The sequence below is a fragment of the Marinomonas arctica genome, from assembly GCF_003259225.1.
In the GTDB taxonomy this organism is placed as follows: Bacteria; Pseudomonadota; Gammaproteobacteria; order Pseudomonadales; family Marinomonadaceae; genus Marinomonas; species Marinomonas arctica.
Window position 1 is genome coordinate 1 of sequence record NZ_QHJF01000022.1, and the last position, 57671, is coordinate 57671.

Below are 57671 nucleotides of genomic sequence, written 5' to 3' on the forward strand. Positions count from 1 at the left end.
AATCCAGAGCAACACAAAGACGCTGCTTAATTATTTTAGGCGACAACTACCTTGAAAGACGCCGATTCAGCTGTTTTGTAAACAGGCTGTGAGTGAAATTATAAATAGAACACTTTTATGACAGATAAAGAAGAACAAAAGAAAGTAGATAGACAAAATATTTTTAAGTTGATTGTCTCTCAGTTTTTAATCAATTTAGGTGATGTCTTAATCAACCCAAAAGTTACCCTGCCATGGTTGTTACAAAGCTTGGGAGCTCCTTTGTACCTGTTGGGCTGGTTAGTGCCAATACGCGAATCTGGATCCTTATTACCACAGTTGATTATTGCGCATTTTATTTACAAGGTGAAAGTACGAAAGTGGGTCTGGGTGCTGGGTAGCTTGATTCAATCTCTATGTGTGGTGGTGATAGGGTGTGCTGCTTTGTTACTTGAAGGAGCAAGCGCGGGCTGGGTTATTATTGCTGCTTTAGTCTTGTTTAGCGTGGCAAGAGGTTTGAACTCTGTTGCTTCGAAAGATGTTCTAGGGAAGACGGTTATCAAGGACTGGCGTGGAAGAGTGACTGGATGGTCGGCGAGTGCTTCTGGGTTGATAACAATCGTGATGGCGGTTTATATACTGTTTTTTTTCGAAGGCGAACGAGAAAACTTTAGCTTCTATGTGTGGGGGGTTGTGCTCGCTACACTAATTTGGTTATTAGCTGCTTTGATGTATTCTTCTGTGCAAGAACCTTTCAGTGAGCTTGATGATAGGGGAAAGAATTTTTTCGCTGCTTTCCAAGAGCTTGGTTTGCTGAAAACCGATGCTGTATTTCGTGAATTTGTCATTGCTCGGTCGTTGTTTTTATGCGCTGCCCTAGGTGCTCCTTACTATGTGTTGATTGCTCAGCAGAAATCCGATAGTGCGTTGTTTGTATTGGGGTTGTTTATACTGGTTAGTGGTTTAGCCTCTTTATTGTCATCGCCTTTTTGGGGATTATTCTCGGACTACTCTAGTCGAAAAGTCATGTTGATGTCTTCTCTATTGGGGGCATTATCAGGTATTGCTTTATTTTTAAGCATCAAGTTATTGTCAGAAACCTCTCATGTGGTTTGGTCTGTTGCTATCCTGTATTTTATTTTAAGTGTGGCGCATCAAGGTGTGAGAATTGGGCGTAAGACATATTTAGTTAATTTAGGTGAGGGGAATAAGCGAACCAGTTATGTATCTGTAAGTAATACTATCATTGGCATTGTTTTATTAGGCATGAGTAGTATCAGTTTACTGACTTATATGATTTCGTTGGAAGGGTTGATTTTAATCTTTTCGATGATTACTTTGATTGGCTGCTTTATAGTGCTTCGTTTGCCTGAAGTTTAACTAAAAAGCGACTGTCGCGCTGGGACAGTCGCTTTTAAGTGTTACTAGGCGGTTAATTCGGTAATGGAATGGACGGGGCGTGTTTTATTCGGTTTAAGACAACGGTAGAGGTTAAGTCTCTTACGCAGGGGAGTTTAGCAAGGGATTCGTTTAAAAAGGTTGAAAGAGAGGGTAAGTTTTCACTGATCACCCTTAACCAGTAGTCCGCTTCTCCACTGACAGAATAGCATTCAAGTATTTTAGGAATGTCAATAATCGCCTGTTGGAACTGTATATCTGAGTTTTTGCTGCTCTTATCAAGGGTGATACTAACAAATGCTGTCACTTGATAACCTAATTCGCTTGCATTCAGTTGCGTAAAGTAAGCTTCAATAAGATTGCTTTGTTCTAGTCTTTGTAAGCGTCTTGAGCATTGAGAAGGCGATAGATTGATTTGCTCTGACAGTGCGACGTTAGTCAGCCTTGCGTTTGTTTGAAGTGCTTTAAGCAAACGCCAGTCGTAGCTGTCTAATTCAATATGGTTCATTCAAGGTTCCTTATCAGTATCTTATGCACTGTTATTTTTATGTAGGCTCAATGGTTTAAGCCTTAGTGCTTAGAATAAGGGGTTTTATAAAGTAAACAAGTAATAAAACGTTTTATTTACTGTATTTTAAACATTTTCTTGCACTTTTCTAGCGTTCTTAACGGAGGCAAGCGTCATAAAAATGCCGCACATCGTTGCTGATGTGCGGCATTTTTATATTTTTATCTAAATGAATAGGGAGGTGATTATTTTGGTAGGTTTTTGGCTAACCATGCGAGTGCTTCAGGGTAAGGTGGCGGTAGTTCTAAGCCCACTAGTGCTGTTTGTAATACCGAGTGATTGCCGGAACAAAAATTGAGATGCCCTACTTTTCTTCCTGGACGCACTTCTTTTTGGTACCAATAAAGTTCTAAGCCTTGAAGTTTGAGCCATTCATAGTTGAGATCAACACCAATTAGGTTGATCATCATGCTCTGGTTCTTAATCTCAGCTGGCGCTAATGGAAGGCCTGTGACAGCGCGTACATGGTTTTCGAATTGACATATGCTTGCGCCTGCTTGCGTCCAGTGTCCGCTGTTGTGAACCCTTGGGGCAAGCTCATTGATGAGTAACTGGTCCCCAACACGAAAACATTCCATTGCCATTACGCCGACATAGTTTAAAGCCTCCATAAGCTTGCTAAGCATGGCTTCTGCTTTACTTTGCAAAGGCTTTAGGCGCTCTAAGGGGGAAATAGACGCGTATAAAATGCCGTTAATATGAAGGTTAAGTGTCAGAGGGTAAAAGTGTGTTTCACCATTTTGGCCTCGAACACCAACCAATGAAACTTCTTCGTCAAAATTTATGGCTTGTTCTGCAATAGCCTGACCTTTCCATTCTTCAGGTATGGCGATGCTCTCAGCTTGTTTTAACCAATATTGACCTTTGCCATCGTAACCGCCACGACGACGTTTTAACAGAACGCGCTCACCCAGTGATTGATGCGCTTTTTCAGCAGTTGAATCAGATTCAACAGGAAACCATGGCGCTGTTGCTAACTCAAGACGATCTAACCATTGCTTCTGTGTTAAGCGATCGGCCAGTTGCGGAAAAGTAGCTAAATTAACGAAGTTGCTATGTGTCGCAAGTTGTTTGGTTGCGATTGTTTCTGGCCACTCTTCTCTCTCTGCAGTCACAATATCCGTAGGATGTAGTGTTAGAGTTTCAGTGGATTCTATATCAACAGGTCGGACATCAATACCCAGCGGGGTTCCGGCTTGTTTTAGCATGGCGCCTAACTGACCAGCACCTAATACCCATAGAACGGACATAGATTAAGCCTCTCTTGGGTCTGGATTCGCTAACACACTTTCTGTCTGGTGTTTTCTGAAAGCGTCGATTTTTTTGGCAAGTTCGGGATTCGAAATAGCAAGAATCTGACAGGCTAATAAACCTGCGTTAAAAGCGCCCGCACTACCGATGGCTAAGGTTCCTACCGCAACGCCTTTTGGCATTTGTGCAATAGACAGTAAACTGTCCATGCCATTTAACGCTTTGCTTTGTACCGGTACGCCAAGCACAGGTAGGTGAGTGTGTGCGGCTACCATGCCAGGCAAGTGCGCAGCGCCACCGGCACCACCAATAATGACTTTAAACCCTTTCTCTGCAGCGCTTTCTGAAAATTCTGCAAGTTTGACCGGAGTTCGGTGAGCGGAAACAACTTCTACATGGTAGCTTACGCCAAGGATGTCCATGATTTCAGCGGCATTTGCCATTGTTTCCCAATCGCTTTTTGATCCCATTATTAGGGCTACATCTGCTTGCAAAATTATTCTCCTACTGGTGTTTTCAACGTGGTGCTGGGGGATACGTCGAATTTAGCAATGAATTAGTGGTGTATATATGTGGCCTAACACATTTATGAACGACAGGATTTTAGCCGATTTTGGAGGAAACCGCGAGCTTTGGGGGAGCCGTATTAAGAGGAGAAAAAAGAGCGACTAGAGTCGCTCTTGGAGGTATTTTTCATAATCGGGAATTTGTCGTTCAAATTCGTTTTCGAATAAGGGCGACGTTACCAAAAAATTGGCAGAAGAAACACTACAAGCAATCGGGATATTCCATACAGCCGCAACTCGAAGCAGAGCCTTAATATCAGGATCATGAGGCATTGGCTCAAAAGGGTCCCAGAAAAAGATCAACACATCTATTTTGCCTTCCGCAATTAGGCCACCAAGTTGTTGGTCGCCACCAAGTGGACCGCTAATTAGAGACTGTACAGGAACATTTAATTGCTTTTGCATTAAGTTGCCTGTCGTGCCTGTCGCCATAAGATTGTGCTTAATCAGCTTTTCTTTGTGTATTTCAGCCCATTCGATCAGTGCTGGCTTCATATTATCATGAGCAACCAGAGCGACGTTTTTGCGCTCTGGTGTCGTGATGGTTTTTTGTTGCAACGTTTTACCTTTCACTGTGACTTATTCCTCAACAGCACCGACTTTTACGACTTTCATCATATTGGTTGTACCGTAGCTCACCAAGTGATCGCCTTTTGTCACAATCACAAGATCACCGTCTTTGATTAGACCAAGAGACTTAACATGGTCAACTAAGCCTGCAACGATAGTATCAACGTTAAATTCTTGTGAAGAGAAAGCGACTGGCGTTACACCACGATAAAGGTTTACTTTATTAAGTGTGGCTTGGTTTGGAGACAATGCATAGATTGGCAAACCAGAGCTGATGCGCGACATAAGAAGTGGTGTGGTGCCTGAATCGGTCAAGCTAATAATCGCTTTAACGCCTTCCAAATGGTTGGCTGCGTACATAGCAGACATTGCGATGGTTTCATCAATACTTGTAAAAGTCACATCGATACGGTGCTTAGAACGATTGATTGCTGGTTGCTTTTCAGCGCCTAAGCAAACACGGTTCATCGTCTTAATGACTTCTTCAGGGTAAGCACCAGCAGCGGTTTCCGCTGAAAGCATAACGGCATCTGTGCCATCAAGTACGGCGTTCGCGACGTCAAATACTTCCGCGCGAGTTGGCATAGCACTGGTAATCATGGTTTCCATCATTTGTGTTGCCGTAATAACTGGGCGGTTCAATTGACGGCAGCGTTTGATCATGTGTTTTTGTACACCAATCAACTCCGCATCGCCAATTTCAACACCTAGATCGCCACGAGCAACCATGACAGCATCAGAAGCAAGAATAATAGCATCCAATGTTTCGTTATCAGCAACGGCTTCAGCACGTTCTACTTTAGAAACGATGCCTGCTTTAAGGCCAGCAGCTTCAGCTAAAGCGCGAGCTTCGTGAAGGTCGTCTGCGCAGCGAGGGAAAGAAACAGCTAAGTAATCGGCTTTTAATGCGGCAGCTGTTTTGATGTCTTCTTTGTCTTTCTCTGTCAGTGCTGCAGCAGATAGTCCGCCACCTTGGCGGTTAATGCCTTTATTGTTAGACAAAGCACCACCAACGATGACTTTAGTAATAACTTCTTGGCCTTTTACTTCTAGTACTTCAAGCACCACACGGCCGTCATCAAGAAGCAAAACATTACCTGGCTGTGAGTCTTTTGCTAGTTGTGGGTAGTCAATACCAACGCGAGTTTCGTCACCGTTGTTCTTGTCAAAACCAACATCAAGAATAAAGGTTGCACCGTCTTTTAGTTCGACCTTGGTGTTTTTAAAGCGAGCGATACGGATTTTTGGGCCTTGTAGATCGCCAAGAATCGCCACATGACGACCATTTTTTTGAGCCATTTCACGAACCACTTTAGCTCGTTCGATGTGATCTTCAGGTTGACCATGAGAAAAATTTAGACGAAATACGTTGGCACCAGCCAAAATAAGTTTCTCAATCATTTCTGGAGAGCTGGAAGCAGGGCCTAATGTGGCAACAATTTTAGTTCTACGAGTCATTTTATTTACCAAAGATTAGAAAGCGTGAAGTGAAGTATAAGAGACGACGAAGGCTGCGTCAGCAGCCTTCGTGTATTTTGACTATTTCGCAGCCATTAATGCGATAGTATTATCGAGCATTCGGTTTGAGAAGCCCCATTCGTTATCGTACCAAGCCATCACTTTTACTAATTTACCCTGCACTCGCGTTTGCGTTGCATCAAAGTTAGATGTGTAGGCATTGTGGTTAAAATCTGAAGAAACCAATGGCTCGTAATTGACATGCAATACTTGCGCAAGAATTGGGTCTGCTTTTACTGCATCTTCAATGATTTTATTTACTTCGTCTACGGTCGTTTCGCGTGGTGCTAGGAAAGTTAGGTCGACTAAGGATACGTTAATAGTCGGTACGCGTACTGCCATGCCGTCAAATTTACCAGCAAGTTCAGGAACCACTAAGCCAACAGCCGCTGCCGCGCCCGTTTTACTTGGAATCATGTTTTGAGCAGCAGCACGAGCACGGTATAGGTCTTCATGGTATACATCAGAAAGACGCTGATCGTTTGTGTAGGCGTGTATTGTTGTCATCAAACCGCTTTCGATACCTAGCTTGTCGCTTAAAGGCTTAGCAACTGGGGCTAGGCAGTTAGTAGTACAAGAAGCGTTAGAAATCACCGTCATGTCAGAAGTAAGGACGTGTTGGTTCACACCATAAACAACAGTGGCATCAACATCTTTACCTGGAGCAGAGATGATGACTTTTTTGGCGCCCGCTTTGATGTGAGCATTTGCTTTATCTTTTGTCGTAAAGAAGCCTGTGCATTCGTACACTACATCAATACCTAATTCGGCCCATGGAAGATTCGCAGGGTCGCGTTCAGAGAAGGTGCGGATTTTGTCGTTATTAACGTACAGAGCTTCATCATCAAAGGTGACTTCAGCATTAAAGCGGCCATGAACTGTATCGTATTTTGTCAAATGAGCGTTGGTTTTTGAATCACCAAGATCGTTAATGGCTACTATTTGGATTTGATCTCGTTTACCTGATTCGTATAGCGCTCTTAGAGTGTTGCGTCCAATGCGTCCATAACCGTTAATAGCTACCTTAATCGTCATACTCACCTCTAAAAATAGTGCGGAATTTGTGATGCTTTCGAATTCGAACACATCACGTTCAATATTGTTCTTTGACGTAAAAATACTACATAAGTAATTTTTTAATCAAGGATTAGTAACAAAATCCTTTCATTTTGGCTGTTTTTTAATCAAATAATGATCGGAGACAAATATTGTACAGATTTATGTTACAAACGTAAGCGTATTTTAGCGGAAATTATGTCGCTAGTTGAATAGTTATGTAAAAAAATTACAAAATAGGCATTTATTTTTCGATTTTAGTGGGTTTTGAGCGTGAAATTAATTTAAAATGTAGTAATATTACATAAAATCTTAGCATCGGGCGGGATGCTAGGATAACAGAATGAAAATGGAGAGAAGCATGAATCCGATTGTTGCTAAGGTAACGAACGACATTATTGAGCGAAGCAAAACGCTGCGTGAACAATACCTTAAAGATATGAAGAAAGCCCAAGAGCAAGGGCCTCATAGGGGGAAATTGTCCTGTGGTAATTTAGCTCATGGCTTCGCTGCATGCCAACCTCAAGATAAACAAAAGCTGACTCTAATGGAGGAGGCGAACATAGGTATCATATCTTCTTATAACGATATGTTATCAGCCCATCAGCCTTACGAAAATTATCCAGATCAGATTCGTGCAGCGGTTAAAGAAATGGGCTCTGTTGCTCAGTTTGCGGGCGGTGTGCCTGCTATGTGTGATGGTGTCACTCAAGGTCAAGATGGCATGGAGTTGAGTCTTTTTAGTCGCGACAATATTGCACAAGGTGCGGCGATCGCTCTGTCTCACAATATGTTTGATGCCGCTATTTATTTGGGTATTTGTGACAAAATCGTCCCAGGTCTTTTAATCGCTGCTTTGCGTTTTGGCCATCTACCTGCTTTGTTTATTCCTGCAGGTCCAATGCGTTCTGGTATTACCAACGCAGCGAAAGCAGCGGTTCGTCAGCGTTATGCACAGGGCCAAGCGTCTCGTGAAGAATTGCTTGAAGCGGAAGCGGCTTCCTACCATAGCGCTGGTACTTGTACCTTTTATGGTACGGCTAACTCAAATCAGTTGTTGGTCGAAATCATGGGTCTTCAACTTCCAGGTTCTTCTTTTGTGAATCCTGATGATCCGTTACGAGGTGCTTTAACGAAATACGCTTCTCAGCTGTCTACAAAAATCACCGCGTTAGGTCGAGATTATCGTCCTTTATATGACATCGTTGATGAGCGCAGCATTGTTAACTCGATTGTGGGTTTGTTGGCGACGGGTGGTTCAACCAATCACACCATGCACATTGTCGCCTATGCGCGTGCGGCCGGTATCATTATCACGTGGGATGACTTCTCGGCGCTTTCTAAAGTGGTGCCATCATTAACTAAAATTTATCCGAATGGCCAAGCCGATATTAACCATTTTCATGCTGCTGGCGGTATGGCGTTTCTCGTTAAGCAACTGCTGAAGGGCGGTCTATTGCATGAAGATGTCAATACCATCGTAGGTAAGGGGCTAACACATTACACCAAAGAACCTTTCCTAGAGGGTGACAACCTTGTGTGGCGTGATGGTACTGAAGAAAGCTTGGATATGAATGTCGTGCGACCTATTGATAATCCGTTTAGTAAAGAAGGTGGTTTGGCATTGCTGAAAGGCAACCTAGGTCGCTCGGTGATCAAGGTATCCGCTGTTAAAGATGAAAATCGAATTATCGAAGCGCCAGCTGCTGTGTTTCATAGTCAAAATGCTTTAGCGGATGCCATTGCTAGTGGTGAGTTGAAGCGTGATTGTGTGGCAGTAGTACGTTTCCAGGGCCCTAAAGCCCTAGGTATGCCTGAATTGCATAAGTTGACGCCATACCTTGGTAATCTTCAGGACCAAGGTTATCGAGTGGCGTTGGTAACGGATGGCCGTATGTCTGGCGCATCGGGTAAAGTGCCTGCTGCCATTCATTTAACGCCAGAAGCGCTTGCTGGTGGTTTGATTGCCAAGATTCATGACGGCGACATGATTCGCTTAGATGCGATTGAGGGGACTCTGTCTGTCTTGATTTCAGAAGAAGAACTGAACAAGCGCGAAGCGGCTCAACACGATTTAACAGATTCCCATCAAGGTATGGGACGAGAACTATTTAGCGCACAACGTATTTTAGTAAGTGGCGCAGAACAAGGTGCTTGCAGCCTGTTCAATGATTAAACCTTTCCTCTGACTACTAACATTTGTTAGTAAATGGTGTTTAGGGGCTTGTTTCAAGCCCCATTTTTTTGCCTATTGTTTGTCCTTTCCCTGTTATTCTGCTTTTTATTGTCTGTAGTTAGCCTTCCTAAATTGGCTTTTGTTAACGCAAACTCAGTAGCGTATCTTTCGTTTAAGCAAAAAAAGCCCGAATTCTGTGTGTCGAATCCGGGCCTTTTTAATCACTATTTCAGAAGACTATTCGTTTAGTTCATCGTATCTAGTGCTTTCTCATATTCGTCAAAAGACTCTGTCACAGACTCTTCTGGTGCCCCAGTTGCTAAGCTCACAACAACAATAGCAATTGTGGATAGCAAGAAGCCTGGAAGAATCTCATACAGATCGAAAATGCCACCAGTTAGCTGTTTCCAAATTACAACCGTCACGCCACCTACAATGATGCCCGCGAGAGCGCCATTGCGGTTCATGCTACGCCAGAAAAGGCTTAGCAGAATGGCAGGGCCAAATGCGGCACCAAATCCAGCCCATGCATAAGACACAAGGCTAAGTACGGAGCTTTCTGGGTTTAAAGCAAGCACGAGCGCAATAAGAGAAATGGCCACTACCGCAAAACGTCCAACGCTAACGATTTGTTTTTGTGTCGCTTCTTTATTGAATAGTTGTTTGTAGAAATCCTCTGCTAAAGCAGAAGAGGATACAAGCAATTGTGAGTCTGCAGTACTCATGATAGCCGCTAAGATGGCAGCAAGAAGAATACCAGCAACGATTGGATGGAAGACCGCATTGACGAGAATCATGAAGATTTTCTCAGGGTCAGCCAAATTGCCAGCTAGATTGCTATCCACAAATGTGATGCCGACTAAACCAATCAAAAGAGCACCAACCATAGAAAGGAAGGTCCAAATGACGGCAATACGACGAGCGGTTTTAATGTCTTTATTAGAACGAGACGCTTTAAAGCGAGCTAGGATGTGAGGTTGACCGAAGTAACCTAATCCCCAAGCCACTAGAGAAATAATGGCGATCGCACTCAAAGGTTCACCGCTTACACTTGTCCAGATGTTTAATAGTTCAGGGTTTTTTGCGGTAAGCGTACTAGACAGATCTGACCAGCTGCCATCGAGTGCGACAAGAGGCACGATGACCAAGGCAGCGCTCATCATTAAGCCTTGTACTAAATCTGTCCAAGCAACGGCAAGAAAGCCGCCAAAGAGAGTGTAAGAAACGACGCAAACCGTACCTATGATCACTGCGTAGGTATAATCCAGACCAAATACGGTTTCAAACAGTTTTCCGCCAGCTACCAAACCAGAACTTGTGTAGAACAAGAAAAATAGCAAGATGAACAGTGCTGAAATGGTTTGAATAAGCTTGGATTTATCATTGAAACGTTTTGAGAGGAAATCCGGAAGTGTTAACGCATTACTGGTCTGAATACTGTAAGTACGAAGACGTTTTGCACAGATTAGCCAGTTTAACCATGTTCCGGCAAGAAGACCGCCGGCAATCCAGATGGCTTCCATACCAGCGGCAAAGGCGTAACCTGGCAAGCCAAGTAGTAACCAACCACTCATATCCGATGCACCCGCTGATAGCGCAGTAGGCCAAGGGCCTAAGGAGCGTCCGCCAAGAAAGTAATCCTCTGAGCTGGAAGTGCGTTTGTAAGCGTACAGCCCAATTCCTAGCATAACTACTAGATAGGCTAGGAATGTAAAGCTGATAGCATAGCTGCTTTCTATCATTATTGTCCCCTAATGAAATTATTACGGGTGAAATAACCTTGGATAGATAAGGCTATTTAATCAGCATGGATAAATCTTATCCAACTATTGCGATGACCAGCAATCTGACTGATTGAAAGATGGTGCTTAAAATAAGCGTCGTCTAGATCACACCCGAAAGAGTTATAATTGTTAAATCGTTACTGTGATAGCCATTGATTTAATATGTAAGAATAATCAGATTCTCGTAAAGAGAATGGATCGCATTATGACATATTCAAAGACCTTAAGCGATTCTAAGCGGCTGTGTCAGGATAATCTTTCAAATTTCTCGGACAAAGTTACAAAAAAATCTGACACTCCTGCCAAAATAGGCAGTTAGTTCAAATATTTATCTATTTAAGGGCTGAGTATTCGAAGGGAAAAGAAAAAACAGGTGAGCAATTTACACCTGTTTTTATGGTATTACTTCTTTTCTACTTTTGGTAGGCGGGTGTCTTGTACACTTTGTTTGAGTTTTTTAAGGTGCGCATTGAATTCTGGTCCACGTTTTAATAGAACGCCTGTCGCCAGAGCGTCAATGAGGGTCAGATAGACAATACGTGAACTCATTGGCGTATAAATATCCGTATCTTCCGTTTCTTCAATTGGCAGCACAATAGAACAATGCTCAGTCAATGGTGAATCTGGATTGGTAATACCAATAACAGAAGCTCCTGTTGCTCTGGCAACGCGTGCGGTCTCGATTAATGGCAAAGTGCGGCCTGTGTAAGAAATGATGACAATCGCATCGCCAGCGTGGGCTCCTGCTGCTGCCATCCGTTGTACAAGTATGTCTGTGTACGCGACAACAGGCATATTTAAACGAAAGAATTTATGATGAGCGTCTTTCGCAACCGGACCTGATGCGCCTAAACCATAAAACTCGATACGCCGAGCTTGTGCCAATACATCGACAGCTCGGCTGATCAGTGATTCAGGTAAAATTTCTTGGGCGCGAGTGAGATTGTTTTTCGCGGCTTCAAAAATTTTAGCGGTGACGGCACCGGGTGCGTCATCAGGCTCTACGTTTAAATTGACATAAGGCGTTCCAGTAGCGAGGCTTTGAGCCAGGGATACTTTAAAATCAGGAAAACCGCTGCCGATTAAGCTACGACAAAAACGGTTTACGGTTGGTTCACTGACTTCGGCTCTGGCGGCAAGTTTCGCAATACTAGAGTGGATGGTCGTTTTAGGGTCGGCAAGAATGGCTTCCGCAACTTTTCGCTCGGATTTGCTTAATGTGCTCAGTCTTTCTTGTATTTTACGAATAATGTCTTCGTGTTTATTCATTGATCTGCTTCAAAGTTGTCTATTGACTCGGATTGTTCAGTTGTTCATTCTGACAGCCACTTACAATTCTGGCAATAAAATGATGAAAAATGACTGTACTATCTGAGTATTTCGTAAAAATGGCAGGCATATTACCTGCCATCACTGAGGTTGAAGTCACTTTATTGGAGGAAGGCTTTTCAAACAAGGTGTATTTGATTTATTGGCATCAGATACCCCGTTTGGTTCTTCGTCTTCCAGGACTAGATGAATTGGCTTTCAACATTGATAGGCAAAATGAAATGATTGTTTTGCAAAGCGCAGTGCAAGCGGGCATTTCTCCACCTGTTCTTTGGCATGATGAGCAAGGTGCATTTGCTTGCCAGTTTGTGGCTCAACCATCGTTAGACTGGAATGTTAAGCACTCTAACAATAGCATCGCTAGGATTGCCAATGCGTTGGTACACGCGCACAACTTACCGGCTATAAAGCGTTCTTTTTGTATTTATCATTTGATTGAACATTACTTGCAATCGATAGCTTCACTTATGTCGACTCATATCGATCTTCAAGAAGAGCTTGTGTATTTACGAGAGTTGTTTCTAAATTTACCTAGAGTGTCACCACACTATCCATCGGTTGTTTGCCATAATGACCTTAATCCAAAGAATATTTTAATGGATGATAGTCGTATTTGGTTGATTGATTGGGAATACGCTGGCATGGGGGATCCATTGTTTGATCTGGCTGTTGTGGCGCGTTCCCATAATTTAACTCGTGAGCAGCAAGAACATTTGCTACACATGTATGATGGCACTCTTGAGATGGAGATAGCATTGGATAAAATGGCTCAATACAGCTTGGCGTATTCATTGCGAGAAATCGTCTGGTTATTCTTGAAATATTTAACCACACCAGAAGACCCCAAAGCATGGTCAGCTTATGTGGATTTTAAAAGCATTCCGTCGCTAAACCCCTTTTTAGAAAGGGGTTTTGTTAATGACTTTGCTGTAAGGTCTTGTTTAGATAAGAGTATAAAATGATATTGACTCCCTGTTGGCAAGCGCGACTCGCTGACGAATTTAGTAAAGATTACATGCGTACTTTGCAGACGTTCCTTGATTTACAGCAAGAGCAAGGCAAGGTGATTTATCCTTTTGAAAATGAGCGTTTTACAGCGTTAAACCAAACCCCATTTGATCAGATAAAGGTGGTTATCATAGGGCAAGACCCTTATCACGGTGAGCACCAAGCCCACGGTTTATCTTTTTCTGTCAGGCCAGGTATCAAGGTGCCACCCTCGTTAGTCAATATTTATAAAGAGCTGGAAATGGATCTCGGTATTTCGCCAGCCCAACATGGCTATCTGCAGCAATGGGCTGAACAAGGGGTGTTGTTACTGAACAGTGTGTTGACGGTTGAGGCGGGTAAAGCCGGCTCTCATCAAAATAAGGGTTGGGAAATATTCACTGATAAAATCATTGAGCTGATCCATAAAGAGCATCAAGGTGTTGTCTTTATGTTGTGGGGGTCTTATGCGCAGAAAAAAGGTCGTCACATTGACCGTAACAAACACTGCGTGTTGGAAAGTGTGCACCCATCACCGTTGTCGGCTTATCGAGGTTTTCTAGGTTGTCAGCACTTTTCCAAGGCGAATAATTACCTAGCCGCTTTGGGGGAAAAGCCTGTTAATTGGGAATTAAAACCGATAGTGAGTGCTCACGGCTCTGGTTAAAGCACACAGATAGGTTTGCCTTTTTAAGCTCGTGTTATAGCGCCTACTTCGAGCTATAACACCGCTCAACAATCCTGGTTATTTTTTGACATCAAGTGAGTAGGGAAGTGGCAATAGTGTTAATTCTTTGCCATCCAAAAGAAGGTGTTCTGCTTCACTTGGATCGATGTTCAAAATGATTTGTGCGTAATATGTGTCTTTAATCTGAGTGACAAAGAATAGTTGACCTATGTTCTTAGCTTGCTCATCGACAATAGCTTGTGTTTGGTCTAGGTTTCCTTGCCACGTCACTAATGCGAGCTGCTTCTTCGATTTGCCCTTATATTGCATACGAGCAACGATTTCTTGCCCTGTGTAGCAGCCTTTTGTGAAGCTAATGCCCCCTGTGCTTTGCATGTTAAGCCACTGAGGTAAAATCGTTTCGCTCTGCTCAAGGCTAATCAGTGGACGGGCAGTAAGTATTGCCAAGGCGGATAAGTCTTGGTGTTTTTCTTCGATGTCTATTTTGGCTGAGGTAATCAGAAGTTGAACTTCTAATGGCTCATGGCCAATCGTCAATGTGATCGTGTCATTGTCTTGAGTGGTTGCGAAAATATTAGATGTGACATTTGAGTCTGCTTCGCTGTTTTTTGCAGCTAACTTTTTGTAGACTTTAACGTTATCTTGCTCATCGACCAGCTCAGTTTTGAAAAATACCGCGTATTTCTTTAAATGTAATAAGGTTTTTTCGACCAGATCTTTTGCCATTATCATCAGCACATCGTCCTTGTTCTGAACGATATAAAAGTTGCTGATAATGCGTCCTTTGATGCTGCAGATTGCACCATAGAGGCCATTCGTTTGGGAGAGCTTGTTGAGATCGCAGGTTGTTTGACCTTGTAGAAATTTTTTGGCATCCAAGCCCGATACTCGCAAAACACCGATATCCTGCTGTTTCATGACGACGTCTTGGGTTTGCAGTGTTGAATGAATAATATCGTAGAGCGAAGTCATAAAGCTTTCCATAAAAAATAGACAGTTCATAAAGAGTGATTGCAGACAGTCTGCATGAGTAGCTTATCAGTAATGTCTAATTTTTGCTTTTCAATGGTCGAGCTAATAATGATTTTACCGTGCGACTATTCTGCAAATTGCTTTTGAATATTGAGTAATCTCGGTAATTCTTGCTGGAGCAATGGTACAAGAGCAGGATCAAAATGCTTACCACTTTGTTCTTTGATGTAATTCATCGCTTCTTCAACAGGCCATGCTTTTTTATAAGGGCGTGCACTGGTCAGCGCGTCAAACACATCCACCAACGCCACAATGCGGCCTTCGATGGGGATATTTTCACCGGATAAGCCGTGCGGATAACCCGTTCCATCCCACTTCTCGTGATGTGTCATTGCCACTGAATGTGCGAGCTCGATAAGATACGAGCTTGGGTTAGACAGGATTTCACCGCCTATTTCGGCATGTGTTTTCATAATCTCATACTCTTCTTCAGTAAGCTTACCTGGTTTAAGCAAAATATTGTCTGCAATGCCGATTTTTCCTATGTCATGCATAGGCGCTGCCATCATAAGGTCGTCTGCTGATTCTTCACAAAAACCGTACGCTAATGCGATTACTTTGGCGAACCGGCTCATTCGCTGAACATGCATGCCTGTTTCATTGTCTTTGTATTCGGCTGCTCGACCCAGTCTTTGAATCAAATCGATATGTGTATTGTGCAACTCGTCGGCTCTTATTAAAGATAAGTGTGTTTTAACACGTGCGAGGACAATCGCAGGTACTATGGGTTTGACAATATAATCTACAGCACCTAGTTCAAAGCCTTTCGCTTCATCGATGCTGTCTTTAAGAGCGGTGACAAAAATGACGGGAATATTAGCGGTGGCTGGGTTTTGTTTTAGCTGAGCACAGACATCTAATCCCGTCATGTCTGGCATCATAATGTCGAGTAGAATGAGATCAATGGACTCTTTTTCGACAAGTTTTAAAGCATCTTGGCCGGATAAAGCAAAAGATAAACGATATCGAGCCGCTTGCAATACTTGTCTTAATACCCTTAAATTTGATGACTCATCATCCACCAAGAGGATTTTGGGTGCTGGCTTATTTCCAATTCTCATTTCGCTGTCTCCTGTGCGATCAAGTTCTTTAAAGAGATAAGATGGTTGATGGCGTTATCGAATTCAAAGTTCGAAAATGCTTTGCTCACGGCGATAGCTTGGTTTTTTACATCTTGAGTGACGTTATGAATAAGTAAATTTGTATTCTCATCGTCTACTTCTCCTGATTCTGCTGACAGGATAAGGCCTTCAATCAGTGCTATTAATTCTGTCGTAGAAAGCTCATTGTCATGAGTTTTGTCATGCACTTTTGAATGACCCGAGTGCTTTTCTATCAGCCATTGTAATTCTTCAAAAAAATGCGCTAATGCAGAGGCTAAACACTGGATTTCGTTTAACGCTTGCGCATGGTCTTTCATTTGTACCGTGTGCTCTATATTGGCCATACAGCTAGCAATATTCAAAAGTGCGAGATTGCCTGCCGCTCCCTTCACGGCATGCGCTAAAGCGTAAGCTTCTGCATATTGTTGGTTGGTAATATATGCAGTGAGGCGATCCACTAGATTGGTGTGGGTGTGAGCAAATTTAGATAGTTCATCAAGGTAGAGTGGAATGTCGTTCCAAAGGGACAAGCCCTTATCCATGTTGATATGCTGGCGATAAGGGGAAGGAAGGACCATCGTATTTTGATCTAAATGCAATGGTGTTTCACCTAGAACTCTCGCCATCTCAATTATTAAGCTATCAATGTCTATTGGTTTATTTGCAAAGCCATCCATACCTGCCTGTTTCGCGTCTAACTTATCCTCGATTAACACATTTGCGGTTAGGGCAATAATAGGCGTGTGTTTTAGCTGATTCTCTTTTTCATAACTGCGAATGATTTGGGTGGCGTTTAGGCCATCCATGTTCGGCATCTGAATATCCATCAAAATGATGTCTGGTTGTATCGTTTTGTATTGTTCAATGGCATCCATACCGTCTTTAGCCGTGAAAATGGCGTGACCATATTTCTTTAGTAAAATGGTCAGTAGTGTGAGGTTTTGTTCAACATCATCGGCTAAGAGGACTCTTTTAGGTGAGATGGTCGCTCGTTGAACTTGTGATGGGGTTGTTGGTGGCGCGGCTTCAGCTAGGGGTAAGTCAAAATAAAAGCAACTACCTCCCCCCACCTCGCTAGATACGTCAATTTTGCCACCCATGAGGGTAACCAGCTGTTTTGATATGCTGGTGCCTAGCCCTGTTCCGCCAAAGCGCCTGCTCATGGATGCGTCGGCTTGTGTGAAGGGCTCAAAAATATGGCTGAGCCGTTCTGGGGGAATACCAATTCCGCTGTCTTTGACAGAGAAACGGATTTGATTATCTGGGCGTTTTGATACGGTTAATTTCACATATCCTTTTGCAGTGAATTTAATGGCATTTCCTACAATGTTCATCAGAACTTGGCGAATCCTTTCTTCAGCCCCTACATAAGAGTTTGCCAGATTAGGTTCTATGTAAAAAATCAGCTCTAATCCTTTATTTTTCGCTTGTAACCATAAGGTTGAGATAACATTGTCGATGGCATGCGCCAGTACAAAAGGATGTAGATCTAGTTCTAGTTTATTTTTTTCTAACTTCGCGCTGTCGAGTATGTCATTGAGAAGGTGTAACAAAGATCGAGCGGATTTACTAATAATAGCCAGATGCTTTTTATTCTCGGCGGATACCTCTGATTCTAACAAAATATCAGAAAAGCCAATGATAGCGTTCATTGGCGTTCGGATCTCATGGCTCATGTTTGCCAAGAATGATGCTTTGCTCTCAGCGGATGCTTCAGCTTTTGCCTTTGCATTACGTAACTCATTCTCCATTTCAACACGTTGTGAAATGTCTAAAATCACACCATCAATCCATTCTGGTATGCCCTCGTCATTATAGATAATAGAGCCATTTTCAAGCACCCAAACATAGTGGCCTTGTTTGTGTTTTAAACGATATTCTAGTTTGTGATTTTTTCGTTCTCTAAGGGCGTTTTCCATGATAAGAGAAATAACTTCTACATCTTCGGGGTGGATCAGTGCACTAAAGGAGATGGTTTTGTCATAAAACTCAGTAGGGCTCCAACCAGCAACATCGTATATCGCATCACTAACGAAGAGAGTGCTCCAGTGTTTATCCATCAAACAACGAAAAGAGGCGCCGGGAATGTTTTTGATTAAAGAGCTGTATTGTTTTTCACTTTTTTTGATTGTTTCTTCTAGTGATTTTCGCGTTGAAATATCGGTGATAAAACCAACAAATAATGTGCCACTGTCAGGAATATCAACTCTACCGACACCGAGCCTAATTGGAAAAACATGACCATTTTTATTTTTTGCCTGTATTTCTCTTTCCGTACCAGCGATGCTTGCTTCACCAGTGTCACGAAATTTGGCTAAAAAGCCCTTAAATTCATCGCTGTATTGATCTGGGAAGAGAACATCGAAATGCTGGTCAATGATTTCATTCTCTTGCCAACCAAAAATAACCGTTGCCGCCTTATTAAATTCTTTGACTACACCATGGCTATCAATAGTAATGATGCCATCGACTGCGGTGTCTAGGGTTGTTTTTAATCTAACTTCGCTGGCTGTTTTTTCCAGCAACAATTGACGATAGCGTAACTGAGAAGCAATATTCGCTGCCAAAATAGATAACAGCAGCGTTATGATGGCAACCACCAATGACAAGTAGCTATCTGTAGTATGGTGCAAGTGCGACATTGCTGTTTCGTCAGTAGACAGAAACCTTGCCCCAGCCATACCAGCGTAGTGCATACCAGAAATGGCCGCACCCATAATTGACGCGCTAATACAGCTAACCCAGGTTTGGTTTAAACCAGTCCAAATTTTTTTCACATAATAGTGAGTTGATAACGCAATAAAGGCCAGAGCGACAGCAATAAACAGAGAAAATAAGAACCATGTAGGGTCATATTTCAACGCTACATCCATTTTCATTGCGGCCATGCCAATATAATGCATAGCACCAATACCACCACCAACAAAAAGACCATTTACGAGTAATTGCCAAATACTCAAGTTGCTTCTTATTAAGCGTTTTAATGTCGTGTAGGACGCTAAAATAGCGGGCAGCAGAGAAATGGAAGTCAGTAAGGGATCATAGGAAATACTGTGTCCCATATTGAAAGCCAGCATGCCGACAAAATGCATACTCCATATGCCACCAGCCATGATAAATGAGCCTGAAATGAGCGCGATGTTCTTGTATTTTTTGATAACAATATGTTGTGCGACTGAAGCAAAATGCAGTGCAAAAAAAGACGCTACGGTAGCAAGAAACATCGAAAGTATGACAAGCAAGTAGTTATAGTCACCCATGACGAGGTGAGGGCTGTCTGCTTGGGTAATAAAAAAATCATTTAACAAGGGCAAGGGCATTGGGTTCACTTCTAAACTTTGTATGGTGAAGATACTGTTTAATCACGGGTTTTAGTCTGTGATTAATATCTGTATTTTCATGGTGTTGGTGACGCAAGAAACTAACGATTTTTATTCTCTATATGTACTAAAAATGCCAATTTGCATAATTTTATTGACTCTTTTCACGATTATTTCGAGTATGAAGTACATACCTTGGATGGTTTAGCATGCCATACAAAAACAAAAACAAAACACTACTTTCGATGAAGAAGAGTAACAAAATGTATTTAGGTCTTGATCTTGGAACCTCAGGGTTAAAAGGTGTCGTCATAGACGATAAAGGTAATGTGTTGGTGCAAGAATCTGTCGCGCTGGCGGTGGATAGTCCCCATGCAATGTGGTCAGAGCAAGATCCTGAATCTTGGTGGCTGGCTTTTATCGATGTCATTCAGCAATTACAGCAACGTTTGGACTTAAGTAAATTAAAGGCCATTGGTCTATCTGGGCAAATGCATGGCGCCACTTTACTTGATGGTCAAGGCAATGTCTTACGCCCTTGTATTTTGTGGAACGATGGTCGTAGTCAAGCGCAATGCCAAGCGTTGATGGCCGAGTTTCCTGACTTAATTGAACGATCTGGAAATCTTGCTATGCCTGGTTTTACTGCACCGAAAATACGCTGGGTACAGGAGAATGAGCCGGATATATTTGCCCAGCTGGCGTATGTATTATTGCCTAAAGATTATTTGGCGTATCGATTGACTGGTTTTATGTCATCGGATTGCTCTGATGCGGCGGGTACACTTTGGTTAAACCCTCAAACACGCCAGTGGGATGATGCGCTTCTGTCTGCAACGGGGTTAACGCAAGCCAATATGCCAAGGGTATACGAAGGCTGTGATGTTGTAGGTACTTTGTCTGAAGCGATTGCTCAAGAGTTAGGGCTTCCACTATTACCCATTGTGGCTGGCGCAGGTGATAATGCGGCCGGAGCCGTTGGTATGGGAGTGACAAATCCCGGCCAAGGGTTTATTTCATTAGGGACTTCTGGTGTCTATTTTACGGTCAGTGAGTCTCACAAAGCCAATCCACAAAATACGGTACATGCTTTTTGTCATGCTTTACCAAATCGCTGGCATCAAATGGGCGTGACGCTAAGCGCAGCCAATTCCCTTGCTTGGTTTGCGAAGCTGGTGGATAAAACGGTAGTCGAATTACTGGATGCACTTGAAGACAGTGATACTCAGCGTACCAAGGTGTTGTTTTTACCTTACCTTAGTGGTGAGCGTACTCCTCACAATGATCCGCAAGCGAATGGACAGTTTATTGGCTTGAGCAATACGACTCGTGTGGAAGACATGACACTGGCCGTGTTGGAAGGTGTCGCGTTTTCTCTCCTAGATTGTCAAAATGCCTTGAGCAGCGCAGGCAGTATGGTCGATGAGCTTTCATTAATCGGTGGCGGCGCGCGTTCTGCCATGTGGCGCCAGATTATTGCCAATGTACTCAATAAACGTCTTATTTATCGAGACGGTGGTGATGTTGGACCCGGTTTGGGGGCAGCGCGCTTGGCTCTTTTGGGAGAGCAGCAAAGCCTAGGGCAGAATATAGAGTCTTTGATATCGCAATATTGCACCATGCCTGAAGTATTAGAAGTACATGAACCTGACGCAAGTTTGGGGTCGTATTATCGCGATAAATACGCCTTGTACCAATCTCTTTATCATGTCACTAAGGACTTAAACGAGAAGCTGGCAAGCTTGCCTATGTAATCAAAAACAAGCGCCGCTACCACTCTGGTTTTCAGCGGCGCATTGATCCATTGAGCTCATTAGGATGCGGATACCATACCATCGATATGAATGTTGCTTTGGGTGCGGAAATCTCTGGGTGTGACGCCTTTTAACTCATGAAAACGGCGATTAAAGTTGGCGACATTGTTAAAGCCAACTTGGAAACAAATTGTCGCAATCTGCTGATCCGTTTCGGTAAGCAAGCTACACGCTCGGCTGACTCGCACACGATTGACAAATTCAATAAAACGATTGCCTGTGGCTTTTTTGAAAAAGCGTGAAAAATGGCTATCAGACATACCAATTAAACTTGCGACACTGGAAAGTGTGATATCTTGACTGTAATTTTGAGAGACATAATCCACCACGGTATTGATTTTTCGCTGTAGCAGCTCACTCGATTTTAAATCAATTTGTACGGTTGAAAGTAAGCGATAACTTCGGCTTTGAGCGAGCTTTTGTAGCAGAGGAAGCGAAAGGATGAGTCGTGATAAGCCACTGGAGTCGCGAACTTTTTGGAAAACATCTTTGAGGTATTCAGGGTCTAAATCAAAAAACTCAATGCCCGATTTGGCTCTTGCTAGCATAGGCAGAATTTCAGCAAGCTCTGGTATGATTTTCATGCCATTCGAAAAAGACTCATGATCAAAACGAATCACCATGTCTCTTAATTGAATGGCTTCTTGATCATTTTGACAAAGCCAATTATGAGGAAGCCTTGGGCCGGTTAAAATGAGTTGGCCAGGAGAATAATTGCCAATGTAGTCTCCTACAAATACTTTGCCAGAGGTGGCGACAATAAAATGTAATTCGTAGTCATCGTGGGCATGCCAGCGAATAAGGTCACTTGGGTAACCATGTTCCAAGTATCGAATGGTTTCGTTGTCTTCGACAATCTCGTATTCAGGGGTAATGCGTTTGGCGGTGTTCGGCATAATCTTCTCGCTTGAGCAGCGCTATGTGGGTCGATATAGGATGATAGCCCTTCACTTATCTACGCCATGGTGTGCTCTATATTCTTATTTTTCACAACTATGGTTCAGGTAAACAAGGGACAGAACAAAATGTCGCCCCTTATTTGCCTGAATGAGATTACAACGATTTAGGCATACTTTGCCATACTTGTTTGAATGGCGTTAGTGAGCTGTGCAACAAAATCAGGGAATTCTGTTGGCAGATTGCCCCATAAATAACGGTCCGTTGTAAAAGCGTGTATACCCGCAGCATCATGGCTAAAAGCCGCAAGAGAGGCTTTATTTGGTTCATGGTAAGGCGTATTGACTTTACCTTGATTGGAAAGTTGTATGAAGGTGAACCAGCTGGCAATGCCTTCAAGTGTTTTGTTTGGTGTGCCGCCTTTGCGATAAATTCCTTCTAATGTTGGAAAAACAAAAATCGGAAATTTCGCATAGCCATCCGTGCAGATACGTTCAACAGTATCACCAATATTGGCATTGCTGAAACGTCTGGCAATAATGGCAAAGTAGGCTTCTAGATTCACTACAGAATCCCCAATCGCCGGAATGGAATCCTGCAAAATGAAGTCGCTAAAATACTGATTTAACTCAGGATCACGCATGGCCTCATCAAAATAGGTGAGACCTTTTAACGCCGCTTGATAAGTCACACAAGTATGGCCAGCGTTCAAAATGCGAATCTTCGCTTCTTCAAAGGGCACAACGTCTTTTACAAATTGCACGCCCACCAGATCAAGGGCCGGTTTAGTACCAGCAAAATTGTCTTCTACCACCCATTGAATAAAATCTTCCCCCATCACCGTCATTTGGTCATCGACACCAAAGCGAGCACGAACATCATCGACATGTTGTTGACTTGGCTTAGGTGTGATTCGATCCACCATAGAGCATGGGAAAGACACGTTTTGCTCAACCCAATGAGCGAGTTTAGTGTCTTCTTTGGCTGCCAAAAATTGCATGAGACCCGTTTTTAGCAATTCACCATTATGGCGAAGGTTGTCGCAGCACAATAAAGTGATTTTGGCGTTGGATGTTTCGCTACGTCGTTTCAGTCCCGCATACAAAAAAGCATAAAGCGTATTGCGAGCGCCCTCAACGTCGGCCTTAATCGCTGGATGTTCAAGCATCAAGCGACGTTTTTCATCAAGATAATAGCCACCTTCTGTCACTGTTGACGTGACGAGCTGGATGTTCGCATCGGCAAGTGCTGCATCGACTTTTTCTGGTGCGCTTGCGCCATCAATCTGCTCGACAATTGAGCGAATATGCTCGTAGTTTGTCTCACCATCGGCGGCCATGGTTTTTAAAACATATTCCCCTTTTTGCTCAATAAAACGAGCAAAGGCTTGGCTGTCTTGAGGGCGAATATTGACCCCAATTATGCCCCATTTTTGCTGTGCATCATGCGCCAATAATCGATCAATGTAGACGGCTTGGTGAGCACGATGGAACGCGCCTACACCTAAATGTACGATACCTGCTTGAATAGCGTCTTTCGCATAATTCTGAACAGAAAGCTGCTCCATGTTGGATGAAGCCTGTAAGAAATTACTCATATTATACTTCCTCCGGAATGACAGAAATCACACGATCGTTTTCGTTAAACAAAATGACTTCTGACATATCAATTTTGATGTTGACAACTTGGCCATCTTTCAGCGCAGTGCGAGCGGGTGCTTTGATAATAATGGTTTGATCACTAGACAACTGTAGGTGTGCGTAAGCTTCAGAACCAAGATGTTCAACCAATTCAATGCGACCGGATAAGTCACCACCTTCTTGGACCAGTGTCATATGTTCAGGACGAATGCCGACGATGGCACTTTTAGGCAGTGGGCCCTTTAGACGATTCACTGGGAAAATAATTTGCTGTCCTAGTAAGTCAATCGCTAGGTTGTCTTCATGACGGACTATTTTGTTTGCCGGGATCAGGTTCATTTTAGGCGTGCCAATAAACTCAGCCACAAAGCGGCTGTTTGGCTGGCGGTAAAGTTCAAGCGGCGTACCGACTTGCTCTATTTGGCCTGCATTCAAAATAACCACTCGATCTGCCAATGTCATGGCTTCAACCTGATCGTGGGTGACATAAATCATGGTGGTGCCAAGCTTCTTATGCAGACGAGCCAACTCCAAGCGCATTTGTACGCGAAGAGCTGCGTCGAGGTTGGACAGCGGCTCATCAAATAAGAAGACTTTTGGTTGGCGCACAATAGCGCGACCAATCGCTACCCGTTGACGCTGTCCACCGGATAGTTCTTTTGGTTTGCGTTCTAATAAGGCATCCAGTTGCAATGAAGCCGACACTGAACGTACTTTTTCTTTGATTTCAGCGTCAGACACTTTGGCGAGTCGAAGCGCAAAGGAAAGGTTGTCAGCCACCGTCATGTGTGGATACAGCGCGTAGGATTGAAACACCATAGCAAGGTCACGTTTAGATGACGCCACTTCGGTAATGTCTCGACCGTCTAGTTCAATGTTGCCGCCCGTGCTGGATTCAAGACCGGCAATGGTTCGTAGCAAGGTTGACTTGCCGCAGCCCGATGGGCCAACGAAGACGACGAATTCCCCCTCCGTAATAGTGAGGTTGATGCCACGCAATGCGTGGTAGCTGTCATAGTGTTTTTGTAGATCAGTGATGGTTAAGTAAGACATAAAAAAGACTTCCTAATAATTATTTTACGGCGCCGAACGTTAAGCCTTGGACCAATTGTTTTTGACAGAACCAACCGAATATAACGATTGGCGCGCAAGCTAGGGTGGATGCGGCTGACAACTTCGCCCAAAACAGACCTTCAGGGCTTGAGTAAGAGGCGATCATCGCGGTCAATGGTGCGGCATCGGATGCGGTTAGGTTGAGCGACCAAAAAGCCTCGTTCCAGCACAGTACGATAGATAAAAGCGCTGTAGAGGAAATGGCGCCCACAGAAAGCGGCAGTACTACTTTGACCACTTCATCCCAAGGTGTAGCACCATCCATACGTGCGGCTTCAAGAATTTCTTTTGGTAAATCTTTGAAATAGGAGAACAGCATCCATACGATAATGGGCAAATTCATTAGCGTAAAAATGATCACGAGTGCTGTTTTCGTATCCAATAAGCCATAATCGCGACAAATAATATAAATGGGTACTAATACGCCGACGGCAGGTAGCATCTTGGTAGAGAGCATCCAAAGTAAGATGTCTTTAGTGCGTTTTCCTGGAAAAAAAGCCATGGAGTAGGCCGCAGGAATGGCAATAATCAGTGCAATAATAGTGGAACCAAAGGAAGTAACGACCGAGTTCCACGCGTGGTGAATGTAGTCACTGCGCTCTTGAACGACTCGGAAGTTGTCCAGTGTGGGTTCAAAAAACAGTGACGGTGGTACTGAAATAGCCTGTAATTCCGTTTTGAATGACGTGATAAACATCCAAAAAATCGGGAAAAATAATACCAAAGCGACTGTCCATGCGAACAAGCCAGTCAGAATGGTTTTGAGTTTGCGTTGTTGATTAAGAGTCATTGTTTTTACCTCACACCGTTAGGTTTTTGCCGACGGCACGAATTAGGAAAAAGGCCACGATATTGGCAAGTATTACGGCAAACAAACCACCCGCTGAGGCTACGCCAACGTCATATTGAAGAAGCGCTTGGTTATAAATCAGATAGGCTAAGTTGGTACTGTCATAACCAGGGCCACCACCGGTAGAAACGAAGATTTCAGCGAAAACGGCCAATAAGAAAATGGTTTCTATCATCACGACCACGGCAATAGGGCGTGCAAGGTGAGGAATGGTGAGGTAGCGGAAGATATGCCAGCCTGTTGCGCCATCCATTTGTGCCGCTTCTTTTTGTTCAGTATCTTGCGACTGTAGGGCGGTAACAAACACCAGTATGGCAAAAGGCAGCCATTGCCAACTGACCATCATGATAATGGACGCCAAAGGGTAGCTAGAGAGCCAATCGATAGGCTCAAAACCCAGTGATTCAGAAATCCACGCAAAAATCCCATACACTGGATTCATCATCATGTTTTTCCAAATGAGGGCGTTGACCGTTGGCATGATGAAAAAAGGTGAAATGAGCAATACGCGGACAATGCCTTGACCAAAAAAAGGTTTGTCAATCAAGGCAGATAACATCACACCCAATACAACCGTGATGATCAACACGGACAGTAGCAGTATCAACGTATTTGAAACGGCAGGAATAAAGCCAGGATCGGTGATGAAAAACTCAAAATTCATCCAACCGACAAAGTTATTTTGGCCAGGGTACAATAAATTGTACCGTATGGTGGAAAAATAAATGGTCATGGATAAGGGAATAATCATCCAAACCAATAGCATGATGACGGATGGCGCCATTAATAAGCGAGTGATTGAGCGCTTCATGATTGTGTTTCTCTTATTATAAGCAGGGTGTTTGCTCTTTTTAGAGCGAATCAACAGTAAGAAATAGGGCTTTTACGCCCTATTTCTTTATCAAGCTGAATGGTTAGTAATAACCGGCTTGACGCATTTGACGATCCGCTGATGTGTTGGCGGATTTCAATGCTTGATCGACGGTCATAGAGCCAGATAAAGCACCTGAGATCATTTGTCCCGTTGTCGTACCAATCGCTTGGAACTCAGGAATAGCAGCGAATTGAACGCCAACATAAGGAGATGGTTTCAAGGTGCTGTCATTTGGGTTAGCGGAATTGATGGCTTTTAGCTCTGCCTCAGCAAACACGGCCGCTTTTTGGAAGTCCGTATTAGCATAAGTACTGGCTCTTGTTCCTGTTGGTACCGCCGCCCAGCCATTGTTTTTACCAACAAGCTGGATGTATTCCTTAGAGGTTGCCCAACGAACGAATTTTTGCGCCGCTTCTACGTTTTTGGTTGCCGCTGGTATGCCAAGTGCCCATGCCCAAAGCCAGTTAGCGCCTTTCTCTGTTACAGAGTAAGGAGACTGTGCAAAACCAACTTGGTCTGCGACTTTACTTTGCTTAGGATCGGTTACGAAAGACGCAGCGATGGTGGCATCAATCCACATGCCGCACTTGCCTTCGTTAAATAAGGCGAGGTTTTCGTTAAAGCCGTTGCTGCTGGCGCCTGGAGGGCCATACTTGGTCAAAAGGTCAACATAGAAGTTAACCGCATTTTTCCATTCGGCTGTTTCTAGCTCAGGCTTCCAGCTTTCATCAAACCAGCGAGCGCCAAAAGAGTTTGCCATGGCTGTCATGAAAGCCATGTTGTCACCCCAGCCTGCCTTGCCACGTAAACAAATACCGTAGATGCCTTTTTCAGGATTGTTGACGGCAGCCGCAACATCACGAATGTGTTCCCAACTGTCTCTGTCATTGATTTCCATACCTGCAGCTTTAACTAGGTCTTTGCGGTACATGACCATAGAGCTTTCGCCGTAGAAAGGGGCTGCATACATAGTGCCTTCATAAGATAAGCCGCCACGGATCGATGGCAGAATATCGTTGACATCAAAGTTTCCGCTGGTATCGATTGCTTGTAGCCAGCCACGTTCACCCCAAATAGGGGTTTCGTACATACCAATGGTCATCACATCGTATAGACCGCTTTTATTCGCGATGTCTTGAGTGACGTTTTGACGAAGAGTATTCTCTTCAAGAGTTACCCACTTTACTTTGATATCTGGGTTGGCTTTTTCAAATTCAGGAGTGAGTTTTTGCATTTCAATCATGTGGCCATTGTTAACCGTGGCAACAGTGATCTGAGTGGCTGAGAACGCGCTAGCTGCTGTCATAGCCGCTGTGATAGATACCGCATAGGTTAGGGTATTCTTGGTCAGGTGTTTCATAGGTTTCCCCCAGTTTGGAGTTTCTTTGTTTTTATAGTCGTACCTAATTCTTGATAATCGTTTATCAAGTGATCAATAATATAGGCTATGTCAGAATTGACCTGTTAATACATAAATCGCCAATAAATGTACTATTTTGTTTCATTATTCACTTATCGCTAAAAATTAAGTCAATATAATATTCTTTTGGGGCTGCCAGATCGTGGCTATGCCTTTGTCTAATAAGGTTTTGTATGACAAATGTCATGTTATGAGTGTCAGTCGATTCCGTTTTTTTTGTATAAATGGCTATAATGACGGCATTCTATTTCAAGGGTGATATCATGAGTGAAACCACGGATTCTATTAGTTTTAAACGCCTTAAAATGCAGTGCCGTCGTGGCATGCTGGAACTGGATGTTCTGCTTGAGCCTTTCTTAGCGGATGTGTATTTGACGTTAGAAGAGGAAGATAAGCAGCGCTTCGTTAATCTGCTTACCTGTGAAGATCAAGATCTTTTCCCATGGTTTATGCAGAGTTCAGTGCCGGAAAATGCGGATCATGCACGCATTGTTAATATTATTTTGTCTCGTGTTCAGCCTGAAAACTACCGAGCTTAAATGCTCCTTGATCAGCATAGGGCTGTGGCTGTTTATAGTCGTGGCGTATGCGGCTCTGTTGCAGATTTATTGGATGCCTGCCTTTTGGCGGGCATTGCTTTATCTAGGGGTTGGCTTAGGCGGAGTGGTGTTATTTGTTCGCACGGTTTGTCAATCTTCGCCGCAGATAGGCATCGATGAGCAAGGCGCATTTTTACTGAACCAAGGGCGCTATGAAAGGCTGCTTTTTATTCGTGCAAATAGCGTTCAATTGATCGCTAAGGTAGATAAAGGTCAAGCTTTTTTAAGACGAGTTTGGCCCAAATACCAAGTGATATATCGTGATAATGTAACTGAGGACGTGTATCGTATATTGCGTTCATATGCGGCACAACAGATCCTGTTGCACCGCAGTGAGATGCATAAAAGTCGCTTTTAATCAAAGGGTTAACTTTTATGGGGCGTAAGAATTGTGGGTGAGCTTGTCGCTAATTTATTTGGATAATCTAGCGTGAAGTGTAAACCTCGGCTTTCTTTTCGGGACATGGCTGAACGTATGATTAAGTCAGCGACGACAGCGAGATTTCGCAACTCTAATAGATCGTTTGAGACCTTATAGTTCGCATAAAACTCTTGTATCTCTGACAATAATAAGTCGACACGATGCTTGGCTCTTAGTAGGCGTTTGTCCGTGCGCACTATGCCAACATAATCCCACATAAAGCGTCTTAACTCTTGCCAGTTGTGAGTAATGACCACATCTTCATCGGAGTTTGTCACTTTGCTTTCATCCCAATCTGGGATGGTTATTTCATCCGTTAAGGCAATCTGTGCCGATATATGGCTGGCTGCCGAGCGGGCAAAAACAATACACTCTAGTAACGAGTTACTCGCCAGGCGATTGGCGCCATGTAGACCTGTGTAAGCGGTTTCTCCGATCGCATACAAATGATCTATATCGGTTGCACTGTGTTTGTTTACCACGACACCACCACAGGTGTAGTGTGCGGCCGGAACAACGGGGATAGGGCCTTTGGTCATATCATGCCCGAACGCTAGGCAGCGCTTATAAATGGTCGGAAAGTGTTCTTTAATAAAGTCAGGGTCTTTGTGGGATATATCCAGCAAAACATGATGAATACCAAGCCGTTTCATTTCATGGTCAATGGCTCTGGCCACGATATCGCGGGGCGCTAATTCTTCGCGTTTATCAAATTTGGACATGAAGCGTGTACCATCAGGCAATAAGAGCTTGCCGCCTTCGCCGCGAACCGCCTCAGAGATCAAAAAGGTTTTGGCTTTGGCATCGTAAAGGCAAGTTGGATGAAATTGATTGAATTCCATGTTGGCCACTCGACAGCCTGCTCGCCAAGCCATGGCAATTCCATCTCCAGAAGCCGTATCCGGATTGCTGGTATAAAGATATACCTTGCTGCTGCCACCACAAGCGAGCGAAATAAAGCGCCCGTGAAATACTTCCACAACGTCATCGTCTAGGTTAAGAGCATAAACGCCAACCGCACGATTTGGCCCTGAAAGCCCTAATTTTTTCGTGGTGACGATATCAATGGCAACACGGTCAGGGAAAAAATCAATGTTGGGATGATTCGTGGCGTTTTTTATCAAGGTTTTAGAGATAGCTAATCCCGTTGCATCGGCGCTATGAATAATACGTCTATGGCTGTGACCGCCTTCTTGCGTTAAGTGATACTCTTCACTTTCACCATAACGAGTGAACGGCACGCCTTGTGCAATGAGCCAGTCGATGCTTTCTTTAGAGTGTTCGACGGTAAAGCGTATGGCATCAAGATCACCAAGGTCCACGCCAGCGTCAATGGTATCGTTGATGTGAGAGTCAATCGTATCTTTATCTGACAATACCGCTGCGACACCGCCTTGAGCGTATAAGGTAGATCCTTCGCGTATATCGGCTTTGGTTAAAACAGCCACGCGATGTTGGTCTGCAAGTTCAAGCGCAAGAGTAAGTCCTGCTGCCCCTGCACCAATGATGACAATGTCGTGTTTATAATGTCGGCTCATGTTATTGATCTAATTATGACTGAAAAATTAATGTTACTATTGTTGCTACTAAATAGTGAATACTTTCTGGGGTCACATTTTGAATATTCATCATGCTTTGTTATTTGACGAGGTTTGTTATCTACTTAAATACGCAATTTGATAGTATCACATGGGAACTCGCTCAATGGGTTGTTGTCTTCTCTTGTAATATGCAAGGGCGCAGATGAATACGGTTTTATATGAGGTGCCTATGCCGCACGAAACGTCTTCTGATCAGGCGTTAGTTGAAAAAGTACAACAGGGTGACAAGCGGGCCTTTGATCTGCTCGTTATCAAATATCAATATAAAGTCATTGGTTTGATTGGGCGTTATGTACAAGATAGGAGCGAAGCGCTTGATGTCGCTCAAGAGAGTTTTATTAAAGCCTATCGCGCAATAGAGAGTTTTCGAGGTGAGAGTGCGTTTTATACATGGCTGTATCGTATTGCCGTGAATACCGCAAAAAATTATTTGGTGAGTCGCTCTCGTCGTCCTCCAGAATCCGATGTTGAACTGGATAACGAAGAAGTATTTAGTGTGTATGAATCCTTAGCGGATATCGATACACCAGAAGCAAAGCTGAACAGCGATCGTCTTGAAAAAGAGATTCATTATGCCATTCAGCAGTTGCCGGAAGAGCTACGTAGTGCACTCACATTGCGCGAATTTGATGGTCTGAGTTATGAAGATATTTCGTTGATAATGGAGTGTCCTGTTGGGACCGTTCGGTCACGTATTTTTCGTGCTCGAGAGGCGGTAGAAAAACACATACATCCGTTGATGGATACAGGAGAATAGACATGGCAGCATTAAATGAAAACGCCTCGGAAATGCTTACCAGTTTGTCCGCTATGTTTGATGGTGAAGCGTCAGAACGTGACATCGAGCGTTTACTGCAAGCGGACAGTGCGGAATTAAGTCGTCAGGTAGAAAGCTTCCATTTGATACAGCAAACACTTCATAAAGATTCAGCAGTCACACTGGGGCTGGCAGACAGTCTGTTATTGCGAGTGCGAGCCGAGATTGATAAAGAAGACTTACAAGTTAAACAGCCCAATACTTCTTTAGAAGAGAAGGTGCTGCCTTTTGTGTTACCTGAAAAGGCGACTTCATCTCGACCTAACTGGCGCGTTATGCTGTCTGGTGTTGCCGTTGCCGCCAGTGTGAGCTTTGTGGTGATTTTAGGTGGAAATGGATTATTAACGTCAGATACAGCACAGACTAACGTCGTTGCTGAGGTTCGAACGCCGTCCCCGAACATGATAGTGACGCCGCTAGCGCAGTTAGATAAAGATACTTTGCAGGCCGATAATATCAGGTTGCAGCATTACCTTCGACAGCATGCAGAGCAAGCCGCGATGACAGTGGGTCAAGGCATGATACCGATGGCTAGGGTCGTCAGTTATCCCGTAAAAGAGTAATTTATGAGATTATTTTCGTTCTTACATATTTTTTCCACACTGGTGTGCCTTACTATTTCCAGCTTGAGTATGGCGAGCAGCACAACGCCGGATGCGTTGCATTTGCTGAGAAGTATGACTCAGTCTTTTTCAACGCTGAGTTACGATGGGGTATTCGTGCATTCTGAAGCCAACAATATGAATAGTATGCGTGTTCGTCATGATTTAATGGGGGGCGTAGAATATGAAAGTTTGGTGGATTTAGACGGCGATAAGATTGAAGTTTTGCGTATTGATGACAAAATCATTTCCGTCTATCCCAATGCTCTGGTTGCGAACATGCGTGCCCCGATGATACCGCCCTTCAAGCGTTTTAAAGACGTTGAAAGTGATCGGCTTATTAAAGGCTATGACATGATAGTGGGTGATCACACAAGTCGTATTGCAGGGCGTAAAGTGGTGACGATTAAGTTGGTGCCAAAAGATCCATATCGTTACGGTCATCAGTTTTGGTTAGACGAGGAAAATCATTTTCTTTTAAAACATGACATGATGAAAACAGACGGTGAGCTTCTGGAAAGAATTCAATTTACCTCTGTTAATTTTGCACCAGACTTGAAAGATAAAGACTTTGCCCCAAAAGAGGGTAGCCACGCAGAGCCGCTTGTTGAAAGTCAGCCAAGACGAGTAAAAAATCTATGGCAATTTGATTGGTTGCCTGATGGCTTCTCTCTCGTTTGGTCAGAAGCTAGATCGTTAAATCATGGCACAAGTATGCTGCTTCTATCGGATGGAATGGCAACGGTGTCGATTTTTGTTGAGCCGACGATGAAAGCCAAAGACATGTCCATTTTAAGTATGGGGGCGACAATTGCGGGCGAACGTAGTATTAAGGTAAAAGATCAGTTGTATTTGTTAACCATGGTAGGAGAGGTGCCTGAACTTACCATTGAGAAGTTGATGACTGTATTTATGCCAAGGCAAGAGCAATGATTGAAGAAACGGGAAGAGTATTATCCATAGAAGAAGGTTTCGCAGAGGTGGAAACAGTTCGCACCAGTAGCTGCACTTCTTGTCGTGCTCGTCATGGCTGTGGTCACCATGCTATTGCCCAAGTATCTTCGTCAAACCGTATGCGAATGAGGGCGATTGATCCTTTAACCGTGAAAGTTGGTCAAAGTGTGGTCGTCGGTATTCCAGAAGATACATTACTGCAAGCCTCCGTTTGGATGTATCTAATACCCTTATTGGGGTTGGTCTGTGGTGCTGTTATTCCCTCTTTATGGGGTGGGCAGTCAGATATAGCGGTGGTGTTTGCTATTGTTGGTTTTGCTGGTGGTTTATTCCTGGCACGGAATAAGTCAAAACAAGAAATGAATAATCTCGATTATTATCCCAAAATTTTGAGAGTTGAATCGTTACACGATGATCATATCCCTTTGGTCGTGACATCGTAAGCGTCTAAAAGTCTTCACCTGGCACTGTAATGAATTTGGTACGTCTTAAGGAGACCAATCAATGAACAGATTGCTTAAAAACGTTAGCATGGTTGTCGTCAGTAGTTTTATGATGGTTTCAATGCTTTCTACCGCGGCTTCACTTCCTGACTTTACTGAGTTGGTAGAAGAAGCTTCACCCGCTGTTGTGAATATCAGTACGGAACAAACTGTGACCACACGAACGGCCAATGAAGGAGGTCAGCAATTAGGGCCTAATAGTGAGGAGCTTAATGAGTTCTTCAAACACTTCTTTGGTCAGCAGCCTTTTGGTCAACAAGCACCGCCGCAGCAGGGACAGCGCAATTCATTGGGGTCTGGTTTTATCGTATCCCATGATGGTTATGTCTTAACTAATAATCATGTTATCGACGGTGCGGATGTGATTCATGTGCGCCTTAATGACAGACGTGAATACGTGGCCAAGTTAGTGGGTACCGACCCGAGAACCGATTTAGCACTGCTCAAAATAGAAGCGGATGATTTGCCTATTGTTAAGATGGGTGATTCAGACAAACTTAAACCAGGTCAATGGGTATTGGCGATTGGTTCACCATTTGGTTTCGATTACACCGTTACCGCTGGTATTGTGAGTGCGACAGGGCGCAATTTGCCTTCCGACAATTACGTTCCCTTCATTCAAACGGATGTGGCGATTAACCCAGGTAACTCGGGTGGTCCTCTGTTTAATTTGGATGGTGAAGTCGTTGGTATCAACTCACAAATCTATACCCGTTCTGGCGGCTTTATGGGCGTATCCTTTGCGATACCGTCTAAAGTAGCCATGTCGGTTGTCGATCAATTAAAGAGTGATGGTAAGGTGTCACGTGCTTGGTTGGGTGTGTTGATTCAAGATGTCAATAATGAATTGGCCGAATCATTTGGTTTGGACCGATCAAATGGCGCTTTGATTAGTCGAGTATTACCTGACTCACCGGCGGAAAAAGCCGGCTTAAGATCCGGTGATATTATTCTTGAGTTTAATGGTAAAAGCATCGCCCATTCAGGAGAACTCCCTTACATTGTTGGGCAGATGAAAGCGGGCGAGAAGGTCAATGCGAAAGTCTATCGAGATGGCAAAGAGCAGACTATTTCTGTCATGTTAGAGGCTCGTCCAAATGATCCACAAACGGTGGATCAATCTCAACAAGACCAGAATCGCCTCGGTATGATCGTAGGAGAAGTCCCTGCAGACATGGCCAAAAACTTTGATATCGACGGTGGTGTTGTGATTGAGCAAGTGCTTGGTGGTACAGCCGCTCGAAATGGTTTGCAACCTGGTGACGTAATTACCATGCTAAATGGTAAGCGTATCGGAAACGTCGCAGAGTTTGGCGAGATTGCTAAAGACATTCCAAGCGGTCGTTCTGTGCCGATGCGCGTTATTCGACAAGGCTATCCAATGTTTATTCCGTTTAAAATAACGGACTGACATGTAAAAGCATGCATCTTTAAAAAGCGACTCTTTAGTCGCTTTTTTTTGTCTAAAACTTGAATAAAAAGATTAGACGTGTAAGTATTTTTAATCATTAAAGACTTCTTAGAAGGTTTTTATCAGATAAATACATAACGTTGGAGGTTCATTCGTGGAGCAAACCACAGAAAAAGGTATCTGCTTTCGACTGGGGGAGGAGCGTTACGTTCATCCTTTGTCGAATATTAAGGAAGTACTTAGCTATCAATCTCCAGCCCCTGTGCCTGGTGCTCGTGAAGGGGTTGAAGGCATGATAGATGTTCGTGGCCATATGGTGACTGTACTTTACGGCACGTATTTACTGAATCTAGACCCTGCGGAATGTGAAGAAGAAGGGCATATTATTGTATTGGATTTGCCTTCGGGTTACTTTGGCATTCGAGTTGAAAGTGTTGAGCGGGTCATGGATTTACCAGAAAAAAATGATATTCAAGGGCTTGAATACAGAGAGCATAGCTGCATAAAAGGCACACTCCAGCACGCTAATGAATTGTATATTTTAGTCGAGTTTGATCAGTATTGTTCCACATTAGATTAGATATTTGCTCACGGGCCATGGCAATCTGTACCATTGGCCCTCCCTTGTTTACTTAATATTTTAGAGTGGTTTAGAGAATATTTTAGAGTTTCTTTGATAGTTATAAAGCGCCTGTTTTTGCGTCGGCAGGCTGGCTAATGTGGTTTCACTAAAGCCACGCTCAATAAACCAGTGTGCAGTACGAGTGGTTAGCAGGAAGAGCGTCGAGAGATTTTGTTGCTTGGCTGCTTGTTCTATTCCTTTCAGGAGTCGCTCACCGCGATTTGAGCCACGATAGTCCGGTGAGACAGCAAGGCAGGCTAATTCTCCAGCATATTCTTGTTCAAACGGATACAGTGCGGCACAGGCGACGATTGCACCATCTCGTTCGATAACAATAAATCTATCTATTTCGTTTTCTAATAATTCTCTCGAGCGTCTCACTAAGATGCCTTTCTCTTCTAACGGCGACAAAAGTGCCATCATGCCACCCACATCGTCAATGTGAGCAGGACGTAACTGCTCATAGCTGTCTTCGTCTATCATGGTGCCAGAGCCCTCACGAGTGAAGAGTTCTCTTAATAGGCCACCGTTCTCGTTATAAGAAATTAAATGTGCTCTAGGGACACCTTGACGAACGGCTTGGACGCAAGCATCTAATGCGGCATGTGTCATATTGGACAGTGATTGAGCTTTGAGAATGGCTTCAGCGTCCTTGGTCAATAGCTCTGAATAAAGCTCACCATCTTCTTTAAAAATCCCTTCTTCTTCCGAAAAAATAACCAGTTTATCCGCTTTCAGTTGAACGGCGGCCTGAATGGCCACATCTTCGCTTTTTAAATTAAAAACTTCGCCAGTGGGCGAAAAACCGAGATGCGGTAAAAGCACCATGTTGTCGTCTTCAAGCAGACGAAAAATCGCCTCTGTATCGATTCGACGAACTTCACCCGAATGTCCGTAGTCTATGCCATCAACCACGCCTAAAGGACGGGCAATGACGTAGTTGCCGCTACATACTTTTAAGCGGGCACCATCCATGGGGGTATTGGAAAGGCCCATAGAGAGTTGCGCCTCGAGCTGTACTCGCACCGCCGCCGATGCTTGGATAACATCCAGCAATTGGTCTTGTGGTGTAATGCGATAGTTGTCTTCAACTCGGCTAATAATGCGCTTATTTTCTAGAATTCTATTGATTTGTGGACGTGCGCCTTGTACCAAGACTAAGCGAATGCCTAGAGAATCTAACAACGCAAGGTCGTGAATAATACTTGAGAAATGTGTACATTCGACGGCTTCCCCAGGAATTAGGATGACAAAGGTTTTCCCTCTGTGGGCATTGATATAAGGGGATGAATGGCGGAACCAGTCCACATATTTGAGATCTTCAGGCACGCTGTTCCTCATTTTTCTGCTCGTTTGTTTGAAGGCAAAACCGCTCAATTAGACCGCGAATTACCTCTTGCATAGGTTGTATTTGATCTAGGGCCATGAATTCGTTTGGTTGATGCGCCTGATCAATAGAGCCTGGGCCGAGTATCAAGGTTTCCATTCCAAGCTGGTTCAGGAAAGAGCCTTCCGTCGCGAAAGCGACTGTACTTGCTTGACGATTCGTTAAAGCCTCACAGGCTTTTATGATATCCGATTCAATAGGCGTATAAAAAGACGGCACATCAGCAAATAAACTACTCAACTGTATTATTGTGCCAGTTTTTTCTTCGATACGGGGCAATATTTGAGCGATTTCTGCCATTAAGGCTTGGTTGCTCATGCCTGGCAGGGCCCGTAAGTCAAATTCCAGTTCACAACGGCCACATATTCGATTGGGATTATCACCGCCGTGGATACAACCAAAGTTCATGGTTGGATAATCGATGACAAAGCTGGCATCACGATAGTTTGCTTTCAGCTGCTGGCGAAAGATCATTAACTCTGACATGACGGCATGCATGGCATCTAGGGCATTATTTCCCAAAGAAGGATTGGAAGAATGTCCTGCTTGGCCGGTGACTTGAATGCGCTCCATCATAATGCCTTTGTGGGCATAAATGGGGGTTAATGACGTCGGCTCACCAATCAAAGCGTATCTGGCTTTAATTTTATTCTGATCAACCAACGCTCGAGCGCCAGACATAGAGCTTTCTTCGTCAGCAGTCGCTAAAATGATAAGTGGCTGTTTTACATCAGAGAGCTGCATTTGACGAACGGTATCAAGCACGATGGCGAAAAAGCCTTTCATATCGCAGCTCCCAAGACCGTAGAGTTTGTGGTCTCTTTCTTCGAGCTTGAAAGGGTCGGATTTCCAACGACCCTTATCGTAAGGGACCGTATCCGTATGCCCAGCCAGAACCAAACCGCCATCGCCAGTGCCTAACGTGGCTATGAGATTGAACTTGTTTGGTTGATCTGGGAGTGGCATCACCTCACATTGAAAGCCTTGAGAGCTTAGCCAGTTTTCGAGTAATTGAATAACGCCTTTATTTGACTGATCCCAGTGAGCTTGACTACAACTGATAGAAGGCGATGCAACAAGTTGTGACATCATACTAATGAGCGATGGAAGTGCGGGCATAAAGGGTATTCCTTGAATCCAAGTTATTGTCGAATATTACTACTGTAAGCTAGGCATCTGGTACACTTGCTCGCACATTATTTTTCTTTGTTGTTTGCTCAACAGCAAAGGTTTTAGAGGTTTGTATATTATGGCTACCGAGCTAGAGCTAAAGTTAATGCTTCACTCTGACTATCTCAAGTCCGCCAGCGATTTTCTTGATGAAATTTGCGCATTGTCAGACACGGATGATCAATCTCGTCAGCCTACTTTGGCTTTGATGAACGCCTATTTTGATACAGAAAATGCTGATTTAATGCAAGGTGGTATGGCTCTGCGCATTCGAGCGGTGAACAATACGTTTATTCAAACAGTCAAAACCCGTGGCAGTGATCGTATCGGCATGCATGCGCGTGGCGAATGGGAATGGTTTATACCGAATGATCATTTGGATTTATCCCTTTTAGCAGAGGTTCCATTACCTGATGTATTGCAAGATATGTCTTGGAGTAGGGAGCTGATAGAAGTTTATCGTACCGATTTTGAGAGACAAGTTTGGAACGTTAGATTTCAAGCAACCACAATGGAAGTCGTGTGTGATCATGGTTTCGTCATCTCGCCTTACGGTAAAGATGCGATCTGTGAGTTGGAGTTGGAGCTTAAAGAAGGCAATGAAGCGGGCTTGTATCAGTTTGCTTTGCAATTGGCAGAGCGTGTCCCTGTGCAGGTGAGTATTGTCTCGAAGGCCCAGCGAGGGGTGCGTTTAAAATATGGACAAATAGAGTTTCCTAATAAACCTCTGCAGACCGCCAATACAATTGTTTTAGCAGCGTATTGGTATGAAGTGTGGTTAGTCTATTGGGAAGCGATGCACTTCATGGAGGACGAGGCGCTGATGCAACCTTTTCGTCATTCTATATCGCAATTAAAGGCGTATTTACCTAATGACTTGGTTGAGGTAGTAAACGATCTTGATCGTCAATTAGAGTCATGTCTGATGGTTGAAGAGGTGATGATGTTGACAAAATTGGCCAGTATAAAGCAAATTGGTATAGCGATGCTTAAGATTGGCCAATGGCTAAATCAACAAACCGCTTAACCTAACGTTTGTCGTGATAACGTAAAAAATAAAAAAGTAAGGAAACCCTTTTGACCCCTCCAAATTTGAATCCCAATTATACACTTTTTTGCGAACAATCTGCTTCTCGTTTCTTGTTATTGGAACAGGTCCAAGAGTCAAGACAACGGCATGGTCTTGATCTGTTGAGCTCTGAACAAATCGCGATGTTAGAGCCATTGTGGGTGTTAAGTGATTACTTACACAAGCAATGCACGCGGTTTCCTCGGTGGTTAGATGATTTGTTGGTGCTGGAGACATTACCAGAGCGACCTTCTAAAGAGGCTCTAATGGCGGGTGAGGCCTATTTCGCTCATGAGGCCAATGCTTGTCTTCACGTTGCTCAAGACGCGTTAGATGAGGCTAGCTTTGTTAAGCGTTTGCGTCTGTATCGTCAGTGGTGGATGGTGCGGCTGATCGCCTTAGACATTCAGCAACGTCTCTCCTTAACCGAGCTGACGGCGCGTTTGAGTGGATTGGCCGATGCCTGCGTGAACGCCAGCTTACAATGGACTGAGCAGCATTACCTAGCCTTGTACGGTCAGGCGTTGGACAGCAACAGCCAGCCTCAGTCGATGATTGTTATTGGTATGGGGAAATTGGGGGGAAACGAGTTAAACCTATCTTCCGACATCGATTTGATTTTTGCCTTTCGTGAGCATGGTGACACCCAAGGTGGTAAAAAAAGTCTGTCTCACCAAGAATATTTTACTAAGTTGGGACAAAAACTGATTCAGCATTTGGATCAAGTGACCGCAGATGGTTTTGTTTTTCGGGTGGACATGCGTTTGCGCCCCTTTGGTCAATCTGGTGCTTTGGTGTTAAACATGGACTCACTGGAAAACTATTACCAAGATCAAGGGCGAGATTGGGAACGTTACGCGATGATTAAAGCCCGTGTCATGTCTGGAAACGCCTTAGATATACGTGAATTTGAAACGTTACGTCGGCCCTTTGTCTATCGTAAATATTTAGATTTTGGTGCGATTGGTGCGCTGCGTGATCTTAAGCAAATGATCGCTAAAGAAGTGCGCCGTAAAGGCATTGAGCACAACATCAAACTGGGGGAGGGTGGTATTCGAGAGGTTGAGTTTATCGCTCAAGCTTTACAAATATTACATGGAGGGCGAGACCAAGGGTTGCAAACCCCCGCCTTATTGAAAGTCTTGCCCTATCTTGCTAAGCATGATTATTTGCCCGTCGAGGAAATGGACCAATTACGTGAAGCTTATTTGCTTCTTCGTCGAACAGAACATGCATTGCAAGCGGTCAACGATGAGCAAACGCAACTGTTGCCAGAAGAGGAGCGTGCGCGTACACGTATTGCCTTAATGGTGGGGTTTTCATCGTGGGACGCGTTGGATAAGCGCTTGTGGGAAGTGCGCAAAAATGTGCATCGCTCTTTTGTGGCGTTAATCGACGATGGTCATGAAACGAGTGAGGAGGTAAAGCATCAGGAAACGTGGCGCTTACTCATTAAACGCCCAGAGGACAGAGAAGCCATAGACGATGCAATTGGGCTGATCGCTTGGCAAGATCAAGAAGCCAGTATCACACGAATTTCTCAATTGCTTAGCTCACGTACAGTCGTATTTATGCAACCTATTGGGCAAGAACGTCTTGCGGTATTTTTAGCCGCCTTGATGAGCAAATTAACCGATGAAGCCAATCCTGATTTAGTGCTTGAACGGGTGTTTCCAATACTGGAAGCCGTATTACGCCGCACGGCCTACCTAGTATTGTTGTGTGAAAACCAAACGGCATTGACTCATCTTATTCGTTTGTGTCGAGAAAGTATGTGGTTCACCGAAGCTATTTCAGCGACACCCGCATTGCTGGATGAGCTTCTGGACGCCAATACTTTATTTTCACCGCCCGATAAAATCATGCTGGCGGAAGAACTTCAGCAAATATTATTACGTTTGCCTGAAGAGGATGAAGAAGCTCAAATGGACGCCATGCGACGCTTTAGGCGTTCTATTATTCTGCGTATTGCGGCTTGCGATATCACAGAAATATTGCCTGTGATGAAAGTGAGTGATCACTTAACTTGGTTGGCAGAAGTGCTTTTAGATCAAGTATTGCAACAGTCTTGGCAATATTTGACTAAGAAGCATGGTTTCCCCGTGAGCCAAGGCGAAGTCGCTTTCACACCGCAATTGGCGATTATTGGTTATGGCAAATCAGGGGGCTGGGAGCTTGGCTACGATTCCGATCTTGATCTGGTGTTTATTCATGATGCGCAAGCAACGGGACAGACAAACGGTGAGCGGAGTATCGATAATCTGACTTTTTATACCCGGCTGGGTCAGCGTCTTATTCACATGATAACCAGCTTTACCGCGGCTGGGCGTCTGTATGAAGTAGACATGCGTTTGCGTCCTTCTGGTAATTCTGGTCTATTGGTTTCGAGTTTAGAAGCCTTCAAAGATTATCAGCAAAAAGAGGCTTGGGTGTGGGAGCACCAAGCGCTGACCCGCTCTCGTGGATTAGCGGGAGAACCCAATTTATTGGCGAAATTTGAAGATTGCCGTAAAGACATTATCGCATCGATTCGAGAGCGTAGTGAGCTCAAAGCGGAAGTGATTAAAATGCGTGAAAAAATGCGTGCGCATCTTGATACCGGCGGCAAAGAAAAAGGTTTTGACCTCAAGCAAGGCGCGGGCGGTATTATAGACATTGAGTTTATGGTGCAGTATTTGGTGTTGGCTTGGTCGTGTAAATACCCAGAGTTGATGCGCTTCTCTGATAATGTGCGTCAATTAGAAGCCGCTGCTTTGGTTGGTTTGATTGGGGCCGAACAGGCTGAAAAAATGACCGATACCTATACACTTTATCGATCTCTAACGCATCGCCTAAGCCTGCAGCAACAGGGTCGAGTCGTGCAAAAAGATACCCTAGTGGATAACCAGAACCTAGTAAGTCAGTACTGGGAAAATTTTATAAGTAATGAGCAGATTTAATGGCGATAATTCTTGTGAAAAGATGTTCGTAAATTGACCAAGTATCAGCTACACTTTAAACCATTGGTGTATTTTTGAACAGTTAGTCATTTTTTGAAATAACTTATTGCCAACGATACAAATTGATAGCTAATAGGAGGAACGATGCCAAGCATTAATGGTATGAGTAGTCCTGCGATGGATTATGCGAGTGAAGTTTACAGCGCGAATTTAGCCAAAGCAGCTCAAGAGCAGCGTGGTAAGCAGAGTCTTGAATTGTTAGAGGCGGCCGCAAAAAGTGTGACGCCAGCCGCCAGCAGTGGTTCGCATACTACAACCGATAATCTCGGTCAGAACATTAACGTGAACGTTTGATACGATGTAAAAAGCGTTTATTTGAAATGCACTGTACGAAATAACAAAAAGCCCTCTAGTGCATCTAGCGGGCTTTTTGTTTAAACGGACTCAGGCCATAAAATTACGGTTGTGTTTCGATAAAATGCTGGTCTTCGGCTGGTAACGGTTGGTTATCGATAGCGGCCTCAAACGCTTTAAGACGTTTGTAAATTGACAGCAGTTCAACAATCGTCGTCCACGAATTGACTAAAAATTGAAACGACCCCTCGACTTGATTAAAAGCATTACTTATACGTTGGAAGATGCCTAAAGTAAGGGTGCCAGCTACAATAGAAGGCCCGAGAGCAATGAGGGGGACTAAAACCCCAGCCTGTAAGTAGCCATATCGAACTATGTTAAAATACAAATAATTAGCATAGAGATTAAAGTAGTTTTTACGTACGTTCGTGAATAATTCCGCTAGTGTAATTGGTTCTGCTCTATCTGAATTGTCTTCACCATAAACCAGTTCTTTACGATAAGCGGCTTCGACTCGTTGGTTTTTGAATTCCAGCCCAGGCAAGCGAATACCCGCTACAGCTAGGAGTGTCGTGCCTATTATGGACCATATAATAGCGATAAAAACTAACGCTTGAGGGACTTCTCCTAAGAAAGGAAGCTCTTTAACGTAGGATGATAACCCCCACAATACAGGAAGAAACGCCAGTAATGTCATCATTGAGTCTAAGAAGCGCACACCTAACGTTTCAACAATACTGGCGAAGCGCATAGTATCTTCTTGAATACGTTGAGAGGCTCCTTCAATATGACGAACCTGTTGCCATTTGGAAGCGTAATAGTTATTCATGGCGGTGCGCCATCTGAATACATAGTGGCTAACAAAAAAGCTATTTAATACAGCGACTGCAATAAATACAAATGCGATACCAGCAAAAGTGAAAAGTTGAGCAAAATATTCATCAAGGGTGATGCTATTTGGTGCGCTTAGTGCTTTTTGAATTAAGTCGTAAAAACTGCCGTACCATTCATTTATCATGACGCTCACTTGGACTTGGAACCAAGTAATGAACACAATTAACCCTGAACCAACCACCGACCATTTAGCCCATTTCTGACCACCGTAGATGACCCAACCGCCAATAAATATGGCATAACAAACGGCCATGTATTGGTAAAGCCACACATCCAATGCGGTACTTTGTGCACTCTGAAAGGCGCTTTGGGCTGCGGCGTCAGCGCCTTCCGCTAAAGCATCAGGAAAGTGGACACCAAACAGAGAACCTAGACTTAAAATGTGTCCTAAGTCCTGCACGATAGCATACCAGCCAATGACACAGACAAGTGCCCACAGGGCAAAGCTAAGAAAGAAGAGTTTGGGTTTAGGAAAGAAAGAATGAAACACGTTGTCGTTTCTCTATATCAGTTGAATAGTTCATAAGCCATTGATTTACGCAAAGTTGTTTAATGACTCCCTACTGGAGCTTAAACCAGTCAAGTGATAATCACAATCAAGCGGCTCATCAGGAATCAGTAAAAAAGACGATAATCGCCCATGGCGAAGGCATTTTTTGCGAAATAGTTTGTTACGCTATCGAATCATGGCAATAGGAAGGTTTTATGACGCGAGTTGATGTGTATCTGATTCAAGCATTTTCGATATCAGGGCAGGGTGGGAATTTAGCGGGTGTGGTCTTGCAGGCCGATATGCTAACGGATAGCCAGAAGCAATCTATCGCGAAGCAAGTGGGTGTATCAGAAACCGCTTTTGTGAGTCAAAGCGATAGCGCGGATTTTCAGTTGTCATTTTTTACGCCAACAGTGGAAGTGGATTTTTGTGGACATGCGACCCTAAGTGCCTTTTGGTTATTGCGTCATTTACAGTGCATTCCTGCTGGGCATTATAAGCAGGAAACCAAAGCCGGTATATTAGCCGTCGAGATCACCCCAAATGGGGATGTTTTGATGAACCAGAGTTTGCCCGTGTGGTTGGCTGAATTTAGCGCAGAAGAAATAGCCCCTATGTTAGGCGTTCAGCCCGCGTTGATTGCTCAAGCTGGTTTGCCTATTCAGGCGGTTTCAACGGGATTAGTGGATATCATCGTTCCTATACCGTTTGGTTTTTTGGATTCTCTTGTTGTGGATATGGAGGCGATGTCGCACTTTTGTCAGCAACAGCATTGTGTCGGATTTCATGTCTTTGAATTGAACCCGCCAGAATCATTCTATACCGCCAGTTGTCGAAACTTTGCCCCCGCAGTAGGGATTCCTGAAGAATCGGCCACAGGCAGCTCAAGTGGCGCATTAGCTTGTTATTTGAATCGACACTTTGGTTATCTACAAGCCGTGTTTGAGCAAGGGCGAGCGATGAACATGCCATCCTGTTTATTGACGCAACTCAGCTTAGAGGGTGGCGTATTAAAGCAGGTTCAGGTTGGCGGGGAAGGGGTATTTAATAAGCGGATTTCTATCTATGTAGATTAAATAAAAAATCGGACCGAAGTCCGATTTTTAAGGTTTTTATCTAGTGCAAGTCGCGTTATGCCGTTTGATTATTCGCAATAACGGTGGCAATGGCTTTATCAAGACGAGCAAGGCCATCGGCAATGTCTTGTTCAGTAATGATTAAAGACGGAGCTAAACGTAATACGTTAGGACCTGCAACAAGCACAAACAAGCCTTCTTCAGCAGCCGCTTTCACAATCTCACCGGCTTTTCCAGCAAGACTGTCAATGACTTCTGCCCCCATTAAAAGACCCATACCACGAATGTCTTTAAAAACGTGATACTTTTCGTTGATGGCTTTTAGGCCGTCAAAAAATTGGTCATGGCGTTTTGCTACACCACCTAACACTTCTGGTGTATCGATAATATCAATGACGGCTTCAGCAATGGCGCAAGCCATTGGGTTGCCACCATAAGTACTGCCGTGTGTGCCAAACGCTAGGCTCTTGGCGGCTTTTTCAGTGGCTAGCATGGCGCCAACAGGGAAACCGTTGCCAAGTGCTTTCGCTGTGGTCAGCACGTCAGGTGTCACACCGAGTTGCTCGTAGGCATACAGAGTACCTGTACGACCCACACCGGATTGCACTTCATCGTAGACCAACAGTGCATTGTACTGATCACATAACTCGCGAACTTGTTTCGCAAACTCAATATCAGCAGGAATAATGCCGCCTTCACCTTGAATTGGCTCCATTACAACCGCACAGGTTTTGTCGCTAATAATGGCCTTCAGTTGCTCGATATTGTTGTAATCGCAGTGCTTAATACCACCAGGTGTTGGCTCAAACCCTTCTTTATACTTGGCTTGACCACCGACAGAAACGGTAAACAAGGTACGGCCATGGAAGGATTTATAAAAAGCAATAATTTCATGTTTTTCTGGACCAAAATGATCAAACGCATAACGACGAGCCAATTTAAACGCAGCTTCGTTGGCTTCAGCGCCACTGTTCGCAAAGAAAACTCGGTCAGCAAAGGTTTTTTCAGTCAATTTTTTCGCTAGTCGCAGTGCTGGCTCGTTGGTCATGACATTGGATAAATGCCAAATTTGCCCAGCTTGCTCACGCATAACGTTGACTAGAGTTGGATGGGAGTGACCCAATGCAGTCACGGCAATGCCGCCTGCAAAATCGACGTATTCTTTGCCTTCTTTGTCCCATACGCGAGAGCCCTCACCACGCACTGGAATAATCGCAGAAGGTGCATAGTTGGGAACCATTACTTCGTCAAAAGTTGCTCTCGTTACTTGTTGTGTCACTTTTTTATCCATCTTACAAAAAGGCCTCTTAAAAATAGGTGGCCGCAATGACGGCCACCTTTTGGTTTATATCAGATTTCTCAACTCACGAATAGCGACAGTTATCATTGCAAGCGTGAATTCACTTTCAGTTTTAATTTCACTGAAAGTAGCACGGTAATGCTTGATGCTATCACTGTTTGATTCGCGCCAATGGGTCAGACGTTGTTCCAGCTTCTTAATATCGGCGCTGGATTGTATGACCTCTTGGGTGAGAGTGCGTAGGCTGTTATCGATCTCATCGCCAAGCCCACCTTTTGCACGCCGTTGCCATACATCATCAGCGGATAGTTCGCTGACTTTGTGACGTAACCAATGCAGCTCTAGGTCCATTTCAAGAGCAAAGTAAGTTTGAGCAACATCCAACACTTCGGTTTCTGTATTGGCGGCGACACGAATAATGTCTAATCCGTAGAAGAGGTAGTGAAGAGACGATAATCTCTCGGCTATTTCAACTGGGATATTGTGCTCGACGAGACGAGTCGTAATATCAGCCAAGTGAGCTTGACTGGATTCTGTCAAAATGGCCTGCATATTGGCTCTAATGACTTCAACGCCCGGCTTGTAAGCGTCTTTTAGGCGCTGAATGGATAGGCTTTCACGCGTATTGCGTAATAGCCAAAGCGTCGCCCGTTCTAATAGTCCTTGAATCCGAATCAGTAAGCCGTTTAAAACGGTGTTTTCGACGGTGAAGTCCAAACTGTTGACGGCGTCCCAAAGTGCTGGAATGCCAAAAATGTCTTCTGCGGCCATATAAGCTCGAACAACATTTAAAGACGAGGCACTGGTTTCCTCTTGCATATAAGTGCTAAAGGTGGGTCCCATGCGATTGCCAAGATTGTTGGTTACATGTCCAGCAATGATTTCTTGAATCAATGGGTGTGACGCCATTTGACCACCAAAATGCTTGGTCAATTGGGTTGGGAAATATTCGTTGATTTGTGTTGTCAAATCGACATCTTCGCCAATGCCATCTTCTACCAACTGTTCAGACAGTTTGATTTTCGAATAGGCCAATAACACTGAAATTTCCGGACGCGTTAAACCTTGTCCTTTATTTAGGCGTTTTTTGATCTGCGCATCACTTGGTAAGTATTCAATCTCGCGGTTTAAGCGACCTTCACGTACCAAGGATTGAATCAAACGCCAGTGATCGGCCAAGCGTTCTGGCGCCTGCGCATTGGCTAACGACAATAGATGACTTTGACCACGGTTATGGCGTAGCACTAGGTTACCGACTTCATCGGTCATTTCTGCTAACAAGCTGTTGCGTTGCTTCTCGGTTAAGTCGCCGTTTTCCACCACGCGGTTAAGTAGGATCTTGATGTTGACTTCATGATCCGAGCTGTCCACACCCGCTGAGTTATCAATGGCATCGGTACTGATTAAGCCGCCTTTCTGAGCAAACTCAATACGGCCTAGTTGTGTTAACCCTAGGTTACCGCCTTCACCAACGATTTTGCAGCGCAGCTCTTTACCATTAACACGTAGACCATTATTGGCACTGTCTCCTGCATCGGCATGAGATTCTGTTTCGGATTTTACATACGTGCCGATACCACCATTCCAAAGCAGATCCACAGGGGCTTTTAGGATAGCGTTGATCAGTTCCGTTGGTGCCATGGATTTGACATTGCCTTCAATACCTAATGCCTTGCGAATATCTGCATTAATAGGAATGGATTTCGCGGAGCGATTGAAGACACCGCCACCTTTTGAAATAAGTTCCTTGTTGTAGTCTTCCCAAGAAGAACGAGGCAACTTGAACATGCGTTCACGTTCCATAAAAGAAGAGGCGGCATCAGGCGTTGGGTCGATGAAAATATGCATATGGTTAAACGCCGCAACCAACTGAATATGTTTCGACAACAACATGCCGTTGCCAAATACGTCACCCGCCATGTCACCAATACCAACCGCCGTGAAGTCTGTGGTTTGGCAATTGATGCCGATTTCTTTGAACTGACGTTTAACCGATTCCCAAGCGCCACGTGCTGTAATGCCCATTTTCTTGTGGTCGTAACCGTTTGAACCACCTGAAGCAAAAGCATCGCCTAGCCAGAAGCCATATTTCGCCGAAATACTGTTCGCTAAGTCAGAGAAAGTGGCCGTACCTTTATCGGCTGCAACCACCAAATATGGGTCGTCTTCGTCGTAACGAAGCACAGACAATGGTGGTACCACTTCGTTTTTGATTAGGTTATCGGTAATGTCTAATAAGCCGCTAATGAACGTAGTGTAGCAGTGGATAACTTCTGCCTGAACTTCTTCACGAGAGGCGTTCTTTTTCAGTTGCTTGGCAACGAAGCCACCTTTGGCACCAGAAGGGACGATAACCGCGTTTTTCACCATTTGTGCCTTGACGAGGCCAAGTACTTCGGTACGGAAGTCTTCCATACGATCAGACCAGCGCAGACCACCACGGGCCACTTTACCACCGCGCATGTGGATACCTTCGACCCAAGGCGCATAAACGAAAATTTCGAATTTCGGGCGTGGTAAAGGAACCGCTGGAATCAATGAAGGGTCCAATTTGAAAGACACATAGTCTTTGATTTCACCTTCTGCACCAGCTTGATAGAAGTTGGTACGCAGCATGGCTTGAATCACGGAAAGATAGTGCTTCAGAATGCGATCTTCATCCAAGTTGGCCACTTGGTCCAATTCTAGATCGATTTTTTCCAGTAGCTTTTGTACTTTTTCGTCACGTTTGGCTTCTTGGCTTGGATCAAAGCGTTGTTCAAACAATTGCACCAACAAGCGAGCAATACCGGCATTTTTCTCTAAAGTTTGTTGCATGTACTGCAACGAGAAAGGCACTTGTAACTGCATCAAGTATTTTGTCAACGCGCGCAGCATAGTTACTTGGCGCCATGTTAATGACGCGCTTAGGACAAGGGCGTTAAATCGGTCGTTTTCAACACGACGACGGAAGATTTGATTGAAAGCGTCTTGGAAGGCTTCGCGTTGAGTGTTTTTCTCTAAATTCACATCTGCGTCAACACTGATGGCAAATTCAACCACCCATGTGTTGGTTGTGCCATCACCATTTTGGTCCAGTTCATATGGACGAGCTTCTAGAACTCGTAGTCCCATGTATTCCAATATCGGTAACACATCAGACAAGACCAGTGTGGTGCCAGCGCCATATACCTTGAAGAAGTAATTATTTTTCGCTTGCCCAACTTGACGATAAATGTGTGTCGATGTATCGCCTTCGCCCGCTAATTGGCTCAAACGCTCAATGTCTAGTACAGCGGCATTTGGAGAAAAGTCTTCACGGTAGGCAGCAGGCAAGTAGGCGACATAATTGTTGAAAAGGCGGTTGCCGTTTTCTTCGCCATGACTCTTATGCAGGGCATTGAGCAATTTGTCTTCCCATGAGCTCATTGCATCTTGCATCTTACGTTGAATGTCTTCTACGTCGATGCTTGGACTTTGACTAGGGTCGGCAATTTGAATCGTAAAGTTGACTCGTGCCAAGACTAGCTGAGAAAACTGTACGTTAAATTCTGAACTGGTGCCGTTGCAAGCGCTCATCAGAATGTCTTGCATTTTGATGCGCAATTCTGTGTTGTAACGATCTCTCGGCACATAGACGAGTGCGTTTAAGAAGCGGCCATAAATGTCTTTGCGCAGGAATACACGCAATTGGCGACGCTCTTGAATCGCAAGAATGCTTTCAATCGTGACGAAAAGTTCATCCACTGGTGCTTGTAGCATCTCATCACGAGGGTAGCTATTTAGAATGTGTTTTAGATTTTTGCCCTTGTGGCTGTTTGGATCCACATTGGCTTTTTCAACAATGACGTTGAGTTTTTTGCGCAGTAATGGAATGTCTTGTAAGCGAGCAATGTAAGCCGCAGAAGAGTATAAGCCAAAGAAGCGCCATTCCCCAATCACGTTGCCTTTCTTATCGAAACGTTTGACACCAAGGTAATCAAGGTGAACAGGACGGTGAACTGTTGATACCGCCGTCGACTTGGTCAAAATTAGGATATTGTTACTGTCAACGGCGAGTTTGGCCAAGCTGTTTTCTAATACAATGTCGCGTTTCACTTTTTTATCGTTGATGTCACGGAACGTGCCTAAGCCTGAACCTTCAACCAATTTTAGATGGGTTTCATTGTCTTCAACGGCGAGGTCATAAGCGCGAAAGCCAATAAAGGTGAAGTGGTCGTTTTCAACCCAACGTAAAAAATCAAGGATTTCTTGATGCTCTTCATTGCCTTTTAAATGGGCTAATTGTTCAGATTCTTTGATGATTTCGTTCAATCGCGCTTTCATCGTAGGCCAATCGGCTACGGTTTTTTTCACATCGACTAAACTGCTAAGCAGTTCTTCTTTAATCTTATCCAGCAAATTGATGTCAGACAAACGGTCGATTTCAAATCGCATTAGGGCTTCATGTGTTTTAGATTCAAGGTTGATACCTTGCAATTCCCCTTTCTTGTTACGTTCCACTGGTACGACAGGGTGGGACGTCATGTGAATGGTGTGGCCAAGACGCACGAGTGCCATATTGAAAGACGACACAAGGAAAGGCATGTCATCGGTTAGAATTTCGATAACCGTGTGTGTTGATTGCCAGCTGTGTTCTTCGTAGTTTGGATTGTAAACACGAACTTTTGGTTGATTAACTGGACGTTGTTGTAAGAAATCCCATAAGCAGACGATGGTGCCGTATAGGTTTTCAATGGATTCATTGACCAAATCTTCCGTTAAAGAGTCCTGAAAGTAGAGGTGGGCAAGTTGAATCAGGTTGTTGGCTTCGGTCGCATTGAAGTGTTCGTTTATTTCTACTTCGACACGTTCGATTAATTCGCTTTTTTTGTGATCAGTCATTAGAACTCATCCCTCGTTGTGGTGTTCTTAATAAAACTAGTAGTTGGTGCAATGTTAAGGAAGTACAAGGTTCGGACTCTTGATAAGATTATTATGAAAAATTCACTCCTTTGATAGTTAGTAACTTATCTAATTGCGACATATTGTTGTGATGTCTGGTTAATTGGGCTAAAAAAGTCTTGCTCAAGACGAAAAAAACCTTTGTTATCCATTTTAAACGAAATAAACTCCTTTTTTGTCTATAGTTCGCAGGATAATATTTTGTACAAGACCGAATTCGCATCAAGAGAAATCATGCAGGCGAGCAAGAAGCCATTAAAATACGGTTTTTTGCTCTTACCGCATTATTCTATGCTGGGTTTTTCTTCCGCCATTGAAACACTGCACATGGCGAACTGGGTGACAGGAAAAGAGCTATATTCTTTTTGCACGATCAGTCATGAAGAAAAACAAATCCCTTCAAATACGGGGGTTACAACCGTATCTGACTACCTAACAAGTGACGCGCCAAGCGATTTGGATGCGATTTTTGTGTGTGGTGCGTCACCTGTGATAAAAAACGAAAGTGAGACTTTAGAAAATTGGATAAAAAAACAAGCTAAAAGAAAGATTTCTCTGGGTGGAGTATGCACGGGAAGTTACTTATTAGCAAAAGCTGGCCTGCTAGATGGTTATCGCGCAACGATTCATTGGCGAAGTTTGGCGAATCTGCGTGATGAATTTCTACAAACGATTGTGTCCAACCACCTGTTTGAAGTTGATAGAGATCGTTATACTTGCAGTGGTGGCACCGCGGCTATGGATATGATGCTGTTTTTGATTGGTAAACAGCATGGTATGTCATTAGCGAGTAGCATTTCTGAACAGTTTGTTTGTGAGCGTATTCGCACTCATGAAGATCCGCAAAGAATTCCATTACAGGCTAGAATTGGTACAGGGCAGCCGAAATTGGTTGAAGCCGTGCAGCTCATGGAAGCTAATATCCAAGAGCCCTTGTCTTCGGATGATATTGCCTATCATGTTGGTGTATCTCGACGGCACTTAGAGCGCCTTTTTAAAAGTAATTTGGATACAGTGCCTTCGCGTTATTATTTAGAATTACGTTTACAGCATGCTAAGCAACTGATTACTCAAACGGACAAGAGTATCACTGAGGTGGGAGTGGCGTGTGGATTTGGGTCTGCGCCCCATTTTAGTACCACCTATAAAGGGTTCTTTGGTATTACACCTAGGGAAGAACGCAATACAATTTATAAAAAGATGCAAAATAAACCCTCAGAGACTGTCCAAATGGACAAGAAAAAGAGGCAGCTATGGAAAAAGTAACTTAAAATATGGGGTGAATTATTCTTGGCGTGATTCTTGTATTCTACTCAATCGCGCAAGCTGTTTGCTTTTATTAGTCCAGTGTTGTGCTATTTTACGTCAAAAATAATAAGTTCATACAATGAAAAAGGTAGAAAACATGTCGAAAGTCCCGGCGTTAGAGCTCATTGATATTCACAAAACGTTTGGTGATATTGAGGTGTTAAAGGGCATTTCCCTAAAAGCCTATGACGGTGATGTCATTTCCATTCTTGGATCCAGTGGTTCAGGTAAAAGTACCTTCTTGCGTTGCATTAACATGCTTGAAAATCCAACACGGGGCGAGATTGTCTTCAATGGCAATAAGCTCGATCTGGTTCAAGGCGAATCTGATTTGGTCGCAAATAACATGAAACAACTCACTCAGATGCGTCAGCAGATAGGGTTTGTGTTTCAAAGTTTTAATTTGTGGCCTCATATGACGATTTTACAAAATGTCATGGAAGGGCCATTGCATGTTCTAAAGCGTCCGAAACACGAAGTGGCTGAATACGCTGAGCATTTATTGCGAAAAGTCGGCATTGCTGAGAAAAAGAACATGTATCCCAATCAGCTATCTGGTGGCCAGCAACAACGTGTCGCTATCGCTAGGACATTGGCCATGGATCCTCAAGTTATCCTGTTTGATGAACCCACCTCTGCTTTAGATCCTGAATTAGTGGGTGAAGTATTGGGCGTTATGCGCAATTTAGCAGAAGAGGGGCGTACTATGCTGATTGTTACTCACGAAATGAATTTTGCGCGTGAAGTATCCAGTGATGTCGTATTTCTTCATCAAGGCGTAGTGGAGGAAAAAGGCACACCAAGTCAGGTCTTTAGTGCACCAAAATCAGAGCGCTGCAAGGCGTTTTTATCCAGTGTTTTTTAGGCACACTTAGTGACTTAAGTAAGACATTATAAAAAGCAAAAATGATCAAATAAACAAATATTCCAAGGGGATTATAATGAAATTGAAAAAAGTAGTGTTAGGCTCAGCGTTGTTGCTAACAGCGGCGTTGTCAACGGTGTCTGTGCAGGCGGCTGATAAAGTACGTTTTGTAACAGAAGGTGCTTGGGCTCCATTTAACTTTATTGATGAAGCCGGACAACCACAGGGTTTTGACGTTGATATTGCTCGTGCATTGTGTGCCAAAATGGCAGCAGATTGTGAGATTCTCACCCAAGATTGGGATGGTTTGATCCCAGGTCTGAAAGTGCGTAAATTCGATGCCATTATTGCCTCCATGTCGATTACTGAAGATCGTTTAAAAGTCGTTGATTTTACAAACAAATATTACTCTGGTGGTCTACGCTTCATGGGGCGTGTAGAAGACAATTTTGATTTGAGTAATCTTTCTGGTAAGACCATTGGGGCGCAACGTGCAACCCTTGGTGCGCAATACCTAGAAGATAATTTCACGGGTAAAGCGGATCTTAAATTTTACGATAACCAAGATAACGTCTATTTGGATTTAGTCGCAGGTCGTTTAGACATCGTTTTATCTGACGAGTTACCAACGTATAACTGGTTAAAAACGTCCGAAAGTGGTGCTAAGTTTGAATTCAAAGGTGACGCCTTTATGAAGACAGACAACATTGGTATCGCGGTGCGTAAAGGCGATGACAAGCTAAAAGAGAAATTGAACAAAGCGCTTGATCAAATTCTGGCCGATGGTACTTATCAAAAAATTAATGCTAAGTACTTCCCGTTCTCTATCTACTAAGTTGACTGAGGCTCGAATATTCTAGCGTATGGTTTATAGGTTAAGTCATGCGTGAATGTTTCGATCTAGTCAAGTGTCGATATTTCTTACAGCCTACCGATATTTTATATCGGTAGGCTGATGTTAAGCTTAGTCTGAGAAAAAACTATGATTGATCTTCATGGCTTTGGTGATCAGCTGCTACAAGGTGCTATTGTGACCTTAGAGCTGGCAATGTGTTCGCTGTTTGTTGGCTTAGTTCTGGGGTTGTTAGGCGCTTCTGCTAAATTATCTTCTTTTAAGGTGTTGAGGTGGATTGCTCATGGCTATACCACCATTATTCGTGGTATCCCCGAGCTCCTTACCGTGCTTATCATTTACTTTGGTGCAACCAGTGTTTTGATGGCCGTTGCTGGGCTTTTTGGCTACGACGAGTACATTGAGGTAGGGGCATTTGCAGCGGGTGTCACGGCTCTGGGTTTGACTTTTGGTGCCTATGCAACAGAAGTGTTTCGCGGCGCATTACAATCTATACCAAAAGGTCAGCACGAAGCGGCGACTGCCTTAGGGATGGGGCCGATTCGAAAATTTTATCGAATTATTTTGCCGCAGGTATGGCGAATTGCTTTACCTGGGCTTGGGAATTTGTTTCTTGTCCTGTTAAAAGATACGGCATTAGTATCGGTTGTGGGCTTGGACGATATTATGCGTAAGGCAAATATTGCTGTGAGTAGTACCAAAGAAGCGTTTTTGTTTTATTTGGTGGCGGCTTTCATGTACTTGGCGTTGACCATTATTTCTATGGTGTTCGTGTCTTATTTGGAAAAACGCGCAAGCCGTGGTTTAACGAGAGGATAGTGTATGGACTTTTCGGTAGTTGTTGAATACTTCCCTCGTTTGCTTGAGGGGGCTTGGGTCAGTATTCAATTAGTGATGATATCCATTGTGCTTGGTGGGGTTTTTGCTTTGCCTATCGCTTTAGCGCGGATCTCTCCTGTGGCTTGGATTAGGGCGATTCCTTTTGCTTACATCTTTTTCTTTCGTGGTACGCCGTTATTGGTGCAGATCTTTTTGGTCTACTACGGTGCCTCACAATTTGAGGTCGTTAGAGAAAGTGTGTTGTGGCCGATTCTGAGAGAGCCATTTTGGTGTGCAATTATCGCTTTTACTCTGAATACGTCAGCTTATACTGCAGAGATCTTCCGTGGAGCGATTCAGGCTATCCCTCCAGGAGAAGTGGAAGCTTGTAAGGTGATCGGTATGACAAAAACGCAAATGTATCGTCGTGTTCTATTGCCGCGTGCATTTGGTATCGTATTACCAGCTTATGGCAATGAAATCATTCTGATGCTCAAGGGCAGCGCATTGGCGAGTACTATTACCATTTTGGATCTAACGGGAATGGCGAGAACTATTATTGCCAGAACCTATACACCAATGGAAATATTCTTGGCGGCAGGTGCCATTTATTTGGTCATTAGTATTGTCATCATTGCCATTTTTCGTCAAATAGAGCAACGTCAGAATCGTTATTTAGGGACTTTATCTATTAAAGTTCCTGATAAAGGCTAGCGTCAACGAGGTTGCAAACATAAAAAAGAGGCCAAGGCCTCTTTTTTATTTGTCGTGCTTTAAGTATGCGGTGCAACACGCATCAATAGATCTAGATTGCATCCGCGCCTGTTTCACCCGTACGAATACGAATGATTTGCTCTAAAGCGGTAACAAAGATTTTGCCATCGCCGATTTTGCCAGTATTTGCGCTGTGTTGGATTGCTTCAATAGCGCGCTCTACTTGGTCTGTTTCAACCGCGAGTTCTAGTTTTACCTTAGGTAAGAAGTCGACTACGTATTCGGCTCCGCGGTACAGTTCAGTGTGACCTCGTTGGCGCCCAAATCCCTTCACTTCCGTGACGGTGATACCGTTAATCCCAATTTCAGACAGTGCTTCACGCACCTCATCCAGTTTAAAAGGCTTAACAATCGCCGTAATTAGTTTCATGTTTTTTCTCCATACGAATAAAGCATTATTTCATCTAAAAATACCACTCTATTGTAAAAGTCGCCACAGGCTAGAGGGTTATGATCTACATTTAATAATGGTTTGGGTGTGATTTTATCAGAATAGGAGGGCTTGAAATGAAAAAAATAACATCGAGCGAGCAATTTATGGACAAAGCTGCGTCATTGTTTGCGGATATTGCCAGTGTATTATCCACAAAAGAGGGCATTCGCCTATCCAGTGTGTCAACGCCTCAAAATGTGGCTTGTTATCAGGTAAGTGGCGTAAAACGTTGTTTGCTTTTAAGATTGGTGTTGATTCCTATGTCAACGGGTCACGTTTTAGCACGACTGTCTTGGCTTGATGGTCGAGGGATAGATCATGTTTGTTGCTACCTTAATGAGTCGTTCGAGCGTTTGTTGGTAGCGTCTGATGGTGGTTGGAAAAAACAAAAGAAAAGTGCCGAGTTACTCTGTTTGCAAGGTCTTGAGTCGTTGATAGCGTGATGTAGCTCGGCACCAACGTGGTAATTGGCTCCGAGCTAATACGTGGATCTACCGATTAAAGACCGTTTAATGCGTCCAAGTCATCGTACTTAGGCTCGTGGTATTTTCTTCCAAGTTTGTGCACCGCATCAATCAAATATTTAGGATGGTCTGGGTTGACGAATTGGTGAATGCCATGGCCAAGATTAAAGACGTGACCACTGCCCGTGCCGAAGCCTGATAAGACGTTTTCAACTTCACGCTCAATAACCTCTTTGCCTGCATACAGTACGCAAGGGTCAATGTTACCTTGTAAAGCCACGCTGTGGCCTACGCGCGCGCGTGCTTCCGCGATATCGGTTGTCCAGTCTAAGCCAAGTGCGTCGGGTCCTGTGGCTGCCATGTTTTCCAACCATTGACCACCGTTTTTCGTAAATAAGATAACGGGGATTCGTTTGCCTTCATGGACGCGGATAAGGCCATCTAAAATCTGCTTCATATAGAGTAATGAAAACTGTTGGTACATTGGGCCGCTTAATACGCCTCCCCAAGTATCAAAGATTTGTAACGCTTGCGCGCCAGCTAATATTTGGCCGTTTAAATACGCTGTAACGGATTTTGCCAGTTTGTCTAAAAGTGCGTGTAAGGTTTCAGGTGAACGGTACATCATGGCTTTAATATGGCGAAAATCTTTGCTAGAACCGCCTTCCACCATATAGGTTGCCAGTGTCCATGGGCTACCAGAAAAGCCAATAAGGGGGACATGCCCATTGAGTGCGTGGCGAATGGTCGTTACGGCCTTCATCACATAATCTAAGTCGTTTGCTTGGGTAACTGGGATAGCATCGACATCGGCTTTGCTGCGAATGGTGTGTCTAAATTTGGGACCTTCGCCTGTTTCAAAATACAGCCCTAAACCCATTGCATCTGGAATGGTTAATATGTCCGAGAATAGAATGGCGGCATCTAGATCATAGCGTTCAAGTGGTTGCAGCGTGACTTCACAAGCAAATGCATCGTTTTTACAAAGACTCAAAAAATCGCCTGCGGTAGCGCGGCTAGCACGATACTCTGGTAGGTAACGTCCGGCCTGTCTCATCATCCATACAGGGGTAGTATCGACAGGTTG

General features: G+C 43.9%; 48 protein-coding genes (1 of these 48 running past the window's edge). 23 read left to right on the top strand and 25 right to left on the bottom strand.

Annotation, left to right across the window (positions count from 1 at the left end; translation table 11 throughout):
* Positions 1-117: 117 nt before the first annotated feature.
* Positions 118-1359, top strand: coding sequence for an MFS transporter (locus DK187_RS13410; protein WP_111607863.1), 1242 nt, complete (start codon positions 118-120; stop codon positions 1357-1359).
* Between the two features lie 52 nt (positions 1360-1411).
* On the opposite strand, the gene DK187_RS13415 is transcribed toward DK187_RS13410, so the two are convergent.
* From DK187_RS13415 to gap, 6 genes are all read right to left on the bottom strand, one after another.
* Positions 1412-1885, bottom strand: coding sequence for an Lrp/AsnC family transcriptional regulator (locus DK187_RS13415; protein WP_111607864.1), 474 nt, complete (start codon positions 1883-1885; stop codon positions 1412-1414).
* A gap of 245 nt (positions 1886-2130) precedes the next feature.
* Positions 2131-3195 carry a 5-(carboxyamino)imidazole ribonucleotide synthase gene (gene purK / locus DK187_RS13420; RefSeq protein WP_111607865.1) on the bottom strand — a complete coding sequence of 355 codons (1065 nt, stop codon included), beginning with the start codon at positions 3193-3195 and terminating at the stop codon, positions 2131-2133.
* A gap of 3 nt (positions 3196-3198) precedes the next feature.
* Entirely contained in the window at positions 3199-3690 is a 492-nt protein-coding gene (gene purE, locus DK187_RS13425; protein ID WP_111607866.1) for a 5-(carboxyamino)imidazole ribonucleotide mutase, read from the bottom strand.
* A 174-nt stretch (positions 3691-3864) separates the two neighbouring features.
* Positions 3865-4335: a methylglyoxal synthase gene (locus tag DK187_RS13430; RefSeq protein WP_111607867.1), complete on the bottom strand. Its 471-nt coding sequence runs from the start codon at positions 4333-4335 to the stop codon at positions 3865-3867.
* Between the two features lie 6 nt (positions 4336-4341).
* The gene (gene pyk, locus DK187_RS13435) at positions 4342-5790 is read right to left on the bottom strand and encodes a pyruvate kinase (protein ID WP_111607868.1); all 1449 of its coding nucleotides are present in this window, start codon (positions 5788-5790) and stop codon (positions 4342-4344) included.
* A gap of 81 nt (positions 5791-5871) precedes the next feature.
* Positions 5872-6885: a type I glyceraldehyde-3-phosphate dehydrogenase gene (gene gap / locus DK187_RS13440; RefSeq protein WP_111607869.1), complete on the bottom strand. Its 1014-nt coding sequence runs from the start codon at positions 6883-6885 to the stop codon at positions 5872-5874.
* Between the two features lie 382 nt (positions 6886-7267).
* On the opposite strand from gap, the gene edd reads away from it, so the two are divergent.
* Entirely contained in the window at positions 7268-9082 is a 1815-nt protein-coding gene (gene edd, locus DK187_RS13445) for a phosphogluconate dehydratase (RefSeq protein ID WP_111607870.1), read from the top strand.
* 245 nt (positions 9083-9327) lie between these two features.
* Here the strand turns inward: edd and putP are convergent, their stop codons facing one another.
* Complete coding sequence (gene putP, locus DK187_RS13450; RefSeq protein ID WP_111607871.1) at positions 9328-10824, bottom strand: sodium/proline symporter PutP; 1497 nt, start codon at positions 10822-10824, stop codon at positions 9328-9330.
* Positions 10825-11268: 444 nt separating this feature from the next.
* Positions 11269-12135, bottom strand: a complete 867-nt coding sequence (gene hexR, locus DK187_RS13455; protein WP_111607872.1) for a transcriptional regulator HexR — start codon at positions 12133-12135, stop codon at positions 11269-11271.
* Positions 12136-12224: 89 nt separating this feature from the next.
* Between hexR and DK187_RS13460 the strand changes: the two genes are divergently transcribed.
* The gene (locus tag DK187_RS13460) at positions 12225-13157 is read left to right on the top strand and encodes a choline/ethanolamine kinase family protein (RefSeq protein ID WP_111607873.1); all 933 of its coding nucleotides are present in this window, start codon (positions 12225-12227) and stop codon (positions 13155-13157) included.
* Positions 13154-13849, top strand: coding sequence for a uracil-DNA glycosylase (gene ung, locus DK187_RS13465; protein ID WP_111607874.1), 696 nt, complete (start codon positions 13154-13156; stop codon positions 13847-13849). Before DK187_RS13460 ends, ung begins: the two co-directional genes overlap by 4 nt.
* Positions 13850-13927: 78 nt before the next feature.
* On the opposite strand, the gene ygfZ is transcribed toward ung, so the two are convergent.
* From ygfZ to DK187_RS13480, 3 genes are all read right to left on the bottom strand, one after another.
* Positions 13928-14842, bottom strand: coding sequence for a CAF17-like 4Fe-4S cluster assembly/insertion protein YgfZ (gene ygfZ / locus DK187_RS13470; RefSeq protein ID WP_162623518.1), 915 nt, complete (start codon positions 14840-14842; stop codon positions 13928-13930).
* A gap of 125 nt (positions 14843-14967) precedes the next feature.
* Entirely contained in the window at positions 14968-15963 is a 996-nt protein-coding gene (locus tag DK187_RS13475) for a response regulator (RefSeq protein WP_111607876.1), read from the bottom strand.
* The gene (locus DK187_RS13480; protein WP_223232303.1) at positions 15960-19325 is read right to left on the bottom strand and encodes an MHYT domain-containing protein; all 3366 of its coding nucleotides are present in this window, start codon (positions 19323-19325) and stop codon (positions 15960-15962) included. Before DK187_RS13480 ends, DK187_RS13475 begins: the two co-directional genes overlap by 4 nt.
* 263 nt (positions 19326-19588) lie before the next feature.
* Between DK187_RS13480 and xylB the strand changes: the two genes are divergently transcribed.
* A complete protein-coding gene (gene xylB, locus DK187_RS13485; protein WP_111607877.1) occupies positions 19589-21079 on the top strand; it encodes a xylulokinase in 1491 nt (496 codons plus the stop codon).
* A gap of 59 nt (positions 21080-21138) precedes the next feature.
* On the opposite strand, the gene DK187_RS13490 is transcribed toward xylB, so the two are convergent.
* From DK187_RS13490 to DK187_RS13515, 6 genes are all read right to left on the bottom strand, one after another.
* Positions 21139-22035 (bottom strand): helix-turn-helix domain-containing protein, encoded by an 897-nt coding sequence (locus DK187_RS13490; protein WP_111607878.1) that lies wholly within the window; start codon positions 22033-22035, stop codon positions 21139-21141.
* Between the two features lie 167 nt (positions 22036-22202).
* A complete protein-coding gene (locus DK187_RS13495; protein ID WP_111607879.1) occupies positions 22203-23633 on the bottom strand; it encodes a mannitol dehydrogenase family protein in 1431 nt (476 codons plus the stop codon).
* Position 23634: 1 nt separating this feature from the next.
* A complete protein-coding gene (locus DK187_RS13500; RefSeq protein ID WP_111607880.1) occupies positions 23635-24729 on the bottom strand; it encodes an ABC transporter ATP-binding protein in 1095 nt (364 codons plus the stop codon).
* A 19-nt stretch (positions 24730-24748) separates the two neighbouring features.
* Positions 24749-25579, bottom strand: a complete 831-nt coding sequence (locus DK187_RS13505) for a carbohydrate ABC transporter permease (RefSeq protein ID WP_111607881.1) — start codon at positions 25577-25579, stop codon at positions 24749-24751.
* Between the two features lie 10 nt (positions 25580-25589).
* Positions 25590-26450: a carbohydrate ABC transporter permease gene (locus DK187_RS13510; protein WP_111607882.1), complete on the bottom strand. Its 861-nt coding sequence runs from the start codon at positions 26448-26450 to the stop codon at positions 25590-25592.
* 103 nt (positions 26451-26553) lie between these two features.
* A complete protein-coding gene (locus DK187_RS13515; RefSeq protein ID WP_111607883.1) occupies positions 26554-27873 on the bottom strand; it encodes an ABC transporter substrate-binding protein in 1320 nt (439 codons plus the stop codon).
* A 323-nt stretch (positions 27874-28196) separates the two neighbouring features.
* Between DK187_RS13515 and DK187_RS13520 the strand changes: the two genes are divergently transcribed.
* Positions 28197-28472 (top strand): FAD assembly factor SdhE, encoded by a 276-nt coding sequence (locus DK187_RS13520; protein WP_111607884.1) that lies wholly within the window; start codon positions 28197-28199, stop codon positions 28470-28472.
* A gap of 73 nt (positions 28473-28545) precedes the next feature.
* The gene (locus DK187_RS13525) at positions 28546-28890 is read left to right on the top strand and encodes a hypothetical protein (RefSeq protein ID WP_162623519.1); all 345 of its coding nucleotides are present in this window, start codon (positions 28546-28548) and stop codon (positions 28888-28890) included.
* Positions 28891-28898: 8 nt separating this feature from the next.
* Here DK187_RS13525 and nadB read toward each other — a convergent pair whose 3' ends face one another.
* Complete coding sequence (nadB, locus tag DK187_RS13530) at positions 28899-30491, bottom strand: L-aspartate oxidase (protein ID WP_111607886.1); 1593 nt, start codon at positions 30489-30491, stop codon at positions 28899-28901.
* 205 nt (positions 30492-30696) lie between these two features.
* On the opposite strand from nadB, the gene rpoE reads away from it, so the two are divergent.
* The 6 genes from rpoE (at position 30697) to DK187_RS13560 (ending at position 35421) form a co-directional block, all read left to right on the top strand.
* Positions 30697-31311 carry an RNA polymerase sigma factor RpoE gene (gene rpoE / locus DK187_RS13535; RefSeq protein WP_269808141.1) on the top strand — a complete coding sequence of 205 codons (615 nt, stop codon included), beginning with the start codon at positions 30697-30699 and terminating at the stop codon, positions 31309-31311.
* A gap of 2 nt (positions 31312-31313) precedes the next feature.
* On the top strand, positions 31314-31934 hold the full coding sequence (locus DK187_RS13540; protein WP_111607888.1) for a sigma-E factor negative regulatory protein: 621 nt from the start codon (positions 31314-31316) through the stop codon (positions 31932-31934).
* A gap of 3 nt (positions 31935-31937) precedes the next feature.
* On the top strand, positions 31938-32906 hold the full coding sequence (locus tag DK187_RS13545) for a MucB/RseB C-terminal domain-containing protein (protein WP_111607889.1): 969 nt from the start codon (positions 31938-31940) through the stop codon (positions 32904-32906).
* The gene (locus DK187_RS13550; RefSeq protein WP_111607890.1) at positions 32903-33370 is read left to right on the top strand and encodes a SoxR reducing system RseC family protein; all 468 of its coding nucleotides are present in this window, start codon (positions 32903-32905) and stop codon (positions 33368-33370) included. The genes DK187_RS13545 and DK187_RS13550 overlap by 4 nt, the downstream gene beginning before the upstream one ends.
* 61 nt (positions 33371-33431) lie before the next feature.
* The gene (locus DK187_RS13555) at positions 33432-34841 is read left to right on the top strand and encodes a DegQ family serine endoprotease (protein ID WP_111607891.1); all 1410 of its coding nucleotides are present in this window, start codon (positions 33432-33434) and stop codon (positions 34839-34841) included.
* A gap of 154 nt (positions 34842-34995) precedes the next feature.
* A complete protein-coding gene (locus DK187_RS13560) occupies positions 34996-35421 on the top strand; it encodes a chemotaxis protein CheW (RefSeq protein ID WP_162623520.1) in 426 nt (141 codons plus the stop codon).
* 60 nt (positions 35422-35481) lie between these two features.
* Here DK187_RS13560 and argA read toward each other — a convergent pair whose 3' ends face one another.
* Positions 35482-36804, bottom strand: coding sequence for an amino-acid N-acetyltransferase (argA, locus tag DK187_RS13565; RefSeq protein ID WP_111607893.1), 1323 nt, complete (start codon positions 36802-36804; stop codon positions 35482-35484).
* On the bottom strand, positions 36785-37969 hold the full coding sequence (argE, locus tag DK187_RS13570; RefSeq protein WP_111607894.1) for an acetylornithine deacetylase: 1185 nt from the start codon (positions 37967-37969) through the stop codon (positions 36785-36787). Before argE ends, argA begins: the two co-directional genes overlap by 20 nt.
* A 130-nt stretch (positions 37970-38099) precedes the next feature.
* Between argE and DK187_RS13575 the strand changes: the two genes are divergently transcribed.
* The 3 genes from DK187_RS13575 (at position 38100) to DK187_RS13585 (ending at position 42382) form a co-directional block, all read left to right on the top strand.
* On the top strand, positions 38100-39047 hold the full coding sequence (locus DK187_RS13575) for a CYTH domain-containing protein (RefSeq protein ID WP_111607895.1): 948 nt from the start codon (positions 38100-38102) through the stop codon (positions 39045-39047).
* Positions 39048-39097: 50 nt separating this feature from the next.
* On the top strand, positions 39098-42028 hold the full coding sequence (gene glnE / locus DK187_RS13580; protein WP_111607896.1) for a bifunctional [glutamate--ammonia ligase]-adenylyl-L-tyrosine phosphorylase/[glutamate--ammonia-ligase] adenylyltransferase: 2931 nt from the start codon (positions 39098-39100) through the stop codon (positions 42026-42028).
* Between the two features lie 144 nt (positions 42029-42172).
* Positions 42173-42382 (top strand): hypothetical protein, encoded by a 210-nt coding sequence (locus tag DK187_RS13585; RefSeq protein WP_111607897.1) that lies wholly within the window; start codon positions 42173-42175, stop codon positions 42380-42382.
* A gap of 103 nt (positions 42383-42485) precedes the next feature.
* Here DK187_RS13585 and sbmA read toward each other — a convergent pair whose 3' ends face one another.
* Positions 42486-43766, bottom strand: a complete 1281-nt coding sequence (gene sbmA / locus DK187_RS13590; RefSeq protein WP_111607898.1) for a peptide antibiotic transporter SbmA — start codon at positions 43764-43766, stop codon at positions 42486-42488.
* Between the two features lie 215 nt (positions 43767-43981).
* Here sbmA and DK187_RS13595 point away from each other — a divergent pair, with 215 nt between their 5' ends.
* Positions 43982-44845 (top strand): PhzF family phenazine biosynthesis protein, encoded by an 864-nt coding sequence (locus DK187_RS13595; protein WP_111607899.1) that lies wholly within the window; start codon positions 43982-43984, stop codon positions 44843-44845.
* A 55-nt stretch (positions 44846-44900) separates the two neighbouring features.
* Here the strand turns inward: DK187_RS13595 and DK187_RS13600 are convergent, their stop codons facing one another.
* Positions 44901-46136 (bottom strand): aspartate aminotransferase family protein, encoded by a 1236-nt coding sequence (locus DK187_RS13600; protein WP_111607900.1) that lies wholly within the window; start codon positions 46134-46136, stop codon positions 44901-44903.
* A gap of 54 nt (positions 46137-46190) precedes the next feature.
* Positions 46191-51008 carry an NAD-glutamate dehydrogenase gene (locus tag DK187_RS13605; protein WP_111607901.1) on the bottom strand — a complete coding sequence of 1606 codons (4818 nt, stop codon included), beginning with the start codon at positions 51006-51008 and terminating at the stop codon, positions 46191-46193.
* Between the two features lie 294 nt (positions 51009-51302).
* On the opposite strand from DK187_RS13605, the gene DK187_RS13610 reads away from it, so the two are divergent.
* The 5 genes from DK187_RS13610 (at position 51303) to DK187_RS13630 (ending at position 55627) form a co-directional block, all read left to right on the top strand.
* Positions 51303-52334 carry a GlxA family transcriptional regulator gene (locus tag DK187_RS13610; protein ID WP_111607902.1) on the top strand — a complete coding sequence of 344 codons (1032 nt, stop codon included), beginning with the start codon at positions 51303-51305 and terminating at the stop codon, positions 52332-52334.
* Between the two features lie 139 nt (positions 52335-52473).
* Complete coding sequence (locus tag DK187_RS13615) at positions 52474-53241, top strand: ABC transporter ATP-binding protein (RefSeq protein WP_111607903.1); 768 nt, start codon at positions 52474-52476, stop codon at positions 53239-53241.
* A 76-nt stretch (positions 53242-53317) separates the two neighbouring features.
* On the top strand, positions 53318-54076 hold the full coding sequence (locus DK187_RS13620) for a transporter substrate-binding domain-containing protein (protein WP_111607904.1): 759 nt from the start codon (positions 53318-53320) through the stop codon (positions 54074-54076).
* 147 nt (positions 54077-54223) lie between these two features.
* On the top strand, positions 54224-54913 hold the full coding sequence (locus tag DK187_RS13625) for an ABC transporter permease (RefSeq protein ID WP_111607905.1): 690 nt from the start codon (positions 54224-54226) through the stop codon (positions 54911-54913).
* Between the two features lie 3 nt (positions 54914-54916).
* Positions 54917-55627 carry an ABC transporter permease gene (locus DK187_RS13630; protein WP_111607906.1) on the top strand — a complete coding sequence of 237 codons (711 nt, stop codon included), beginning with the start codon at positions 54917-54919 and terminating at the stop codon, positions 55625-55627.
* Between the two features lie 91 nt (positions 55628-55718).
* Here DK187_RS13630 and DK187_RS13635 read toward each other — a convergent pair whose 3' ends face one another.
* Positions 55719-56057: a P-II family nitrogen regulator gene (locus tag DK187_RS13635; RefSeq protein WP_111607907.1), complete on the bottom strand. Its 339-nt coding sequence runs from the start codon at positions 56055-56057 to the stop codon at positions 55719-55721.
* A 137-nt stretch (positions 56058-56194) separates the two neighbouring features.
* Here DK187_RS13635 and DK187_RS13640 point away from each other — a divergent pair, with 137 nt between their 5' ends.
* Positions 56195-56563 (top strand): hypothetical protein, encoded by a 369-nt coding sequence (locus tag DK187_RS13640; protein WP_111607908.1) that lies wholly within the window; start codon positions 56195-56197, stop codon positions 56561-56563.
* A 55-nt stretch (positions 56564-56618) separates the two neighbouring features.
* Here DK187_RS13640 and hemE read toward each other — a convergent pair whose 3' ends face one another.
* Positions 56619-57671, bottom strand: partial view of a uroporphyrinogen decarboxylase gene (hemE, locus tag DK187_RS13645; protein WP_111607909.1) — the 3' portion only. The gene runs 48 nt beyond the window's last position; 1053 of the gene's 1101 nt are visible here — the last part of the coding sequence; the start codon falls outside the window, past its right edge; its stop codon occupies positions 56619-56621.

What these genes read in the sequence shown, in the direction of transcription:
- DK187_RS13410 (WP_111607863.1), top strand. Translation starts at nt 118, where the DNA reads ATGACAGATAAAGAAGAACAAAAGAAAGTAGATAGACAAAATATTTTT.
- DK187_RS13415 (WP_111607864.1), bottom strand. Translation starts at nt 1,885, where the DNA reads ATGAACCATATTGAATTAGACAGCTACGACTGGCGTTTGCTTAAAGCA.
- purK (WP_111607865.1), bottom strand. Translation starts at nt 3,195, where the DNA reads ATGTCCGTTCTATGGGTATTAGGTGCTGGTCAGTTAGGCGCCATGCTA.
- pyk (WP_111607868.1), bottom strand. Translation starts at nt 5,790, where the DNA reads ATGACTCGTAGAACTAAAATTGTTGCCACATTAGGCCCTGCTTCCAGC.
- gap (WP_111607869.1), bottom strand. Translation starts at nt 6,885, where the DNA reads ATGACGATTAAGGTAGCTATTAACGGTTATGGACGCATTGGACGCAAC.
- edd (WP_111607870.1), top strand. Translation starts at nt 7,268, where the DNA reads ATGAATCCGATTGTTGCTAAGGTAACGAACGACATTATTGAGCGAAGC.
- putP (WP_111607871.1), bottom strand. Translation starts at nt 10,824, where the DNA reads ATGATAGAAAGCAGCTATGCTATCAGCTTTACATTCCTAGCCTATCTA.
- hexR (WP_111607872.1), bottom strand. Translation starts at nt 12,135, where the DNA reads ATGAATAAACACGAAGACATTATTCGTAAAATACAAGAAAGACTGAGC.
- DK187_RS13460 (WP_111607873.1), top strand. Translation starts at nt 12,225, where the DNA reads ATGACTGTACTATCTGAGTATTTCGTAAAAATGGCAGGCATATTACCT.
- ung (WP_111607874.1), top strand. Translation starts at nt 13,154, where the DNA reads ATGATATTGACTCCCTGTTGGCAAGCGCGACTCGCTGACGAATTTAGT.
- ygfZ (WP_162623518.1), bottom strand. Translation starts at nt 14,842, where the DNA reads ATGACTTCGCTCTACGATATTATTCATTCAACACTGCAAACCCAAGAC.
- DK187_RS13475 (WP_111607876.1), bottom strand. Translation starts at nt 15,963, where the DNA reads ATGAGAATTGGAAATAAGCCAGCACCCAAAATCCTCTTGGTGGATGAT.
- DK187_RS13480 (WP_223232303.1), bottom strand. Translation starts at nt 19,325, where the DNA reads ATGCCCTTGCCCTTGTTAAATGATTTTTTTATTACCCAAGCAGACAGC.
- xylB (WP_111607877.1), top strand. Translation starts at nt 19,589, where the DNA reads ATGTATTTAGGTCTTGATCTTGGAACCTCAGGGTTAAAAGGTGTCGTC.
- DK187_RS13490 (WP_111607878.1), bottom strand. Translation starts at nt 22,035, where the DNA reads ATGCCGAACACCGCCAAACGCATTACCCCTGAATACGAGATTGTCGAA.
- DK187_RS13495 (WP_111607879.1), bottom strand. Translation starts at nt 23,633, where the DNA reads ATGAGTAATTTCTTACAGGCTTCATCCAACATGGAGCAGCTTTCTGTT.
- DK187_RS13500 (WP_111607880.1), bottom strand. Translation starts at nt 24,729, where the DNA reads ATGTCTTACTTAACCATCACTGATCTACAAAAACACTATGACAGCTAC.
- DK187_RS13505 (WP_111607881.1), bottom strand. Translation starts at nt 25,579, where the DNA reads ATGACTCTTAATCAACAACGCAAACTCAAAACCATTCTGACTGGCTTG.
- DK187_RS13510 (WP_111607882.1), bottom strand. Translation starts at nt 26,450, where the DNA reads ATGAAGCGCTCAATCACTCGCTTATTAATGGCGCCATCCGTCATCATG.
- DK187_RS13515 (WP_111607883.1), bottom strand. Translation starts at nt 27,873, where the DNA reads ATGAAACACCTGACCAAGAATACCCTAACCTATGCGGTATCTATCACA.
- DK187_RS13520 (WP_111607884.1), top strand. Translation starts at nt 28,197, where the DNA reads ATGAGTGAAACCACGGATTCTATTAGTTTTAAACGCCTTAAAATGCAG.
- DK187_RS13525 (WP_162623519.1), top strand. Translation starts at nt 28,546, where the DNA reads ATGCCTGCCTTTTGGCGGGCATTGCTTTATCTAGGGGTTGGCTTAGGC.
- nadB (WP_111607886.1), bottom strand. Translation starts at nt 30,491, where the DNA reads ATGAGCCGACATTATAAACACGACATTGTCATCATTGGTGCAGGGGCA.
- rpoE (WP_269808141.1), top strand. Translation starts at nt 30,697, where the DNA reads ATGAATACGGTTTTATATGAGGTGCCTATGCCGCACGAAACGTCTTCT.
- DK187_RS13540 (WP_111607888.1), top strand. Translation starts at nt 31,314, where the DNA reads ATGGCAGCATTAAATGAAAACGCCTCGGAAATGCTTACCAGTTTGTCC.
- DK187_RS13545 (WP_111607889.1), top strand. Translation starts at nt 31,938, where the DNA reads ATGAGATTATTTTCGTTCTTACATATTTTTTCCACACTGGTGTGCCTT.
- DK187_RS13550 (WP_111607890.1), top strand. Translation starts at nt 32,903, where the DNA reads ATGATTGAAGAAACGGGAAGAGTATTATCCATAGAAGAAGGTTTCGCA.
- DK187_RS13555 (WP_111607891.1), top strand. Translation starts at nt 33,432, where the DNA reads ATGAACAGATTGCTTAAAAACGTTAGCATGGTTGTCGTCAGTAGTTTT.
- argA (WP_111607893.1), bottom strand. Translation starts at nt 36,804, where the DNA reads ATGAGGAACAGCGTGCCTGAAGATCTCAAATATGTGGACTGGTTCCGC.
- argE (WP_111607894.1), bottom strand. Translation starts at nt 37,969, where the DNA reads ATGCCCGCACTTCCATCGCTCATTAGTATGATGTCACAACTTGTTGCA.
- DK187_RS13575 (WP_111607895.1), top strand. Translation starts at nt 38,100, where the DNA reads ATGGCTACCGAGCTAGAGCTAAAGTTAATGCTTCACTCTGACTATCTC.
- DK187_RS13585 (WP_111607897.1), top strand. Translation starts at nt 42,173, where the DNA reads ATGCCAAGCATTAATGGTATGAGTAGTCCTGCGATGGATTATGCGAGT.
- DK187_RS13595 (WP_111607899.1), top strand. Translation starts at nt 43,982, where the DNA reads ATGACGCGAGTTGATGTGTATCTGATTCAAGCATTTTCGATATCAGGG.
- DK187_RS13600 (WP_111607900.1), bottom strand. Translation starts at nt 46,136, where the DNA reads ATGGATAAAAAAGTGACACAACAAGTAACGAGAGCAACTTTTGACGAA.
- DK187_RS13605 (WP_111607901.1), bottom strand. Translation starts at nt 51,008, where the DNA reads ATGACTGATCACAAAAAAAGCGAATTAATCGAACGTGTCGAAGTAGAA.
- DK187_RS13610 (WP_111607902.1), top strand. Translation starts at nt 51,303, where the DNA reads ATGCAGGCGAGCAAGAAGCCATTAAAATACGGTTTTTTGCTCTTACCG.
- DK187_RS13615 (WP_111607903.1), top strand. Translation starts at nt 52,474, where the DNA reads ATGTCGAAAGTCCCGGCGTTAGAGCTCATTGATATTCACAAAACGTTT.
- DK187_RS13620 (WP_111607904.1), top strand. Translation starts at nt 53,318, where the DNA reads ATGAAATTGAAAAAAGTAGTGTTAGGCTCAGCGTTGTTGCTAACAGCG.
- DK187_RS13625 (WP_111607905.1), top strand. Translation starts at nt 54,224, where the DNA reads ATGATTGATCTTCATGGCTTTGGTGATCAGCTGCTACAAGGTGCTATT.
- DK187_RS13630 (WP_111607906.1), top strand. Translation starts at nt 54,917, where the DNA reads ATGGACTTTTCGGTAGTTGTTGAATACTTCCCTCGTTTGCTTGAGGGG.
- DK187_RS13635 (WP_111607907.1), bottom strand. Translation starts at nt 56,057, where the DNA reads ATGAAACTAATTACGGCGATTGTTAAGCCTTTTAAACTGGATGAGGTG.
- DK187_RS13640 (WP_111607908.1), top strand. Translation starts at nt 56,195, where the DNA reads ATGAAAAAAATAACATCGAGCGAGCAATTTATGGACAAAGCTGCGTCA.